At 71.8% G+C, this 55703-nt stretch carries 57 protein-coding genes and 1 tRNA gene (1 of these 58 only partly in view); 30 read left to right on the top strand and 28 right to left on the bottom strand.

Going from position 1 to position 55703, the window contains the following annotated elements; all coding sequences use genetic code 11:
* Nucleotides 1-244 precede the first annotated feature (244 nt).
* On the top strand, nt 245-1075 hold the full coding sequence (locus ACIPN7_RS10760) for a TIGR02452 family protein (protein WP_400541046.1): 831 nt from the start codon (nt 245-247) through the stop codon (nt 1073-1075).
* A gap of 51 nt (nt 1076-1126) precedes the next feature.
* Here ACIPN7_RS10760 and ACIPN7_RS10765 read toward each other — a convergent pair whose 3' ends face one another.
* Genes ACIPN7_RS10765 through ACIPN7_RS10775 form a run of 3 tightly spaced genes read right to left on the bottom strand, consistent with a single transcriptional unit; the run spans nt 1127 to nt 3189 of the window.
* Nucleotides 1127-1498, bottom strand: a complete 372-nt coding sequence (locus ACIPN7_RS10765) for a DUF2255 family protein (RefSeq protein WP_400541049.1) — start codon at nt 1496-1498, stop codon at nt 1127-1129.
* Nucleotides 1499-1547: 49 nt separating this feature from the next.
* Nucleotides 1548-2315, bottom strand: a complete 768-nt coding sequence (locus ACIPN7_RS10770) for an SDR family NAD(P)-dependent oxidoreductase (RefSeq protein ID WP_400541052.1) — start codon at nt 2313-2315, stop codon at nt 1548-1550.
* A 28-nt stretch (nt 2316-2343) separates the two neighbouring features.
* Nucleotides 2344-3189, bottom strand: a complete 846-nt coding sequence (locus ACIPN7_RS10775) for an SDR family oxidoreductase (protein ID WP_400541055.1) — start codon at nt 3187-3189, stop codon at nt 2344-2346.
* A 100-nt stretch (nt 3190-3289) separates the two neighbouring features.
* On the opposite strand from ACIPN7_RS10775, the gene ACIPN7_RS10780 reads away from it, so the two are divergent.
* Nucleotides 3290-4192: a helix-turn-helix transcriptional regulator gene (locus ACIPN7_RS10780; protein ID WP_400541058.1), complete on the top strand. Its 903-nt coding sequence runs from the start codon at nt 3290-3292 to the stop codon at nt 4190-4192.
* 88 nt (nt 4193-4280) lie between these two features.
* Here the strand turns inward: ACIPN7_RS10780 and ACIPN7_RS10785 are convergent, their stop codons facing one another.
* Nucleotides 4281-5492: a histidine phosphatase family protein gene (locus tag ACIPN7_RS10785; protein WP_400541061.1), complete on the bottom strand. Its 1212-nt coding sequence runs from the start codon at nt 5490-5492 to the stop codon at nt 4281-4283.
* A 153-nt stretch (nt 5493-5645) separates the two neighbouring features.
* Between ACIPN7_RS10785 and ACIPN7_RS10790 the strand changes: the two genes are divergently transcribed.
* Nucleotides 5646-6743 carry a hypothetical protein gene (locus tag ACIPN7_RS10790; RefSeq protein WP_400541064.1) on the top strand — a complete coding sequence of 366 codons (1098 nt, stop codon included), beginning with the start codon at nt 5646-5648 and terminating at the stop codon, nt 6741-6743.
* A gap of 83 nt (nt 6744-6826) precedes the next feature.
* Entirely contained in the window at nt 6827-7276 is a 450-nt protein-coding gene (locus ACIPN7_RS10795; RefSeq protein WP_400541067.1) for an SRPBCC domain-containing protein, read from the top strand.
* 7 nt (nt 7277-7283) lie between these two features.
* Here the strand turns inward: ACIPN7_RS10795 and ACIPN7_RS10800 are convergent, their stop codons facing one another.
* From ACIPN7_RS10800 to ACIPN7_RS10820, 5 genes are read right to left on the bottom strand one after another with little or no spacing between them, the layout of a single operon-like run.
* Nucleotides 7284-8351 carry a protein kinase family protein gene (locus ACIPN7_RS10800; RefSeq protein WP_400541070.1) on the bottom strand — a complete coding sequence of 356 codons (1068 nt, stop codon included), beginning with the start codon at nt 8349-8351 and terminating at the stop codon, nt 7284-7286.
* Nucleotides 8341-8835 (bottom strand): SRPBCC family protein, encoded by a 495-nt coding sequence (locus ACIPN7_RS10805; RefSeq protein ID WP_400541073.1) that lies wholly within the window; start codon nt 8833-8835, stop codon nt 8341-8343. Before ACIPN7_RS10805 ends, ACIPN7_RS10800 begins: the two co-directional genes overlap by 11 nt.
* Entirely contained in the window at nt 8832-9209 is a 378-nt protein-coding gene (locus tag ACIPN7_RS10810; protein ID WP_400541076.1) for an ArsR/SmtB family transcription factor, read from the bottom strand. The genes ACIPN7_RS10805 and ACIPN7_RS10810 overlap by 4 nt, the downstream gene beginning before the upstream one ends.
* Nucleotides 9210-9224: 15 nt before the next feature.
* Nucleotides 9225-10751 carry a glycoside hydrolase family 32 protein gene (locus tag ACIPN7_RS10815; protein WP_400541079.1) on the bottom strand — a complete coding sequence of 509 codons (1527 nt, stop codon included), beginning with the start codon at nt 10749-10751 and terminating at the stop codon, nt 9225-9227.
* 45 nt (nt 10752-10796) lie between these two features.
* Nucleotides 10797-11777, bottom strand: coding sequence for a LacI family DNA-binding transcriptional regulator (locus tag ACIPN7_RS10820; protein ID WP_400541082.1), 981 nt, complete (start codon nt 11775-11777; stop codon nt 10797-10799).
* Between the two features lie 212 nt (nt 11778-11989).
* On the opposite strand from ACIPN7_RS10820, the gene ACIPN7_RS10825 reads away from it, so the two are divergent.
* Genes ACIPN7_RS10825 through ACIPN7_RS10835 form a run of 3 tightly spaced genes read left to right on the top strand, consistent with a single transcriptional unit; the run spans nt 11990 to nt 15194 of the window.
* Nucleotides 11990-13375, top strand: a complete 1386-nt coding sequence (locus tag ACIPN7_RS10825) for an ABC transporter substrate-binding protein (RefSeq protein ID WP_400541085.1) — start codon at nt 11990-11992, stop codon at nt 13373-13375.
* The gene (locus tag ACIPN7_RS10830) at nt 13372-14328 is read left to right on the top strand and encodes a carbohydrate ABC transporter permease (RefSeq protein ID WP_400541088.1); all 957 of its coding nucleotides are present in this window, start codon (nt 13372-13374) and stop codon (nt 14326-14328) included. Before ACIPN7_RS10825 ends, ACIPN7_RS10830 begins: the two co-directional genes overlap by 4 nt.
* Nucleotides 14325-15194 carry a carbohydrate ABC transporter permease gene (locus ACIPN7_RS10835; RefSeq protein WP_400541091.1) on the top strand — a complete coding sequence of 290 codons (870 nt, stop codon included), beginning with the start codon at nt 14325-14327 and terminating at the stop codon, nt 15192-15194. Before ACIPN7_RS10830 ends, ACIPN7_RS10835 begins: the two co-directional genes overlap by 4 nt.
* A 43-nt stretch (nt 15195-15237) precedes the next feature.
* Here ACIPN7_RS10835 and ACIPN7_RS10840 read toward each other — a convergent pair whose 3' ends face one another.
* Nucleotides 15238-16293, bottom strand: a complete 1056-nt coding sequence (locus ACIPN7_RS10840) for a LacI family DNA-binding transcriptional regulator (RefSeq protein WP_400541094.1) — start codon at nt 16291-16293, stop codon at nt 15238-15240.
* Between the two features lie 154 nt (nt 16294-16447).
* On the opposite strand from ACIPN7_RS10840, the gene ACIPN7_RS10845 reads away from it, so the two are divergent.
* Nucleotides 16448-19372, top strand: coding sequence for a CBM35 domain-containing protein (locus ACIPN7_RS10845; RefSeq protein ID WP_400541097.1), 2925 nt, complete (start codon nt 16448-16450; stop codon nt 19370-19372).
* 21 nt (nt 19373-19393) lie between these two features.
* Here the strand turns inward: ACIPN7_RS10845 and ACIPN7_RS10850 are convergent, their stop codons facing one another.
* A complete protein-coding gene (locus tag ACIPN7_RS10850; protein WP_400541100.1) occupies nt 19394-19738 on the bottom strand; it encodes a hypothetical protein in 345 nt (114 codons plus the stop codon).
* Nucleotides 19739-19787: 49 nt separating this feature from the next.
* Here ACIPN7_RS10850 and ACIPN7_RS10855 point away from each other — a divergent pair, with 49 nt between their 5' ends.
* Nucleotides 19788-20792 carry a LacI family DNA-binding transcriptional regulator gene (locus ACIPN7_RS10855; RefSeq protein WP_400541103.1) on the top strand — a complete coding sequence of 335 codons (1005 nt, stop codon included), beginning with the start codon at nt 19788-19790 and terminating at the stop codon, nt 20790-20792.
* On the opposite strand, the gene ACIPN7_RS10860 is transcribed toward ACIPN7_RS10855, so the two are convergent.
* Both ACIPN7_RS10860 and ACIPN7_RS10865 read right to left on the bottom strand, forming a co-directional pair.
* Nucleotides 20789-21889 (bottom strand): Gfo/Idh/MocA family protein, encoded by a 1101-nt coding sequence (locus ACIPN7_RS10860; protein WP_400541106.1) that lies wholly within the window; start codon nt 21887-21889, stop codon nt 20789-20791. The genes ACIPN7_RS10855 and ACIPN7_RS10860 overlap by 4 nt on opposite strands.
* Nucleotides 21874-22584: a ThuA domain-containing protein gene (locus ACIPN7_RS10865; RefSeq protein ID WP_400541109.1), complete on the bottom strand. Its 711-nt coding sequence runs from the start codon at nt 22582-22584 to the stop codon at nt 21874-21876. Before ACIPN7_RS10865 ends, ACIPN7_RS10860 begins: the two co-directional genes overlap by 16 nt.
* Before the next feature lie 134 nt (nt 22585-22718).
* Here ACIPN7_RS10865 and ACIPN7_RS10870 point away from each other — a divergent pair, with 134 nt between their 5' ends.
* Together ACIPN7_RS10870 and ACIPN7_RS10875 are read left to right on the top strand one after the other, a co-directional pair.
* Complete coding sequence (locus tag ACIPN7_RS10870; protein WP_400541112.1) at nt 22719-23729, top strand: LacI family DNA-binding transcriptional regulator; 1011 nt, start codon at nt 22719-22721, stop codon at nt 23727-23729.
* Nucleotides 23730-23768: 39 nt separating this feature from the next.
* Nucleotides 23769-24671, top strand: coding sequence for an alpha/beta fold hydrolase (locus ACIPN7_RS10875; RefSeq protein WP_400541115.1), 903 nt, complete (start codon nt 23769-23771; stop codon nt 24669-24671).
* Between the two features lie 35 nt (nt 24672-24706).
* Here the strand turns inward: ACIPN7_RS10875 and ACIPN7_RS10880 are convergent, their stop codons facing one another.
* Nucleotides 24707-25126, bottom strand: a complete 420-nt coding sequence (locus tag ACIPN7_RS10880; RefSeq protein WP_400541118.1) for a hypothetical protein — start codon at nt 25124-25126, stop codon at nt 24707-24709.
* A gap of 196 nt (nt 25127-25322) precedes the next feature.
* On the opposite strand from ACIPN7_RS10880, the gene ACIPN7_RS10885 reads away from it, so the two are divergent.
* Nucleotides 25323-25396: transfer RNA gene (locus ACIPN7_RS10885), tRNA-Pro, on the top strand.
* Between the two features lie 714 nt (nt 25397-26110).
* Here ACIPN7_RS10885 and ACIPN7_RS10890 read toward each other — a convergent pair.
* The 4 genes from ACIPN7_RS10890 to ACIPN7_RS10905 form a co-directional block, all read right to left on the bottom strand.
* Nucleotides 26111-27949: a SigE family RNA polymerase sigma factor gene (locus tag ACIPN7_RS10890; RefSeq protein ID WP_400541121.1), complete on the bottom strand. Its 1839-nt coding sequence runs from the start codon at nt 27947-27949 to the stop codon at nt 26111-26113.
* A 174-nt stretch (nt 27950-28123) separates the two neighbouring features.
* Complete coding sequence (locus tag ACIPN7_RS10895) at nt 28124-28810, bottom strand: DUF4386 domain-containing protein (RefSeq protein WP_400541124.1); 687 nt, start codon at nt 28808-28810, stop codon at nt 28124-28126.
* Complete coding sequence (locus ACIPN7_RS10900; RefSeq protein WP_400541127.1) at nt 28807-29391, bottom strand: hypothetical protein; 585 nt, start codon at nt 29389-29391, stop codon at nt 28807-28809. Before ACIPN7_RS10900 ends, ACIPN7_RS10895 begins: the two co-directional genes overlap by 4 nt.
* A gap of 356 nt (nt 29392-29747) precedes the next feature.
* The gene (locus ACIPN7_RS10905; RefSeq protein ID WP_400541134.1) at nt 29748-30368 is read right to left on the bottom strand and encodes a DUF4386 domain-containing protein; all 621 of its coding nucleotides are present in this window, start codon (nt 30366-30368) and stop codon (nt 29748-29750) included.
* Between the two features lie 252 nt (nt 30369-30620).
* Between ACIPN7_RS10905 and ACIPN7_RS10910 the strand changes: the two genes are divergently transcribed.
* The 3 genes from ACIPN7_RS10910 (at nt 30621) to ACIPN7_RS10920 (ending at nt 34788) form a co-directional block, all read left to right on the top strand.
* Complete coding sequence (locus ACIPN7_RS10910; protein WP_400541137.1) at nt 30621-31289, top strand: response regulator; 669 nt, start codon at nt 30621-30623, stop codon at nt 31287-31289.
* 81 nt (nt 31290-31370) lie between these two features.
* Nucleotides 31371-32732, top strand: a complete 1362-nt coding sequence (locus tag ACIPN7_RS10915) for an ATP-binding protein (RefSeq protein WP_400541140.1) — start codon at nt 31371-31373, stop codon at nt 32730-32732.
* A gap of 1 nt (nt 32733) precedes the next feature.
* Nucleotides 32734-34788, top strand: coding sequence for a GAF domain-containing sensor histidine kinase (locus tag ACIPN7_RS10920; RefSeq protein ID WP_400541143.1), 2055 nt, complete (start codon nt 32734-32736; stop codon nt 34786-34788).
* Nucleotides 34789-34792: 4 nt separating this feature from the next.
* Here ACIPN7_RS10920 and ACIPN7_RS10925 read toward each other — a convergent pair whose 3' ends face one another.
* The 4 genes from ACIPN7_RS10925 to ACIPN7_RS10940 form a co-directional block, all read right to left on the bottom strand.
* A complete protein-coding gene (locus ACIPN7_RS10925; protein ID WP_400541146.1) occupies nt 34793-35164 on the bottom strand; it encodes a response regulator transcription factor in 372 nt (123 codons plus the stop codon).
* 343 nt (nt 35165-35507) lie between these two features.
* Nucleotides 35508-35909 (bottom strand): SRPBCC family protein, encoded by a 402-nt coding sequence (locus tag ACIPN7_RS10930; RefSeq protein WP_400541149.1) that lies wholly within the window; start codon nt 35907-35909, stop codon nt 35508-35510.
* Nucleotides 35906-36379, bottom strand: a complete 474-nt coding sequence (locus ACIPN7_RS10935; protein ID WP_400541152.1) for a MarR family winged helix-turn-helix transcriptional regulator — start codon at nt 36377-36379, stop codon at nt 35906-35908. The genes ACIPN7_RS10930 and ACIPN7_RS10935 overlap by 4 nt, the downstream gene beginning before the upstream one ends.
* Nucleotides 36376-37254: an N-acyl homoserine lactonase family protein gene (locus ACIPN7_RS10940; RefSeq protein WP_400541155.1), complete on the bottom strand. Its 879-nt coding sequence runs from the start codon at nt 37252-37254 to the stop codon at nt 36376-36378. Before ACIPN7_RS10940 ends, ACIPN7_RS10935 begins: the two co-directional genes overlap by 4 nt.
* A gap of 576 nt (nt 37255-37830) precedes the next feature.
* On the opposite strand from ACIPN7_RS10940, the gene ACIPN7_RS10945 reads away from it, so the two are divergent.
* Nucleotides 37831-38289: a methylglyoxal synthase gene (locus tag ACIPN7_RS10945; RefSeq protein ID WP_400541158.1), complete on the top strand. Its 459-nt coding sequence runs from the start codon at nt 37831-37833 to the stop codon at nt 38287-38289.
* 167 nt (nt 38290-38456) lie between these two features.
* Here the strand turns inward: ACIPN7_RS10945 and ACIPN7_RS10950 are convergent, their stop codons facing one another.
* Nucleotides 38457-39263 (bottom strand): LLM class flavin-dependent oxidoreductase, encoded by an 807-nt coding sequence (locus tag ACIPN7_RS10950; protein WP_400541161.1) that lies wholly within the window; start codon nt 39261-39263, stop codon nt 38457-38459.
* Between the two features lie 262 nt (nt 39264-39525).
* Between ACIPN7_RS10950 and ACIPN7_RS10955 the strand changes: the two genes are divergently transcribed.
* Nucleotides 39526-39753 carry a hypothetical protein gene (locus tag ACIPN7_RS10955; protein WP_400541164.1) on the top strand — a complete coding sequence of 76 codons (228 nt, stop codon included), beginning with the start codon at nt 39526-39528 and terminating at the stop codon, nt 39751-39753.
* Here ACIPN7_RS10955 and ACIPN7_RS10960 read toward each other — a convergent pair.
* The gene (locus ACIPN7_RS10960; protein WP_400541167.1) at nt 39743-41011 is read right to left on the bottom strand and encodes an alpha-D-ribose 1-methylphosphonate 5-triphosphate diphosphatase; all 1269 of its coding nucleotides are present in this window, start codon (nt 41009-41011) and stop codon (nt 39743-39745) included. The two genes, ACIPN7_RS10955 and ACIPN7_RS10960, sit on opposite strands and share 11 nt — an antisense overlap.
* Before the next feature lie 154 nt (nt 41012-41165).
* Between ACIPN7_RS10960 and ACIPN7_RS10965 the strand changes: the two genes are divergently transcribed.
* From ACIPN7_RS10965 to ACIPN7_RS10980, 4 genes are read left to right on the top strand one after another with little or no spacing between them, the layout of a single operon-like run.
* Nucleotides 41166-42128, top strand: a complete 963-nt coding sequence (locus ACIPN7_RS10965; protein ID WP_400541170.1) for a phosphate/phosphite/phosphonate ABC transporter substrate-binding protein — start codon at nt 41166-41168, stop codon at nt 42126-42128.
* Nucleotides 42116-42958 (top strand): phosphonate ABC transporter ATP-binding protein, encoded by an 843-nt coding sequence (gene phnC, locus ACIPN7_RS10970; protein WP_400541173.1) that lies wholly within the window; start codon nt 42116-42118, stop codon nt 42956-42958. The genes ACIPN7_RS10965 and phnC overlap by 13 nt, the downstream gene beginning before the upstream one ends.
* A complete protein-coding gene (phnE, locus tag ACIPN7_RS10975) occupies nt 42955-44562 on the top strand; it encodes a phosphonate ABC transporter, permease protein PhnE (protein ID WP_400541176.1) in 1608 nt (535 codons plus the stop codon). Before phnC ends, phnE begins: the two co-directional genes overlap by 4 nt.
* Nucleotides 44538-45605, top strand: coding sequence for a zinc-binding dehydrogenase (locus ACIPN7_RS10980; protein ID WP_400541179.1), 1068 nt, complete (start codon nt 44538-44540; stop codon nt 45603-45605). Before phnE ends, ACIPN7_RS10980 begins: the two co-directional genes overlap by 25 nt.
* On the opposite strand, the gene ACIPN7_RS10985 is transcribed toward ACIPN7_RS10980, so the two are convergent.
* Nucleotides 45542-46318: a GntR family transcriptional regulator gene (locus ACIPN7_RS10985; RefSeq protein ID WP_400541182.1), complete on the bottom strand. Its 777-nt coding sequence runs from the start codon at nt 46316-46318 to the stop codon at nt 45542-45544. The two genes, ACIPN7_RS10980 and ACIPN7_RS10985, sit on opposite strands and share 64 nt — an antisense overlap.
* Nucleotides 46319-46388: 70 nt before the next feature.
* Between ACIPN7_RS10985 and ACIPN7_RS10990 the strand changes: the two genes are divergently transcribed.
* On the top strand, nt 46389-47516 hold the full coding sequence (locus ACIPN7_RS10990) for a TIGR03364 family FAD-dependent oxidoreductase (RefSeq protein WP_400541185.1): 1128 nt from the start codon (nt 46389-46391) through the stop codon (nt 47514-47516).
* A gap of 45 nt (nt 47517-47561) precedes the next feature.
* On the top strand, nt 47562-48248 hold the full coding sequence (locus ACIPN7_RS10995; protein WP_400541188.1) for a phosphonatase-like hydrolase: 687 nt from the start codon (nt 47562-47564) through the stop codon (nt 48246-48248).
* A gap of 282 nt (nt 48249-48530) precedes the next feature.
* Here ACIPN7_RS10995 and ACIPN7_RS11000 read toward each other — a convergent pair whose 3' ends face one another.
* On the bottom strand, nt 48531-49049 hold the full coding sequence (locus ACIPN7_RS11000) for a DUF6326 family protein (RefSeq protein WP_400541191.1): 519 nt from the start codon (nt 49047-49049) through the stop codon (nt 48531-48533).
* 124 nt (nt 49050-49173) lie between these two features.
* Here ACIPN7_RS11000 and ACIPN7_RS11005 point away from each other — a divergent pair, with 124 nt between their 5' ends.
* The 5 genes from ACIPN7_RS11005 to ACIPN7_RS11025 all read left to right on the top strand — a co-directional run bounded on the left by ACIPN7_RS11005 (nt 49174) and on the right by ACIPN7_RS11025 (nt 52285).
* Nucleotides 49174-50313, top strand: a complete 1140-nt coding sequence (locus tag ACIPN7_RS11005; protein WP_400541194.1) for a sensor histidine kinase — start codon at nt 49174-49176, stop codon at nt 50311-50313.
* Entirely contained in the window at nt 50310-50966 is a 657-nt protein-coding gene (locus ACIPN7_RS11010) for a response regulator (RefSeq protein ID WP_400541197.1), read from the top strand. The genes ACIPN7_RS11005 and ACIPN7_RS11010 overlap by 4 nt, the downstream gene beginning before the upstream one ends.
* Before the next feature lie 68 nt (nt 50967-51034).
* Entirely contained in the window at nt 51035-51238 is a 204-nt protein-coding gene (locus tag ACIPN7_RS11015) for a hypothetical protein (RefSeq protein WP_400541200.1), read from the top strand.
* Nucleotides 51239-51358: 120 nt separating this feature from the next.
* Nucleotides 51359-51511, top strand: a complete 153-nt coding sequence (locus tag ACIPN7_RS11020; protein ID WP_400541203.1) for a hypothetical protein — start codon at nt 51359-51361, stop codon at nt 51509-51511.
* A 72-nt stretch (nt 51512-51583) separates the two neighbouring features.
* Nucleotides 51584-52285: an alpha/beta fold hydrolase gene (locus ACIPN7_RS11025; RefSeq protein ID WP_400541206.1), complete on the top strand. Its 702-nt coding sequence runs from the start codon at nt 51584-51586 to the stop codon at nt 52283-52285.
* A gap of 34 nt (nt 52286-52319) precedes the next feature.
* Here the strand turns inward: ACIPN7_RS11025 and ACIPN7_RS11030 are convergent, their stop codons facing one another.
* Nucleotides 52320-52892 carry a hypothetical protein gene (locus tag ACIPN7_RS11030; RefSeq protein ID WP_400541209.1) on the bottom strand — a complete coding sequence of 191 codons (573 nt, stop codon included), beginning with the start codon at nt 52890-52892 and terminating at the stop codon, nt 52320-52322.
* A gap of 45 nt (nt 52893-52937) precedes the next feature.
* On the opposite strand from ACIPN7_RS11030, the gene ACIPN7_RS11035 reads away from it, so the two are divergent.
* Entirely contained in the window at nt 52938-53492 is a 555-nt protein-coding gene (locus tag ACIPN7_RS11035; RefSeq protein ID WP_400541212.1) for an isochorismatase family protein, read from the top strand.
* A gap of 57 nt (nt 53493-53549) precedes the next feature.
* On the opposite strand, the gene ACIPN7_RS11040 is transcribed toward ACIPN7_RS11035, so the two are convergent.
* Complete coding sequence (locus ACIPN7_RS11040) at nt 53550-53930, bottom strand: MarR family winged helix-turn-helix transcriptional regulator (RefSeq protein WP_400541976.1); 381 nt, start codon at nt 53928-53930, stop codon at nt 53550-53552.
* A 281-nt stretch (nt 53931-54211) separates the two neighbouring features.
* On the opposite strand from ACIPN7_RS11040, the gene ACIPN7_RS11045 reads away from it, so the two are divergent.
* Nucleotides 54212-55703, top strand: partial view of an MFS transporter gene (locus tag ACIPN7_RS11045; RefSeq protein ID WP_400541214.1) — the 5' portion only. It continues 89 nt past the right edge of the window; the window shows 1492 of its 1581 coding nt (coding positions 1-1492); its start codon is at nt 54212-54214; the stop codon falls past the right edge of the window.

A 55703-nucleotide genomic window follows, 5' to 3' on the forward strand; every position in this document is an offset into this window, starting at 1 on the left:
GCGGCGGCCGGCAAGGTGCGCTTCTACCCGGTCATTGGGCCCGGAATCAGCGTGATTTCGGGCCCAATGACTGGGTAGAAGCGCACCTCCTCGTCTCGCGGGACCAGGTGGGGCCACGTCACCAACGCCATGGCAGGCGGAGCGTTCTTCATTCTCGACGTGACCGAGAAACCCACACCGCTGCCCAGCACCTCGCAGACACGTTGATTGACCGGCCGCGTTTCCCGCGACCAGTATTGCGGCCGTGACCTCGTCGAACAGGAGCCGGGACCGGTTTCGCGCCCTCGCGGCCGAGACCATGGACGCCGTCCGCGCCGGAAGCTACAGCGCACACGGGCGGCGCGTCGACATCGCCGACCAGGTCGCCGCCGCCGTCGCCGGGACGCGCCTGATCCTCCCCGGCACACAGCTGCCCGAGGGTGCCGCCTGGTCCGGCCCCGCCACGGTCGAGGTGCGCGACGAGTCGAGCCTGGCGGCGGCGCGGCGCCTCGGCCCGGGCACCGCCTGCCTGGTCTTCGCCTCGGCCCGCAACCCGGGCGGCGGGTTCCTCAACGGCGCCCAGGCCCAGGAGGAGGCGATCGCGCGCAGCTCGGCGCTGTACGCGTCCCAGACCGCCGCGCCCGAGTTCTACGAGCACCACCGCCGCGAGACGTCCCTGCTCTACAGCGACCGGGTCATCCTCTCCCCCGACGTCCCGGTCATCCGGGACGACGGCGGCACGTTGCTCGCCGAACCGTACCCGGTCACGTTCCTGACGGCTGCGGCGCCGAACCTGTCCGCGATCGAGCGCAACCAGCCCGCCGCGGTGGGCGAGGTCGGGGCCACGCTCGCCCGCCGGGCCGCGCGGGTGCTCGACGTGGCCGCCGCCCACGGCAGCCGCCGGATCGTCCTCGGCGCCTGGGGCTGCGGAGTGTTCGGCAACGACCCCGCCGACGTCGCTTCTGCCTTCGCTGAAGCCCTGGCCGAACGGCCGAGGTTCGAGCACGTCGCCTTCGCGATCCTCGACGCGCGGCCCGGGCAACCAGTGCTCGGGGCCTTCGAGAAGCGGCTGCGCACGACGCTGACCGGCGCCTGACGCGGAAGGTCAGTCGATCCAGGCTTGGTCGTGTTGCACTCGGTGCGTTTCTCAGCGCGGCCAGATGCGAACGGATGCGGCCTTGGGGCCGGCACCCTGCATGATCGGGACGGCGGAGCTTCCGGGGTACTTCGCCTCGTAGGCGGCATCGATCGCGGCCTCGTCGTCGGTGCCGGCGGCATCGAAGGTCACCTCGATGTCGGCACCTGCGACCCGGACCTTTCCGGCCTTCTGAGTAACAGCGGCCTGGTACCAGCGCGAGCCCTGACCGTTGGCGGCTCGGACGTACACCTTGCCGTCGACGACAAGCGCCCATGTCTGGGTGAGGGTGCCGTAGGTGGTGCCGTCCTCACGGAACGGGGCGAGATACAGGTCGGTGTTCGCGGCGATCACCGCGAGCTGGTCTGTCGTCCATTCGGACATGATGGTTCTCCTTCAGGTGTGTGGAACGGCGTGATCCGGGCTCGATGACTCAGGCCTGGTCGGTGGGCATGACCCACAGCTCGGCGATGGACGCGTGCCGCGGGCGGGTGACCATGTAGGCGATGCCGTCGGCGATGTCCTGAGGAACGAGCGTCTCGGTGTTCTCGAAGAAGGCGTCGATGTCGTCGCGCATGGCCCCGCTGTTGTGGGAGCCGAGCTCGGTAGCGACGCCGCCGGGCTCCAGGACGCCGACCCGGAGGTGCTTCTTGGTGACCTCCTGGCGCAGGGACTGGGTGAAGCCGTTCACGCCGAACTTGGTGAGGTTGTACACGCCGTAGTTCGCCCAGGCCACACGGCCGGCGATCGAGCTGATGTTGACGACGTCGGCGACCTGGCGAGGGTCGTTCTCGGCGGCCTTCAGGAGGTGCGGTAGTGCCGCGTTGGTCATGTACAGCAGGCCTTGCACGTTGACCGCGAGCATGCGCTCCCACTCTTCGACGTCGGCGCCGACCACCGGGCCGAGGAGCATGAGCCCTGCGTTGTTGACGAGCACGTCCAGGCGGCCGAGCCGATCGATCACTGTCTGGACTGCCGCTTCGGCCTGGGCGCGGTCGGTGATGTCGGCCTCGACGGCCAGGGCGGCACCGCCCGCTGCCTGGATCTGCGCGGCGAGGGTGTTGAGCCGGCCGGCCCGCCGGGCGACGAGCGCGACGGACGCGCCCTCCGCGGCCAGACGGCGGGCGGTTGCCTCGCCGATGCCACTGCTGGCGCCGGTCACGATGGCGACCGTGCCGGCGAGAGGGGATGTCGATGTCATGAGGATGGCTTCCTGTCGGGGTTCTGTGTCAGACGTCGTAGGAGAGCGACGCGGACAGCTCTCGGTTCGCGTCGAGCTGCCCCTGGATGGTGGCGAGGTTCTGCTCGACCCCGGCGGTCGCGTCGGCGCCGGCCACGAAGCGCAGCGGCAGGTGCCCCGAGGCGGAGAGGGCGACCAGGGCCTGAGCCAGCTTCTTCGGATCGCCGCCCTGTTCCCCGTTCATGCTCTTCCAGGCCGCGATGGTCTGCGTGGTGCGCTCGGCGTAGTCCTCGATGTCCAGCTCGGGCCAGATGGTCGAGGCCCCTTCGACGAGCAGCTCGGTGCGGAAGAAGCCAGGCTCCACGGCCATCGTCGAGATGCCGAACGGTTCGAGGTCGAACCGCAGGGACTCCATCCAGCCTTCGAGCGCGAACTTGGAGGCGGCGTAGGCGGCGCAGAACTCCTGGCCGATGAGCCCGGCCGACGACGTGACCGTGATGACCTGGCCCGACCGCTGTGCGCGCATGACCGGGAGGATCGCGCGAGTGACGTTCAGCGGCCCGAAGAAGTTGGTCTCCATCTGCGCGCGGAACTGCGCGGGGCTGATGTTCTCGAAGTAGCCGGCGTAGAAGTTGCCCGCATTGTTGACGAGAACGTCGATGCGACCGAAACGGTCGACGGCCGCCCGGGCGGCGTCCGCCGCGGCGTCGGGATCGGTGATGTCGAGGGAGAGGGCGAGCAGGTTCTCGTGCTCGCCGATCGAGGCCCGCACCCGGTCCGCGTTGCGGCCGGTTGCGACGACCGAGTGGCCGGCGGCAAGAGCGGTGCGCGCGATGTCGACGCCCATGCCTCGGCCCGCGCCGGTGATGAACCAGACCTTCGTGTTGGTGTTCATGTCTTCAGGAAAGGCTGCCGCGGGCGTCGCAGGGAGACCCGCTTCATAGGGTTAATGCCAGTGACCCCCTACAACGGGGCCGCTGACGTATTTTCGAAGCATGGACACCCGGAACGACATCCGTGAGTTCCTGACCACCAGACGTGCCAGGCTCACCCCCGAACAGATAGGCCTGCCCGACTTCGGTGGTCGGCGGCGCGTTCCTGGGCTGCGCCGCGAAGAGGTAGCTCTGGTCGCAGGGATGAGCGTGGAGTATTACGTGCGCCTGGAGCGAGGGAACGCCACCGGCGTCTCCGAGGCCGTGCTCGAAGGCATCAGTCGCGCCCTGCGGCTCGACGACGCCGAGCGCTCCCACCTGTACGACCTCGTGCGCGCCGCCAACGAAGGCACTCGCCCGCAGCAACGTCGCGCACGCTCCAGAGCGCAACGGGTCCGGCCGGGTGTGCGACAGCTGCTCGACGCGATGGACAACGTCCCCGCGTTCGTGCAGAACGGGCGGCTCGACATCGTCGCCGTCAACAGGCTCGGACAGGCCGTGTTCTCGGAGATGTACGTCCAGCCGCAACGCCCCGCGAACTTCGGCCGATTCGTGTTCCTCGACCCCCGCGCCCAGGGCTTCTACCGCGACTGGGACAACGCGGCGCACCAGACCGTCGCGATCCTGCGCACAGAGGCCGGCCGCGCTCCGCACGACCGCGACCTGAGCGACCTGGTCGGCGAGCTCTCCACCCGCAGCGACTCCTTCCGCACCCTGTGGGCGTCCCACGACGTGCGCGAGCACCGCACCGGTGTCAAGGCGATCACCCACCCGGTCGTCGGCGACCTGGACCTGGACTTCGAGGTCATGGATCTCTCCTCCGACCGCGGCATCCAGCTGATCGCCTACTCTGCTGCGCCCGGCTCGGCCTCGCACGATGCACTCAGGCTCCTCAGCAGCTGGACGGCGACGACCAGCTCGGTCGACGAACACCGCGCCGACCAAGACACCGTGGGACACGGCTGAACCACCGCGATGCCCGTGCCCGCCGATCGCACCGTGGCGACTGGCGCCAGGACACACCCGAACACAGGCCTACTTACCGAGCGCACGTTTATTTGGCTGCCCACCACACCTGGTTCTCGTGGACTCGCATGGTGATCACGCCAAGGTCATGACCCGTCACCGATCGCGCGCTCAGTACGGCAAGAGCCGCGGGATCGACCTCGTTCCAGGTCTCCGGGATGTCAACGAGCTCGGGCCGTGCGTGCGGCAGGGCGCGAGCCACTGAGACCGCCTCGGCAAGAGGATGCGGCTTCTCCATGGTCATCGTGCCAAGGAGGCCTACCAAATCGATCGCCCTGGCGACCAGGCGCGCGACAGTATCGCCGCCGGCGTCCTGCAGGGACCATTCATGGACCACCGGCCGGCGGCTCTCGCGCGTCGCCAGGCCCTCGTGCAGAGCTTCGACAGTCGCCGCCACGTCCGGATACCGCGGCCACGGAATGAACTCCTCCCAAGCCCCGAAGACCTCGCCCTCGACCGGGACCAAGGCCGCGTACTGCCCGTCTCGTGTTGAGCGCACCATCGCGACGAGCCGGGCGTCGTCGCCGTGCCAGGGTGTGGTCCGGAGGTGCAGTATGGAGTGGCTGAACACCGGGAACAGCGCGCCGACGAGCGGGTCATTGCGCAGGCGGTCCACCAGTGGGACCGCCCACTGCTCATCACGACGGGCGCCGGCACCGAGCCTGTCCCAGAGATGCTCATGCCACGTCTCGGCCGACGCACCTCGCGACGGCCTCAGGAGCGTCGTTCTCTCCACGGTGAGCACGTCCGGCATCGCCAGGGTTCGCCACCGCTCCAGGTCCGGTTCGGTCCCGGTGAGCTCGGCGGCCAGCAGTGTCCACGCCGTCCCGTGACCGATCAGGACGACATCGCGCCCAGGATGCTCCTTGACGATCTGGCGCACCGCGTCGACCACCCGCGAGCGCGTCCGGCTGATCGGCTCCCAACCCGGACGCACCTCGGTGTGCGGGGTCGCGAACGCCTCGCGAACGACGTCCGCGAAGTCCGGCACCCATCCCGTGCCCGAGCGGTCGTGCTCCCGCAGGTCCTTCACCACCGGAACGTCCCGCCCGGTCAACAGAAACGCCGTGCGTGCTGCCTTCGGCTCGGGCGAGGTGAACCAGACGGCGTCGTCCGGCCACGGCGCCCGCGCCGCAAGGTCTGCCACGAGGTGCTCGTGCTCCGGGTCCAGGACCCACGTCGACGCCGGGATCGTCGGGTCAAGGATCGGGCACCCGTGCCGCACCAGGTAGAGAACCACCGCGCAAGGCTATGCCGGTCGGTGCCCGCCGAAGCCCGCTGACCGATCAGGCGCAATCGATACAGACGGGTCATCCTGTTCGGGTGACTCCGATGCGCCGGCCTTCGAGGATGCTGGTTCCGGGACCAGCGGCGACGAGGCAGGAGAACCGACATGAGTGAGTCGACACCGATCAGCCGCATCTTCCGCCGCCCAGGCGCCACCACGGAGTCACGTGAGTCGTCGGCGCTCCTCGCCGGCGCGGTGGCCTTCGTGCTGGGGGTGATCGTCGGGCTGTTCGTGTTCCAGGGTCGCGATGTGCCGATCTCCGGCCGCGGCTCGATCGGCGACTTCGCCGCCCTCGGCGGGGCGCTCGTCGCGATCGCGGCGGTCCTGTTCGGTTGTGTCTCGCGGCGCAGCCAGGTCCGGCGGGACGCTGCCGACAAACGGGAGCGACCACGGCTGCGCTGGTTCGACATCGCAGCCCTGGCGCTGGCGCACGCCGTCATCGCGCTGCTGGGGTGGATCGGGCTCGCGTCGATCGTGAGCAGGAGCTTCGTCGGAGCGACCGCTTATCCGACGTCGGCCGCGGTGCTCGCCGGCGTGGCTCTGGCCGTGACCACCTACCTGACGTTCCTGTCGGCCGTGAATCTCACCCCGATGACGCTCTCGCTCGTCCTTGCGGTGTTCCTCACCGTCGGAGCCTTCGCCAGCATGCTCAGCGCGACCGACCCGTTCTGGTGGAAGGAGAACCTCAGCGCGCTCGGGATGACCGACGACATCTCCGCCATGGCGTTCAACCTGACCCTGATCGTCGCCGGCGTCATGGTCACGACCATCGCCCACTACGCGACCGCGTACCTCCCGCACTCGACTCCCGCGGAGGCGCGGGGCCGCAGCCGGGTCCGGATCGCGCTCATCCTCATCGGCATACTCCTGGCGTGCGTGGGGATCTTCCCCGTCGACGACTTCCTGGTCGCCCACAACACGTCCGCCACCGGGATGGTCGTCGTCTACGTCACGCTGGTCGTGACCCTCCGCCGGCTGCTCCCGTCGATGCCCCGGGTGTTCGTCCTGCTCGGCTACACCTACGTCGGCGTGATCGTGGTCCTGGCGATCTTCTTCATCACCGGGTACTACAACCTCACGGCCGTCGAGCTGGTCGCGGCCATCCTCATCTTCAGCTGGATCATCGTGTTCCTGCGCAACACCGGGGCGGTCGAGCAGCCCCGGGATGAATCGATGCGGCAACAGCGAGCGCTCAACAACTGACGGCGCGCGCCGATTCCCGGGCACGATAGGGATGCCGGCCGACACGCTACGGTCAGATCCGAGAACCATCACGGAGGACAGCGATGAGCATCGAGACCCCGCGCCACACCGCCACGGCGACCACCCACATCGCCGAACCGCCCGAGCGGGTCTGGGCCGAGCTGACCCACCCCGGCGCCCGGTGGATGCTGGGCGCGAACATCGAGACGGACTACCAGCCGGGCAGCCCGATCACGTTCGAGGGCCACTTCTTCGGCCGCGTCTTCGCCGACAAGGGCACCGTCATCGCCGTCGACCGCCCGCGCCTGCTGCACTTCACGCACTTCGCACCGCTCAGCGGGCTCGCGGACGTCCCCGAGAACTACCACGAGATCCGGATCGAGCTCACGCCCGACGACGGCGGAACGCGCGTCACCGTGACCCACGGGAACATCGACTCCGCGCAGCACGCGACCGCCTCCGCGGGGCACTGGAAGGACGCGCTCGCCACGCTGGCCCACCGCGACGACGGGTCGGGCCCGACCCACTGGTGAGGCCGGCCTACCCCTGCTGCCCGGTCCGGCGGACCGCCTCCAGCGGGTACGGCGTCTCCCGGCTCTCCCGCTGGAACGCACGGTAGAAGTCCCCCACCACCGCGGCGACTGGCGCGTGCCGGAGCATCGCCGCCGCGAGCGCCGCCGGAACTCCCTCGGGCGGCACGCCCTCGGCGCACGCGCGGACGAACGCCCTGCGCTCCTCCGGCCCGAACCCGTACAGCGCGACGGCCAGCCAGTTCACGAGGTGCGTGGCGGCGTAGTACCGGTCGTAGTCCTGGTGGTCGTCGAAGAAGGCGGACTCGTCCGGGGTGAGCTCGAAGCGGGAGGAGATCGCGAGGCCGTAGTCGGCGAAGTAGAGCCGCCTGCCGTCGGTCAGGATGTTCTGGAAGTGCGTGTCGAAGTGCAGCATCCCGCGGGCGTTCATGAACGAGATGCCGGCCCGCAGCTCGTCGCCCACCAGGGCGCAGGCCCGCTCGGCCGCTTCGTCCCCGGCCTTGACCTGGACGTCCAGCCAGTCGTGCAGGTTCTGCGGGATGTACTCCAGGAACAGCACGAGGCTTGCCGAGGACTGCCGCACCGCCTCGATCCGGTGGCGGATCTCGGGCCCGCCGCCCCAGTAGGCGACGGCGTGCTCGACGTCGGCCAGCTCCTCGGGGAGCGGGTGACCGGCGTCCGGCAGCTCCCGCCAGTGGTACATCAGGGGGAACCCCTCGAAGTCCCCGGCGAGCACCCAGTCCGTCGTCATGATCTGCGCGGCCAGCTCCCGCCAGGCGCCGAACCCCGGGCCGCCGATGGTGCCGACGCCGTAGTGGCAGAAGACCGGCAGCCCGAAGAGGTTCGCCGTCGAGCCGACGTTCTCCGGACGTCGTTCGAGGTCGGTGAGCCGCACCTGCTTGACGAAGACCAGCGTCCCTTCGACGTCCAGCAGCACCGTCGTGCCGCCGATGCCGGAACCGATCGGCGTGCCGGCGTCCACGAGCTCCTGGAGCCTGCGGTCGCTGCACAGCGACAACGCCGTGGACACGGCCCCGTGGGCGGCCAGCCGGGCAGCACGGGTCGGCTCAGGACTCACCCAGCGCCCCGTATCCCGTGCTCATGGGCATGTAGTCGGTGTCGAAGCCGGCGAGCGTCGGCGGCTCGCCGCCCTCGACCGCGGCGACGAGGCGGTCCAGGTACCACTCCCAGCCGGGCCCGGTCTCCGGCAGCGTCTTCGGGTCGAGCTCCTTCTGCCGCAGGGTCAGCGTGGTGCCGCCGTCCACCGCGGCGAGCTCCGCACTGAGCCGCCAGTTCCCGAACTCGTCCTCGGCGCTCACCGCCAGCAGCCGCGGCGGCTCGCACGCGTCGACCCGGAACTCCGCCGGCGTCCCCGGCTCGGCCTCCGCGTTCATGGTCACCAGCACCCGGCCCGACGACGGGTCGCCGGTCCAGGTGCCGAACCACCGGGCCAGGCGTTCCGACTCGGTGACGCTCGCCCACACGTCGTCGATCGGGACGCCGAACCGGCGCACCAGCACCAGGGTCCGGCCGTCGTCCTCCAGGGTTCCGGTCAGGTTCATGCGCTCTGCTCCCTCGCGTTCGCGGTAGTGCCTGAGGCGGACGTCCCCCGACGGCGGTCCCGGGCGGCCCGGCGCACCTCGGTGTCCAGCGCGTCGAGGTGCACCGCGGTGACCCGCGCCCGGCGCGGGGTGAGCGCCGCCAGCAGCTCGCTCACCTGCGCCAACGGGCCGGGATCGAGCACGTAGCGCCGCTCGCGACCCTCGTCGGTCCCCTGCACCAGCCTCGCCTCGCTCAGCACCCGCAGGTGCTTGCTGATCGCCGGGCGCGACACCGCGTGCTCCGCCGCGAGGTCCACCACGCGCGCCGGGCCGTCCGCGAGCCGCAGCAGCAGCTCGCGCCGGATCGGATCAGCGATGGCCCCGAAGACGTCCATACGGCAAATGGTAACCTATCGGTTACCAATTTCAGCGCCGACGTCGGACACCCGCACGTCGACGACGGCGTCCCCACCCTCGGCGAACACCTCGACGCCGACCGCGCCCGGCTCCGGGAAGACCAGCTCGCTGACCGCGACCTCGCCGTCGTTCACCAGGACCTCCACACTCATGGAATCGGTGAGGACGTCGAGCGTGATCGCGCCGTCGACCAGCCGCACCGGCACCCGGCGTGGCGTCGCGAAGCCGTCGTGCGCGACGAGGCCCGACGCCGAACGGTCGAGCACGAGGTCGCCCGTCATCCGGTCGTAGCCGATGCTCGTGCCGCACGCCTCGCCCACCAGCACGCGCACGCCCGCGAACGATGCCGACCCCGGCACGATCCGGGCCCGCACCCGCTGCTGGAGGCCGGCGCCCCGGCCGACGACGACGGTCGCCGCCTGGGACCGCGAGCCCTCGGGCCCCGGACCGTCCGGTCCCGAGCCGCCCGGTCGCAGCCCCTCGACGGACACCACCTCACGCTCGGCCCGGCCGATCTCCGGCGAGAACCGGCTCACCAGCCGCGGGACACGGTCGACGTCGCGGAGCGCAAGGTCGCGCGGCGCCGACATGATGCCCTGCCAGGGTGAGGTCGGCGCCCGGAACGCCTGGCCCATCCACCCGATCAGCACCCGGCGGTCCAGCCCGTTGAACGACGCCGCCGCGTAGAGATCCGCGCCGTGGTCGACCCGGCCGGGGGGCACACCGGCGTCCTCGACAAAGCTCTCGCCGTCGAAGTCGCCGACCACGTAGTGCTGCCCCGGACCGCCGGTGCTGAGCACGAGCACCCACCGCACGGCGCCGCCGGATCCGCCGGATCCGCCGGCGTCAGCTTCCACCTTCAGCGGGAACAGGTCCGGGCACTCCCACATCTCCGGCAACCTCGCGTCGGCGAAGGTGCTCGTGGTGCGCCACCGCAGCAGGTCGTCCGAGACGTTCACGACCAGCCGCGAGGCGTCGGCGTCCACCGCGACCATCACCCAGTGCCCGCTCTCGGGCGGGCCGAACCAGAAGGCCTTGGGGTCGCGGTAGTCGGTGCGGCCCCGGTCGTGCACCGGGTTGCCCGCGTACTTCTCCCAGGTGCACCCGCCGTCGGCGGAGAAGGCCACCGACTGCGCCTGGTTGCCGTCGTGCACCGGGTGGTCGCGGTAGGCGCTGGTGTAGATCGCGACGAGCGGCGCGGCCTCCGCTGTACCGAGCCCCGCAGCACCCAGCCCCGAGGTGTTCGCCGCGTCGACCACGGCGGAGCCCGAGAAGATCATCTCGTGCTCGGTCGCGGGGATGGCCACCGGATGCTCGGTCCAGGTCAGCAGGTCCGACGACGTCGCGTGCCCCCAGGCGATGTCGCCCCACTCCGGGCCGCCCGGGTTGTGCTGGAAGAACAGGTGATAGGTCCCGTCGTGGAAGAGCAGGCCGTTGGGGTCGTTCATCCAGTTCCGGGCCGGCGAGAAGTGCAGGCGCGGACGGTAGGGCTCGGTGACGACGGGTTCGCTCGTGGGCATGGACGCTGAGGCTAATCAGCGTCCATACGGGCCGTCAATAGGTATTTATCGGGGGCTCGCGGTCGACTCCCGGATCACCAGCGGGCAGTCGACCATCTCCGCGTGCGGCGTCCCGGCGGGATCCTTCATGAGCAGCTCGGCCGCGCGCAGGCCCATCTCGCGGTGCGGCAGGCGCACCGTCGTCAGGGCCGGGTGGATCGCGTCGGCCAGCGCCTCCTGGTCGTCATAGCCGACGATGCTCACGTCGTGCGGCACACGCAGGCCGCGCTCGTGCAGCGCGAGCAGGGCGCCGAGGGCCATCTGGTCGTTGCCGCAGATCAGGGCGGTCGGCCGGCCGGCGTCGAACAGTTCGTCGGCGATCCGGTAGCCCGACCGGGAGCCGTAGTCGCCGTGCCGGCGCACCACGCGGGCCGGGTCGACGGAGGCCGCGCGCAGGGCGTCGTCCAGCCCCGCCGCACGCTCGCCGGTGGCGAAGTCGTGCGCGGGGCCGCCCAGGAACGCGATGTCCCGGTGCCCCAGGTCGAGCAGGTGGGCCGCAGCCCGCCGTCCGCCCTCGCGGTCGTCCGGCAGCACGGTCCCCTCCCCCGTGCCGCCCGACTCCGGCCAGCACCCGACGAACAGCTCCCGCGTCTCGCCCAGCGCGCGGTTCACGGTCACCGGGCCGGTGCCCGCAGAGGCGTGCACGATGCCGGTCACCCCGCGGTCCAGCAGGTCGGCCACGGCCTCGTCGCCGTCCTGCCCCTCCACGTCGATCACCATGCAGACGTGCCCGGCGGCCCGCGCCGCACTCTGCATCCCGGCGAGCAGCGCACCCGCGAACGGGTGGGACGCGACGCCGTAGGAGACCACGCCGAGCGTCGTCGACCGGTTCAGCCGGAGCTCCTGCGCGCGCCGGTTCAGGCGGTAGCCGAGCGACCGGGCCGCCTCCAGGATGCGTTCGCGCGTCTCGGCGGCCACCGGGATGTCGCGGCGGTCGTTCAGCACGAACGAGACGGTCGACTGCGAGACGCCCGCGTGGCGGGCCACGTCGTTCATCGTCGGCCGGCCGGTCCTCGCCGGCCCGCCGGCAGCCCCGGCCCCGCCCGCCCTCGGCCCTGCCCCTGCCACTTCTGTCATCGGTACCTCCCGCGTGCAGACTACCGCCGCGCGATTCGGTCAATACCTATTGACGACGCCGCGAGGCCTCTGCTTCACTCATCGCCCAATAGGAATTGACCACCTCAGAGAGGAGGGGACGGATGCCATTGCCGCCACTGTCCCGTCGGTCGCTGCTGCGGGCCGGGGGTGTCGGACTCGCGCTCGCCGCGACGACAGCCCTGGCCTCGTGCGCACCGCCGTCGGACCCGAAAGCCCTGAAGATCGCGTTCTTCGGGGACCAGAGCGGGGCGGACGAGCTGCGCGCCCGGCTCGAGGAGCCGGTCCGCGCGCTCGACCCGACCATCCGGCTGGAGATCAACGCGACGCCGGGCACCGACTGGAACGAGTTCTTCGCCAAGCTGCTCACGCAGATCGCCGCGGGCAGCCGCCCCGACATCGTGAGCGTCGCCACCGAGGGCGTGCAGCTCATGGCGGGGCGCGGCCTGGCCGCGCCGCTGGACGACCTCGTCGTGCGCGACCTGGACGAGCTGCGGGACTACTTCGACGACGTCTCCCCCGCGCTGGTCGAGGCGATGATGTACGACGGCAGCCTGTTCCTGCTGCCGCTCGACTACAACGCCGGGAACATGTACTACAGCCCGCTCCTGTTCGAGCAGGCGGGCCTGGATCTGCCCGACCCGCACTGGACCGTCGACGACTTCTACGACGCCGGCCGGGCCCTGGCCCGCATCCCCGACATCAACGCGTACGACTGGGTCGTGCGGCTGTGGGGCAGCTGGACCTCGTTCCTCTACGCGAACGACGGCAACCTGCTGGCCGAGGGCCGCGCGCCGGGCGGCGAGTGGCTGTGGGACGCCGCGTACGCGGGCAACCCCGCGGCCGCGGGCCGCGGCGGCGGCTGGGCCTGGGGCGACCCCGTGGCCAACTCCCCCGCCGCGGTCGAGGCCCTGGAGCTCATGATCGAGCTGCGCAAGGAGGGCATCGCGCCCTCGCCCGACGTCGGCGGCGGCCAGACCTCGCAGGCCCTGTTCGCCGCGGGCCGGGTCGGGATGAGCGTGGGCGGCGGCTTCTGGGCGGGCGGCCTGCACAACGCGGGCATGGCTCCCGGCTCGTTCGACGTCCAGTACTTCCCGCGCTGGAAGTCCCAGCGGCACCTGTTCGGCACGGCCGGCTACGCGATCCTGGAGACGTCCGACAAGAAGGACCTGGCCTGGGAGGTGGTCAAGCGGCTGACCTTCCCGGACGCGTTCGACGTGCTCTTCCCGGGCAACGTGACCACGCCCGCGCGGCAGTCCCTGTCCACGGCGAAGCGGTACGAGAGCACCGGCCCCGAGCACTGGGACGTCTTCAGCAGCACGCTGACCGAGTTCCCGGAGACGGCGCCGATCCCCGCCCCGATCTACTTCAACGCCCTGTCCACCGCGCTCAACCAGCGCACCACCGAGGCCATCGCCACGGGTGACGCCCGGACGGCCCTCGACGGGCTCCAGATCGACCTCGAGACGGCAGCAGGAGCGGTCGGATGAGCGCCCCCGCGACCGCCCGGCGTCCCGCACCCGCCCGGCCCTCCGACGTCGTCCGGCGCACGCCCGCCGCACGCCGCAGCCGCCGGGCCGAGGCCGCGTTCGGCTTCGGCATGATCGGCCTGGCCGGGGCGGCGATCCTGCTGTTCACGATCGGGCCGATCCTGGCCTCGTTCGGTCTGTCGTTCTTCGCCTGGGACGTCATCACGCCGCCGCGGTTCGTGGGCCTGGACAACTACGCCGCGATCGGCAGCGACCAGCGCGTGGTGCACTCGTTCGGCGTCACGCTGGTCCTGGCCTTCTCGATCGTGGTGCTCCAGGTCGCGATCGGACTGTTCCTGGCCCTGCTCGTGGACCAGCGCCGCCGGGCCTCGACCAAGGCCGTGTTCCGCACCGTGTTCTACCTGCCGCTGCTGGCGTCGACGGCCGCCGTGTCGATCTTCATGACGTACATGTTCAACGAGCGGTTCGGCGTCGTGAACTACTACCTGCGCCTGCTCGGCGGCAGCGGCGTGCCGTGGCTGACCAGCGACGCCGGCGCGGTGGTGACGATCGTCTTCGTCGCGGTCTGGCAGTCGGTCGGCTTCACGTTCGTGCTGTTCGTGGCCGCCCTGGCCGGGCTGCCCCGCGACGTGATGGAGGCCGCCGAGATCGACGGCGCCGGGCCGGTGCGCTCGCTCCTGCGGATCAAGCTGCCGCTGATCAGCCCCACGGTCTTCTTCGCCTGCGTGATCGGCCTGATCAATGCGATGCAGCTGTTCGACCAGGCCTTCATCATGACCAAGGGCGGGCCGGGCACGGCCACCACGACCATCACGATGGTCATCTACCAGACGGCGTTCCAGAACCTGCAGTTCGGGTACGGGTCGGCCATCTCCATGGTGCTCTTCGCGGCGCTCATCGCGCTCACCGGACTGCAGTTCACTCTCTCCCGGAGGCTGGTGTTCTACTCGTGACCGCTCCCTCGTTCTCCCCGTCGCCCCTGTTCTCCCGGTCGTCCCTCACCCGCCGGATCGGCCGGGGCGTGGGCCTCGCCGTCCTCGTCCTCGCCGCGATGGTCGCCTTCGGGCCGCTGCTCTGGACGCTGACGACGTCGCTGCGCGAGCCCGCCGAGTCCTTCACCAACCCGCCCGTCTGGCTCCCCCTGGAACCCGACTTCTCCAACTACGCCACGGTGTTCTCGCAGGTCTCGCTGGGGCGGTTCTTCCTGAACAGCGTGATCGTCACCGGCCTCATCGTCGGGGCGCAGATCATCACCTGCACCCTGAGCGGCTACGCGTTCGCCATGGTGCGCTTCCCGGGGCGCGGCGCGATCTTCGCGCTGTTCCTGGCCACCATGATGGTGCCGGTCCAGACGACGATCATCCCGGTGTTCGTGCTGATCAGCCGCATGGGGCTGTCCGACAGCCTGGCCTCGCTGATCCTCCCGGCCATCGGCAGCGCGTTCGGCACGTTCCTGATGCGGCAGTACTTCCTGCAGATGCCCGTCGAGCTCGGCGAGGCGGCCCGGGTGGACGGCGCGTCCCGGTTCCAGGTGTTCCGCCTGATCTACGCGCCGATGGCGACGCCGGCCATGGCCACGCTCGCGATCCTCGCGTTCACCGGGTTCTGGGCGGAGTTCTACCGGCCGCTGATCTTCCTGCAGTCGCAGGAGAACTTCACGCTGCCGCTCGGGCTCGTCACCCTCCAGGGCACCTTCGGCACGGGCAGCATCTCGGTGGTGCTCGCGGGCGTGATCCTGTCCATGATCCCGAGCGTGATCCTCTTCGTCGTGGCCCAGCGCCGGTTCGTCGAGGGCATCACCGCGGGATCGTTCCGCTGACCGGCCGGGCCTCCCCGCGGGACTACGTCGGACGACGGCGCCGTCACCCGCGGGGCGGCCCGACCGAACCGCGCTCGACCAGGTGGACGTCGAGCGAGACGGGCTCGCGGGGGCTCTTCGCGCGGCCGGTCCCGGGCTCGGTCGCCGCGGGCCCGGTCTCCGCCGGCTCGATCTCCTCGAGGATGATGCGCGACGCCTCGGCGACCTTGGCCGCCATGTCCTGCGCGACCGTGGTCAGGCCCGGGGTCGTGTACCGGGCGAAGTCGAGGTCGTCGAACCCGATGACCGACACGTCGCCGGGCACCGACCCGCCCGCCTCGACGATGCCTGCCATGATCCCGACCGCCAGATGGTCGGCCGTGGCGAACACCGCCGTCACCCCGGGGTGGTCGCGGCGCAGGCGCAGGCCGAGGCGCCGCCCGTCCTCGAACGAGGTGAGCACCTCCACGGCCTCGACGTGCCGCGGGTCGAGCCCCGCCGCCAGGCAGGCCTCGCGGAAGCCCGCCCACCGCTGGCCGACCACGCCGAGGCCCCGGTAGGGCGGCCCGGCGAACAGCACGTGCCGGTGCCCGGCGTCGGCCAGGCGCGCGCCGGCGAGGCGGCCGCCCGCGTGGTCGTCGCTGCGTACGCCGATGGTGCGCGGGTTCGCGGAGTAGCTGTCGATGGCGACGAGCGGCACGGCGTCGACCCGCAGCCGGTCGATCTGCTCGTCCGTGAACTCGACCAGCACCACGCCGTCGAGCGACCAGCCGCGCACGGTCTGCGCGACCTGGTCCTCGTGCTCGATGCCGCGCAGCAGCACGTGGTAGCCGCGGTGGCGCAGGTGGGTCTCCATGCCGCCCACGACGGCGACGGTGTGCGGGCTGACCAGCAGGCTGTTGTTCTCCCCCACCGGGACGAGCGCCGCCACGATGTGCGAGCTGTTCGCCGCGAGGCTGCGGGCCGGGATGTTGGGCACGTAGCCGAGCCGGGCGGCGATGCCGAGGACCCGCTCGATCGTGGCGGGCGAGACGCGGGCGCGCTTGCCGTTCATGACGTTCGAGACGGTCATGACGCTGACGCCGGCCTCGTCCGCGATGTCGCTCAGTCGCGTGGTCACGCGCACCTCCCCCGTCGGCTTCCGGCTCCAGCCGCATCCTAGGTCGCTCTTGACCGGACGGTCGGCGTGCCCGTACGGTCTCAGCGAAGTTTACCGCTAAACCTCTGGCTGGTAGACCTCACTGCTGATGCGCATCCCGGTCGAAGGAGATCTCATGCCGCGCAGAACTGACACCCGCACTCTTCCCGCCTGGCGCAGACGCCTGGCCCTGCTGGCGGCCCTCGCGGTCGCCGGCTCCGCCCTCGTGACCGCGAGCGCGGCCCCGGCGGGCGCCGCGACCACCCGCTACCAGGCCGAGCAGGCCGCCCTGACCGGCGGGGCGGTCGTCGCCACCGAGCACGCCGGGTACACCGGCGCCGGCTTCGTGGGCGGCTACACCGACGGCAACAAGGGCGCCGCGACCACCACGTTCGCCGTGCCGGTGGCGGCGTCGGGCCCGCACACGCTGGCCCTGCGCTACGCCAACGGCACGGGTTCGGCCAAGTCCCTCACGCTCCTGGTGGACGGCGCCGCCCAGCAGATCACGCTCCCGGCGACGGCGGGCTGGACCACCTGGGCCACGCAGGACACCGTCGTCACGCTGAGCGCGGGCAGCCACTCGGTCGCCTACCGGTTCGGCTCCGCCGACTCCGGCAACGTGAACCTCGACGCCCTCGACGTCAGCGACTCGGGCGGCTCCACCGGCGCCGACTACGGCCCCGGGCCGACGTTCGAGGCGGAGTCCGCCACCCTGGCGGGCGGCGCCGTGACCGCCACGGACCACACCGGGTACTCCGGCAGCGGGTTCGTGGGCGGATTCACGGACGGCAACGCCGGCTCGGCGTCGGTCACGTTCAAGGTGCAGGCCGCCGCGGCGGGCGCCAAGGACCTGACGGTCCGCTACGCGAACGGCACCGGCTCGGCCCGAACGCTGTCGCTGTACGACGGCGGCACCCGGCTGACGCAGCTCTCCCTGCCCGCGACCGCGAGCTGGGACACCTGGGGCACCGTGACGCACACCGCGACGCTGACCGCTGGCAACCACGACCTGCGGCTGGCCTACGCCTCGGGCGACAACGGCAACGCGAACATCGACAAGCTCGACGTGGCCGCGAACGTGCCGCCGCAGCCCGCCGGGCCGGGCGAGGCCGAGACCGCGTACCGCTCCGGGAATGCCGCCGTGGCATCCGCCACCGGCGGCTTCACGGGCGCCGGGTACGTCGGCGGCTTCACGACGGCGGGCGCGCGCGTGCTGCGCACGGTCCAGGCCGGCTCCGCGGGCACCGCGACGGCGACGATCCGGTTCGCCACGCCCGCGGGTGCGCGGACGCTCGACCTGCTGGTCAACGGCCGGGTCACGGGCCAGATGAGCTTCGCCGCGGGCAGCGGGTGGCGCACCGTCACGGCGAGCGTGCCGGTCCGGGCCGGCGTGAACACGGTGGGTCTCCGGGCCGCGAACGGCGGGGCCGACGTGCTGCTCGACAGCCTCGTGGTCTCCGGCGAGACCGACCTGGCCGCACGCGGTGCGTCGACGTCGTACAAGCAGTACGAGGCCGAGGCGGGGACGACCACCGGCACCAAGCTGTCGCCGTCACGCACCTACGGCACGGTGCAGGCTGAGTCGAGCGGCCGCAGCGCCGTCCGGCTGGACGCCGTCGGCGAGAAGGTGGACGTGGCCCTCACCGCCCCGGCGAGCGGGCTGGTGCTGCGCTACTCGATCCCCGACAACGCGGCGGGTACCGGCCAGACGTCGCCCCTGGCGGTCTACGCGAACGGGACCAAGCTGAAGGACGTGACGCTGACGTCGGCGCACGCCTGGCAGTACGGCGAGTACCCGTTCCACAACGACCCGGCGCTCGGCGGCGCCCACCGGTTCTACGACGAGCTGCGGTTCGAGATCCCCGAGCAGCCGGCGGGCACAGTGCTGACGCTGCAGAAGGACTCGGGCGCCGTGGCGCACCTCGACATCGACCTGGTCGAGGCCGAGCGGGTCGCGGCCGCGCTGGCGGCGCCCGCGGGCGCCGTGTCGATCACGGCGCACGGCGCGACGTCGGGCGGCGGTGACGACACCGCGGCCATCACGGCGGCCGTCGCCGCGGCGAAGGCCGCGGGCGTGCCGGTCTGGATCCCGGCCGGCACCTTCCACGTCAACGACGCGATCCGGGTCTCTGGCGTGTCCGTGCTCGGCGCCGGCCCGTGGCACTCGGTGATCGTGGGCACGGGCCGGGCGGGCGGCTTCTTCGCGACCGGCGGCGGCGTGACCATCGCCGACGTCGCCATCTTCGGCTCGGCCACCGTGCGCGAGGACGCCGAGGGACAGGCCGCCGTCGAGGGCGACTTCACGAGCGAGTCCCTGCTGCAGAACATCTGGGTGCAGCACACCAAGGTGGGGCTGTGGGTGCGGCCGGGCTCCCGGGACCTGCTCGCGATCGGGCTGCGGGTGCGCGACACGTACGCCGACGGCGTGAACCTGCGCTCGGGCGTGACGAACGCGCAGGTGACCCAGTCGACCTTCCGCAACACGGGCGACGACTCGCTGGCGATGTGGTCGGACGGCGCGGCCGTGAGCGGCAGCGTCTTCTCGTTCAACACCGTCCAGGCGCCGGCCCTGGCCAACGGCCTGGCCGTCTACGGCGGCGGGGGCGGCAACCGGGTCGAGGACAACCTCGTGGCCGACACCGTCAACGCGGCCGCGGGCATCGCGGTCAGCACCCGGTTCGGCGTGCCGTTCACGGGCACCACCACGGTGGCGCGCAACACGCTGACCCGCACCGGCAGCCGCGAGCCCAACTGGCCGGCCGAGCTCGGCGCGCTGTGGGTCTACGCCGACGTGCACGCCATCGACGCGCCGATCGTGATCCGCGACATGACCATCCAGGACAGCACGTACGCGGGCGTGCTGATGTCGTGGCAGAAGTCGATCCAGCAGGTCAGCCTCGACCGGGTCAGCATCACCGGCTCGGGCACCTACGGCATCGAGCTGCACGCCGCGGGCAGCGCCACGTTCGCGAACACGACCGTGTCCGGCTCCGGGACGGCGGGGCTGCTCAACGACATGGGGTTCGTGCTCAACCGGCTCGGGGGCAACTCCGGGTTCTGACCCCGGGATCGCGGCCCGGGCTCACCTCGCGTGGGCCCGGGCCGTGCCGGCGTCCGGGTCGGCCGTGCCGGCGTCGAACACCCAGTTGTGCGGCGCGCGCTTGGCCGTGTAGGCGCCGGTGGGCAGCTCGTCCTGCGCGCGGAGCATCCACTGGGTCAGGCGCCAGAGCAGGTCCGCGCGGTCGGTGGCGTGGTCCGGGTCGTCGAACGTGCGCCCCTCGTACGGGAAGTGCAGCGGCGGGCGCTCGTGCGGGCCGTGGGTCGGCGGGAGGTCCACGATCGAGACGAGCTCGGTCCGGGTGCGTACGGCGACTGTCCAGTAGGCTTGCCGCGATGCAAGAGCAGCGCCGCTGAGCAGGCCGAACACGGTCGGCGAGCGTAGCGCTGCCGTTCGGCACGGACGCGAGGAGGCCACCGTGGGTCGACGCGAGGACGTCGCCCGCCTCGCGGGCGTCTCGCCACGCACCGTGTCCAACGTCGTGAGCGGCGCCGTCAACGTCGCCGCCACCACCCGCGAGCGCGTGCTCGCCGCCATCGAGGAGCTCGACTACCGGCCGAGCGAGATCGGCCGGATGCTGCGCTCCGGCCGCACCGGCATGGCCGCGCTCGTGGTGCCCGACCTCGACAACCCCTACTTCGCGGAGCTCGCCCGCAAGCTCATCGAGGCCGCCCGGCACCACGGGTACACGGTCATGATCGAGCAGACCGACGGCGACCGGGACCGCGAGCGCGAGCTGCTCGCCCGCGCCGACACCAAGGCCGTGTTCGACGGCCTGATCGTGAGCCCGCTCGGGCTCACCGACGACGACCTGACCCGGTCGTCGCGCACGCAGCGACCAGTGGTGCTGCTGGGCGAGGAGTCGCACCCGGGCTTCGACCACGTGCACATCGACAACTTCGCAGCCGCGCGCGACGCCGTCGAGCACCTGCTGGCCACCGGGCGGCAGCGCGTGGTGGCCGTCGGCGCGCAGCGGGCCGAGGGGTCCTCCAGCTCCCTGCGGCTGGCCGGCTTCGAGGCCGCGACGGGCGCGGCACCGCACGCCTCGGCCGACGTCGCCTACGTCGACGCGTTCACCCGGCGCGGCGGGGCCGACGCCACCCGTGCGCTCCTGCGCGGGCGGACCCTGCCCGACGCCCTCTTCTGCTTCTCCGACCTGCTCGCCCTCGGCGCGCTGCGGGCGCTGCACGAGGCGGGGATCTCCGTGCCCGAGCAGGTCGCCGTGGTCGGCTTCGACGACATCGAGGACGGCCGGTACGGCAACCCCAGCCTCACGACGATCTCGCCCGACAAGGAGGCCATCGCGCAGGCCGCCATGGACGCCCTCGTACGACGGGTCGGCGGCGACGACAGCGACGCGGTGCGCGTCATCGCACCGCACCGCCTGGTCGAGCGGGAGAGCACCGGGGTGGGCGCCGGCTAGTCACGCTCCGGTCGGCGCGGCGCGTCCGACAGCGGGACGGCCGCCGGGCGCTCGCACCTGCTCTCGACGGCGACGGTCGTGCCGCTGTCGGCGGCCGCGAGCAGCGCCGTCATGATCTCCAGCACGTGGTAGGCGAGCTCGCCGTCGGCCCGCGCGGGCACGCCGTCCGGCGTCGTCGCGAGGTCCGCGACGCCGTAGCCGCGCCCCGCGTCCCGGTAGCCCGCGCTGGGCGGCAGGGTCTGCCAGGAGCCGCCGAGCTCGTGCAGCTCGACGTCGCCGTCGAACTGGTTGGGGTCGGGGACCACGAGCGATCCGGCCTGGCCGTGGACCTCGATGTTCGAGGCGTGCGTGGCGACCGAGTCGAAGCTCATCACCAGCGTCGACAGCGCGCCCGAGACGTGCCGGAGCACCCCGGTCACGTGCGTGTCGACATCGACCCGCACCGTCTCGCCCACGCGGGGGCCGGACCCGATGGTGCGCGTCGCGCGCGTGTGGCTCGCGGCGCCGACCACCGACTCGACCGGACCGAGCAGCGTGACCAGTGCGGTCACGTAGTACGGGCCCATGTCCAGCAGCGGGCCGCCGCCGGGCTGGTAGTAGAAGTCGGGGTTCGGGTGCCAGCGCTCGTGGCCCGGCGTCGCCATGGTGGCGGTCGCCGCGACCGGGAGGCCGATCGCGCCGTCGTCGATGGCCTTGCGCGCGGTCTGGATGCCGGTGCCGAGCACCGTGTCCGGCGCGCAGCCCACCCGCACCCCGGCGGCCTGGGCGGCGTCGAGGACCGTGCGGGCCTCCGCCGGCGTGACCGCGAGCGGCTTCTCGCCGTACACGTGCTTGCCGCCGGCGATGGCCTGCAGGGCGATCTCGGCGTGGGCGGCGGGGATCGTGAGGTTGAGGACCAGGTCCACCTCGGGGTCCGTCGTCAGCTCCGCGACCGTCAGGGCGCGGACGCCCTGCTCGGCGGCGACGGCCTGCGCGCGGTCGGCGTCGAGGTCGGCGACGGCGACCAGGCGGACGGCGTCCAGCCGGCCGAACGTGGCCAGGTACTGGCCGGCGATCGCCCCGACCCCGACGATACCGACCCTCAGCGGCTGGCCCACAGGATTCCCCTCTCGATGACGGTGCGGACGTTCGGGTCGTCGACGACGGCGAGCTCGTGGCCCGGCGTCGAGACGAAGATGCGCCCCGCACCCCACTGGCGGGTCCAGATCGCGGGGCACGTGACCGGGCGGTGCCACGGGTCGAAGTCGCGCGCGGCGAGCGTCGTTGTCGCCAGCACGTCGTTGTACTCGTCGGACAGCACCCAGTACTGCTCGGTCGTCAGCTCGAAGTCGGAGATCCCGGCGACGATCGGGTGGTCGGCGCGCTCCGGCACGATGTCGATGGTGTGCCGCACGAAGTTGTCGGCGGCCTCCCCCGCCAGCTCCGCACGCGGCGCCTTGGGCGGGTGGGTGGCGAACTGGCCCCCGATCAGCTGCAGGTAGTCGGAGCTGTTGCGGTAGGAGTCGGCGATGCCGCCGTGCCATCCCGCCAGCCCTGTCCCGGCCGTCACCGCCGCGATCAGGCCGCTCAGCTCGGCGCCCTCGATGGTGCTCATCGTCACGGTCTGCACGATGACGTCGACGCCGGCCAGGTAGTCGGCGTCGGCGTACACCGCCGTCGAGTCCTCGACCCGGACCTCGTAGCCGTGCTCGGCCAGGAACGGGAGGAAGGAGTCGGTGGTCTCGACGGGCTGGTGCCCGGTCCAGCCTCCGCGCACGACCAGTGCGCGTTTCGTGCTCGACGTCGTCGTCATGGGTGCTCCGCTCCAGAAAATTGCGCAACTCGTGGCTCGATGAAGTGCCAGCGACCCTTTGATACACGAGGACTTTTCCCGGATCAACCCCCAATAAGTTGCGCAACTTTTGCTGCCGTCGCTACGGTCGCGACATGCCGAACCCTCGCCGGACCACGCTCGCGGACGTCGCGCAGGCGGCCGGGACGACGGTGCCCACGATCTCCAAGGTCCTCAGCGGCCGATCGGACGTCTCCGCGGGCACCCGCGACCGGGTGATGCGTATCGTCGCGGAGCTCGGGTACCGCGGCAGGTCCGGCCGGGACGCCGCGCCGCGCGGTGAGAGCTCGCTCGTGGACCTCGTGCTGAGCGGGATCGAGGGCACCTGGGCCAACCGGGCGCTGAGCGGCGTGGAGCAGGCCGCCGAGGACGCGGGCCTCGACGTCGTCGTCTCCGTGGCCCGGCCGCCCGACGACGCCTGGCTCGTCCGCCTGCTCGCGCGACGGCCGCGCGGCGCCGTGCTCGCTCTGGTCGACACCAGCGCCGCGCAGCTCGCGACGCTCGCCGCCGCGCGGGTGCCGATCGTGCTGCTGGACCCGGTGCGCCAGCCGCCGTCGTCCGTCGCGAGCGTGGGCGCGGCCAACTGGGCCGGCGGGCGGGCGGCCGCCGAGCACCTGCTGGCCCTGGGGCACCGGCGGTTCGGGATCCTGGCCGGGCAGCGCACCCATCTCTACAGCCAGGCCCGCATCGACGGGTTCCGCTCCGCCGTCACGCAGGCGGGTCTCGACCTGCCCGACGACCGCGTGGTGCACACCGACTGGCGGCGCGAGCGCGCCACGGAGCAGGCCTTGGGCCTGCTGCGCGGCAGCACGACGCCGACGGCGGTCTTCGCGTGCTCGGACACCATCGCGCTCGGGGCGTACGACGCCGCCGCCGCGCTGGGCCTGCGGATCCCCGAGGACGTCAGCGTGGTCGGCTTCGACGACCTGCCCGAGGCGCGCTGGCTCAGCCCCGCGCTGACCACGGTGCACCAGCCCATCGCCGAGATGGGCGGGGCCGCGCTGCGCATGCTGCTGCGGATCAGCGGCGGCCTGCCGCAGGAAGCACCTCGGGAGGAGCTCGCGACGCGGCTCGTGGTCCGGGGGTCGACGGCGGCGGCGGGCTGAGTGCCGTCACAGGTCCGGGGAGTGTCCGGTCTTGGGGGCGTGACCTCGAACACCAGCATCTCCTTCGGAGCCCACACCATCTCCGTCCAGCACGGAACCGCCGTCATCGAGCAGCGCTACCACGTCGCCGGCGCCGGCCCCGTGTGCGTCGTCCACCCGGGCGGACCCGGGATCGGCTGGGACTACCTGCGCATGCCCGAGCTGGAACGAACCATGACCATGGTGTACGTCGAGCCCGTCGGCACCGGGGCGTCGGGCCGGCTCGCCGACCCGCGCGGATACCACCTGGGTACGTACACCCACTTCCTGCACGCGGTGGTAGAGCACCTGGGGCTGCCCCGGGTCATGGTGCTCGGACACTCCCACGGCGGGTTCGTGGCCCAGCGCTTCGCGCTCGACCACCCCGACCGCGTGGCGTCGCTGGTCCTGTACGACACCTCGCCCGTGACCGGTGACGACTTCTGGCCGACGGCGGTCGCGAACATGGAACGGTTCGCGCAGCAGCACCTCGCCGAGCACCCCGAGGTGGCCGGCTACGTCGCCGGCCTGACGGGCCGCCCCGAGCCGTCCGACGACGAGGGCGCGACGGAGGTGCTGCGCCGGATCTCGCCGGCCTACTTCCATGACTACTGGGGCCACGAGTCCGACTTCGCCGTCGGGCGTGACGCCCTGCGGATGTACGCCGCCCCGGCGTGGGGCGAGGGCCCCACCTTCGACGTGCGGGAGGAGCTGCCCGCCATCACGGCACCCACCTTGGTGCTGGTCGGCGACGACGACTTCATCTGCGGTCCACGCTGGGCCCGGATGATCCACGAGGCCGTGCCCCACTCGCGACTGGCGGTCCTCGACCAGACCGGGCACCTCGGCCACATCGAGAGCCCCGGAAAGTTCACCGCGGCGGTTTCGGGCTTCCTCGCCGCGCTGCCCGAGGGCAGCGCGTGACCTTCCCGTCCGTGTGAGACGTGCCCGGGCGTGCGTCAGCCGCCCGGGCAGTCGCTGTCGCCGCCCGAGTACTCGACGCAACCGGTCCACGGCGTGTGCTCAGGCTCTACGTCGGGGCTCGTCACTTCGAACGACGGCACCGCGCACAGGATCGTGACGGCGAGCGCGACGAGACCCATCGGACCGTGCCAGAGGTAGATCCAGCTCGCCTCACGCCTCCAGGCGCTGATGAACGTCCAGACGACGGCTGCCGCGACGAGCGGGGCGACGACGGCGTAGGTGACGTAGTTGCCGGGCTCCGGGGTGCCACAGGCATGGATGAAGCAGGCGGAGGCCGCCAACCAGTTCCCGGCAAGGATCAGCACGCCGATCGGGATCAGGACGGCAGCTGCCACCTCGAGCGCCGGCGCACGGGAAGTCCTGACGACCTGGCGAGGCTTGCCGACGGCTGACACGGGCCGACAGTACTGGTCGGCGGCGGCCCGATGGTGCTGGACGGTCGGCGCCTGCCGGGTGCGCCGACCTGAGATCCCGCGGGGACGGTTCGACGCTCCGACCTCGTCTGGTCGGGCACAGCCCCTGAGGTGGGGTAGTATTTCCGTCGGCCCCAAGGGGCCAAACCGGTAGCCTTGAGCATGCTCAAGAACACCGCGGGCTGTGGCGCAGCTTGGTAGCGCACTTGACTGGGGGTCAAGGGGTCGCAGGTTCAAATCCTGTCAGCCCGACCGCATCAGGCCCGGGATTCCAACGGAATCCCGGGCCTGAAGGGTTTCTGAGACTTGAACCGCTCTCCATTTACTCTCCACTTTGAGCGCTCCGGCGCAGGTGGACCCTCGCCCGCACCCAGGTTGGTTCGGGTTCCGGCGGCTCCTGTCGGGTCCGACAGGCTGTCGGCTTCGCACAGCCACGTATCCCTCTTCCACGAGTCCGCGAACGCCTGACCTCTTCCGACCTTCCGGGTCGGTGACTCGCCATGGCTAGGTCGCGGATTCCGATCGGGACGTTCGGCGGCATCAACACCACTCAGAACAGTCCGCGGTCCTGGACCGCCAGAGCGAGGTTCCGAGACCCGGACGGAGTCCTGCGGCCGGTCGAGGCCACCGGCACCGCTGCTGTAGTGGCGGAGCAGGAGTTGTCAGGCTCGCTCACCGTAGCCGGATCGTCGCGGGCGTCAGTGACGTGCAACTCCCACAGCCCGTTCCCCGACCTGGTCCGCGTCTGGCTTGAGGACCTCGCCCTGGGCATGGCGCACCACCCTGCCCTCGCGGACGCCCCGCGCCAAAGCCCCCAAGTCGTCCTGCGGTTCGACGACGACCGGCGGTGCTGGCGCCCGAGATGTCCAACTACGGAATGGTCCGGTATCAGCGGGCATGATCTGGGTCGTTTCGTGCGTTGCCCGCGCCGGGGGGCTGCCGACCTATCCTCGTCGGCTCCGGACCTCAACGCCCCGCTCCCACGATCCGCGCCAGGTGCTGCCGCAGGGAGGACCCCTCGGGGCCCACACTGACCCAAGCCAGCCAGTCCCCCGCCACGGCGACCTCGACGATCTTGCCCTCCAGCCGGTACGCCCGGCCGTCGAGAAGCAGAAACCCCGTCCCGACGTTGTCCCGCGAGCTCGTCCACGCCACCGCTCGGCCGTCGGCGTCGACCCGCGCCACCCCGCCAGCCGACTCGGCCAGCGTCACGGCGCCCGACTCCCGGTCGAGCACGTGGAGGTCACCCGCCACCTCCCACGCCAGCACGGCGTCCGACGATGCCATCTCGGTCACCGTCTCGAGCGGGTGCCCACCCGTCGGCGGGAGGGCCACGAGTGTCCGTGGGACACCGTCGTCCCCACGAGCGGCGAGCTCGATGCCGGTCCGGAGGTAGTTCACCGCCCACTCGACCCCGTCCGACGTGGCGGCGAACACGGTGGTGCCCGCGACCAGGCTCTCGGCCTCCCCGGTCGCCAGCCGGACCCGAACCTGCTCGATCCCGCCATCGCCCGCGAGGCGCTGCAGGTGCAGATACGCGCCGCTCAGCCCGATCCGGTATCCCACAGGCACCTGATCGCTCGACGACTCCATGAGCGTGCGCACCTCGGGGGCGCGCACGTCGTCGACCACGCGGATCGCCCAGGGCGACGTTTCACTCCGGGGCGTCGCCACCTCCAGCCAGGCGACTCTGTCGCCCTGCCGCACGAGTTCGGCGACCTCGGCCCGGCGACCGTCGACGGTGCCGATGACGGCCACCGGGCTGCTCTCCCCTGTGGCCGCACGCAGCTCCAGCGCCAGCTCCTGGTCGGGGTAGCTGTCGCCGTCGTCGGAACCCGGGGCCATATCGGCGAAGGTGATGACCGAGCCGTCCGCCGCCAGGGTGCCCGGCAGCCCTGCACCCGCCGTCGGCCCTCCTACGCCGACGACGACTCCCGCCTCCACGGCGTCGGGCGCCGCCCCCACGTCCACGGTGAGCACGCACCGCCCCTCCAGCCAGGGCGGGGCATCCTGAGCCGAGGCCTCCGCCGGGCAGTCCCCAAGCGACAGGTCGGCGTCGCCGTCCGGCCGCTCCAGACCCACGAGCGCGCGGAACCACTCGCTGCCCGGAAGCGCGACCGGACCCACGCCCGGGAGCGTGACCGGGCCCGCCAGGAAGAACGCCACCAGGAGCGCAGCCACGCCACCGAGCACCCCCTGCGCGGTGCGCCGCCTGCGCAGCGCGGCCCGGCTCCCGCCCAGCGTCTCGGCCGCGTCGCGGTGCGGCACGGGGATGTCCGCAAGGTCCGCGCGCTCCAGGATCGCCCGGAGGTTCTCCAGACCACGCGCGTTCGCCGACTTCACGGTCCCCACCGACCTCCCCAGCTCTCCGGCGACCTGCGCCTCGGACAGGTCCAGCAGGTGCCGCATCACCACCACCCGGCGCTGCTGCAGCGGTAGCTGGTCCAGCGCCTGCACCAGCTCGTCCCGCACGGCGACCCGAGCGGCGTGGTCCGGGGTGTCGGGAAGCCGAATCACGTCGTCGCCGGGCAGGTCCGTGCGGCTGGTGCGGCGCCAGGTATCGGTCCGCAGGTTGACGAGGACCCGGCGGGCGTAGGCACGCGGTTCGTTGCGTACCCGGTGCCACGACCGGTAGACGCGCTCGAACGTGCCCTGGACCAGGTCCTCGGCCCGGTGCGGGTCACCGCACAGCAGGAAAGCGGTACGGAACAGGTACGGGCGGGCGTCCCTGACGAACGCGACGAACTCCTGGTCCTTGGAACGGACCACGCGGACCTCGGCCCGCTCGGGTGCGTGGATGCTCATGTTCCCCATGACGCACCCCTTCCCGAGAAGGTTCAGCCGACGTCCCAGCTTCCCGACCCCCGGTCCGGCCCCGACAAACTGGGCGCCCGTAGCGGGCGGGGCGATACGTCCAGTGCGGTCGGCCGCTACTGTACGGCCTCGTGGCCGGCCGTCGTCCGGCGTACTCGGTGGCGGCTACAAGATCAGGACGACTCCGACGGCCACCAGCCAGACGGACCAAGCGACATATGCGATGGGGGTCAACATCTCGGCCAGCTTCCAGCCCTCGTGCTCGAAGGCGCCGACGAACTCGAGAGAGCACATCAACAAGAGGCCGCCCACGACGATCCCGACGACACCGAGCCACCCCGGCGTGTTCGTGGCTTGGATGAGAGCGACACCGGACAGGACGCTCCAGCCGGCCGTGAAGAGGTAGCCAAGGTGTTCACCGACGGCGACTCCGAGATAGCGGTTGAACGACTGGAACACGACGTCGACGGCTTCGCGACGCGCCGGGGTCGCATCAGCATCGGCACGGGCGAGATAGGGCACCAGGAACGGCCAGCGGATCAGTCCCAGGAATTGCACGACCCCAGCCAGCACGCCGGTCGTCGCAGCAACGACCAACACCGCCCGGTCGACGCCGACGAGAGCGGCAGCGAGCAGCACGGACAAGGGCACAAGCAGCACCGCGGTCAGCGCGAAAGTCCACCACAACAGCAGCAGAGGGGTACCACCTTCGCGGAAGCGGGCCAGCACCTCCGACGTAGGGCGTCGCAGGATGTCCGGGTAGTCGAAGCTTCGTGCGAGCAAGAAGAAGCAAAGATTGAACGCCAGGGGCAGGACGATGAGAAGTCCGCCGGCGACGCCCGCCGCACTCACGGGGCGGCCTCGCCCGTCGCTGCCCGAACGTCGAACGCCCCACGAAGCAGGACCGCAAGGAGCGGCCAGGTCAGCAGCCCGAAGACGAGTGCTCCGCCCGCACCGAAAACCGGGAACCGCTCATCGATGTTTCTCGTGATCACGTACGAGGTGATGAACCAGCCAAGCGCCCAGGCCGGCGGATTCGCGAGCCCCCACCACAATGCGCCGCGATTCGTGTGTCGCGCGAGGACCAGAGCCTGCAACAGCCCCACGCCAACGCCGGTAACGGCTGCCATGAGGACGATATCTCCTCGACCGATCCCGTAGTCCACAAGTGCTGCTCCCGCAGTCAGACCCAGGGCCAGACCAGCACACGTCGCCGGGATCCAGAGCCACGAGATCCACTTCCGCAGCGCGAACCACTGAGCTGCACCGATGATTGCGCCCGCGATGAGGCCCTCGGCGAGTGCCGCTCCGACGGAGTCGACCCCGTTCACAACTAGGTCTGCGGCATAGCCCCCGATCGGGAAGCCGACCAGAATCGCCACCGGCCACAGCCACAGCCGACGCACGGTCGCCTGGTCACCCTGGGAGTCCATGATCGTGCCCCTTTACGGTCACCGTCATTCAGCCGGGCCCTCAGGGCCGGAACGCACATTCCGGCAGCATTCACGCTTGCCCCAGGTGTGATCCACCATCCTCCCGAGGACGACCGCCGTCAACGGCACCATCCAGATCACGAACGAGGCCTGGAGTACTCGGCTACATCTGACCGGTCAACCCGTCCGATTGGCCTTGTACCGCATCACTCGCGGACCTCACGCGGCCCGAGAGACCCCGTCACCTAACCGCGCAGCAGCCCCGACAACTCTGAACGCTCGCGCGAGCAGGCACCCGCCCGACTTCCGGGGCGGGCGCCGCACGAGGGGCGAGACCATGGGTTGTCGCGGGTTGGTCAGCTCGTTGTCACCATCGCCGGTGACGTGAACTCCTTTGCGGGCGACGGAGAGCTGAATCCCTTCGCGATCAACCAGATCGGCAGCACCACGAACTCGAACAAGAAGCCGGGAACGAGAATCACCATGCCAAGCCCTTCGTTCATGTTCAGGACGCCAAGGAGATCCAGCGGGACCCCGAGGGAGAACAGGCCGTATCCAACCAGGCCGAGTACTGCGACGGGTCGAGGAACCAGACGCGAGACAAACAGCAGGTAGCTGAGAATCAGGCCACCGATACCTGTCGGGATGTATACCCACAGCAGGTGGTTCGGGACTACCTGCAACTGGGTCAGGAGGTAGACGCCACAGGCTGCGGACACTGCGAACTCGGTGATCCTGAGCACCGGATACCAGATGGCCAGCCGCTGGTTGACGGTCTTCAGGACCGGGTACATCAGGAGGCCGATGCCTACGACAGCAAGGCCGGAACACATCATGAGCAGAACACCGACCGTCAGGGGCGCCCTCTCGGTGTCACCGTCCACAAAAGCCTGGATCAATGACGTGCCTATCATCGCGGTGGCCATCTGGACGAAAAACAGAATGCCCACGGTGACCGCAATCATCCTTCTTGACATGGCTCTCTCCTTTGCTCGAGCAGCCGGACACCCCGCTGAGTCGGGGAGATGGCTTCGCTGTGGTTCCGTACCCTCGACACTAGGAAGACGTGGTGCTCGCCACGATGGGGTAGGCAGCACGACGCAGGGGGTCAGCACCACTGCACGTGCGTGCCGGCACCACCACGGTGCGACAACGCACTTCTCCGAACCGATCGGGTGAGAGATCCGGCGACTGCTCCGCCGGACGACGTGGTCGCTAGAGTCCCAGGCATGGCGCTACGCGTGGTCTTCGCCGACGACAACTACCTGGTTCGTCAGGGAGTGACCTCGTTGCTGGCCGAGGTCGAGGACATCGACGTGGTTGCCACGGCAGCCGACCTGAGCTCGCTGATGACGGCCGTGGCCGACAGCTCGCCGGACGTGGTGCTGACCGACATCCGCATGCCGCCGAGCAACACGGACGAGGGCATCCAGGCCGCGAAGCGGATCCGCACCGAGCACTCCGGGGTCGGCGTCGTGGTCCTGTCGCAGTACGTCGAGGAGGACTACGTCTTCGAGCTGCTGGCAGGCGGCGTGGCGGGAATGGGATATCTGCTCAAGGAGAGGGTGACCGATCTCGACGAACTCGTCCACGCGTTGCATGAGGTGGCTCGCGGCGGGTCAGTGCTCGATCCGCTTGTCGTCGAGGCGTTGCTCGCACGCGGGAGCAGGGACGGGCCGCTCCTGGGCCTCACCGATCGGGAACGCGAGGTCCTCCAGGTGATGGCGACCGGTCGCAACAACGCGACGATCGCGAAGACGTTGTTCATGAGCGACCGGGCCGTTGAGAAGCACATCGGGTCGGTGTTTCAGAAGCTCGGGCTGGTCGACGAGCACGAGGTGAGCCGCCGCGTGATGGCCGTGCTCGCGTACCTGGAGGCGACGGGATCGAGCCGCTGACCGAGCGGTATCAAGACCGCTGTCACGACCGTCCGCGCCCCGGGCCCTCCCCGTCGTTCTGAACAGGCGCACACTGGCCACATGGAGACCCGCCGGGTGCTCGGTCGGCTGAACCGCGGCAGGCGGAGCCCGCTGGTGGCGGTCGGTCTGGCCGGCTTCGTGGTCGCGGTCTACGTGCTCGTCGTGCTCGGCGGTGGCGCGATCATCGGCCGGACCGACTCGCCGAGTCCGCCCCTGGCGGTCTTGGCGACCGCCGTCGTGGCGCTCCTGATCGCGCCCGTGCAGGCCGCCCTCGAGCGGGCCGCGACCAGTGTCGGGCACGGCGGCGCTGCCGCACCGTACGACGTGTTGAGTCGTTTCTCGGAGGCGGCCACGGTCGGCTCCGCGACGGAACAGCTCCCGGCCCGCATGTCCACGCTGCTTGCCCAGGGCACCGGAGCGCAGTGGGCACAGGTGTGGCTGACCGTCTCCGGCCGCCTGACCCTGGCGGCCACCTGGCCGGCGAACGCCGACGACGACCGGATCACTCCGTCCCTGCGACCCGGCGGGGTGGACGCCACCGGCCGGGGCCGGCGAGCTCTGGCCGTGCGACACGGCGGCCAGTTCCTGGGAGTCCTCCGACTGCAGGAGCGACCGGGCTTGGCACTGACCGCCGTGGAGGAGAGGCTGTTCGCCGGACTGGCCGCCCAGGCCGGGCTGGTGCTGCGGCTGGTCGGGCTGCGGGCCGAGCTCGAGGACCGTCACGCAGAGCTGACGGCGCGGGCCGACCAGCTCCAGGCGTCCAGGGAGCGGCTCATCGAGGCGCAGGACGCCGAGCGGCGTCGTCTGGAGCGCGACATCCACGACGGCGCGCAGCAACATCTGGTGGCGCTGACCGTCAACCTGCGGCTCGCCCAGACGATCGCCGTCCGGTCACCGGAACGCGCCGCCCGGGTGCTCGCCGGGCAGGCCGACGCCGCTCGCGCCGCCATCGAGACCCTCTCCTCGCTGTCCCGCGGGATCTACCCGAGGCTGCTGTCCGACGAAGGTCTCGTGCCGGCCCTGCGCTCCGCGGTCGCGACCAGCGCGATCCCGGTCACCGTCGACGCGGACGGTCTCGGAAGGATCCCGACACCGGTCGAGGCGGCGTTGTACTTCTGCTGCATGGAGGCCGTGCAGAACGCCACCAAGCACTCCGGAGCGCGGAGCGTAGCTGTGCACCTCGGCGAGGAACAGCACCGATGGCACCTCACCGTCACCGACGACGGGACCGGCTTCGACCAGGGACCCGCCGGCGCCGTCGGGACGGGCGCGGGCCTGGCCAACATGCGCGACCGGCTGGACGCGGTGGGCGGCACGGTCACCATCGGCTCCCGGTCCGGCAGCGGTACGACGGTGATCGCCGTCGTACCACGGGCGGTTCCCGGCCAGGCCCACACGCTCATTCCAAGCCAGGTGGGTTGACGTGCACGCCCGGATCGCCTGGGGCGTGCTCGCCCTGACCACACTGGCCGGCGTCCTGGACACCGCCTTCACCGCCGCTCACCGCTCGCTGCTCAGCGAGGCGACCTGGGCCGACCACGGATGGCCGTTGACCCCCCTGGCCGGGGTTGGCTGCGCGCTCATGGGTGCGCTCATCGTCTCGCGCTACCCCAGGCAGCCACTCGGCTGGCTGCTGTGCACCGCGAGCCTGCTCTCGGTAACGCTGGCTGCCGACGCCTACAGCATCTGGGTGCTCGAGGGTGACGGGCCCGGTTCCCCCTACTGGGCACATGTCGCCGCGTGGGCATCGCCCCTGCTGGGCTGGCCGGCCTTCACCGCGTTGATCATGGTCTTCCTCATCTCTCCCGACGGCCGTCTGGCCTCACCCCGCTGGCGCTGGGCCGTCTGGGTCACGGTGGTCGGCCTCGGCCTGCACACACTGGGAACGCTGACGATTCGTCCCGGCGAGTCCGTGTACGGGGAGGACTACGGCAACCGCACTGTCTCGGGGCCGCTGCTCACCACGGGATCCCTGCTCGTCGCGGCCGGTCTGATCGCCTCAGCCGTCTCCCTGGCGCTGCGGCTGCGACGGGCCGCCGACGACGAGCGGCGCCAGCTCCTGTGGATCGCGTCGTCCGCGGTCTTCCTGGCGTTCGGCGTCGTGGTCGTCCTCCTGGTGCCGCTCGTCCAAGGGCAGGAGGGAACATGGCTGGCCGGCCTGCCGCTGCGGCTCGCTCAGCTCGCCGTCCCGCTCTGCGTGGCGGTCGCGGTCCTGCGCCACCGCCTGCTCCAGATCGACCTGATCGTCAATCGGGCACTGGTGTTCGCCCTGGCCACCGGACTGGTCGCCGTCGGCTACGTGCTGGTCGTCGTACTCATCGGCCTCACGATCGGCGGTAGCACCGGTGGCTTCTGGCCGTCGCTGCTCGCGACCGCCCTGGTGGCGATAGCCTTCCAGCCACTTCGTCGCCGGGTGGTCAGGGTCGCCGACCGGTTGGCGTTCGGCGCCGCGGCCGCCCCGTATGAAGCGCTCGCCGACTTCAGCCGCCGCGTCGGGGACACTCCCGACCCGTCCGACCTGCTGCCGACCGTGGCCGACGCAGCCGCGCACGCGGTCAAGGCCAGCCGCGTCATCGTGGTGCTGCACATCGAGTCCGCTCCTGACCGTACGGCGGTCTGGCCGCCGTCCGGCACAGACGACCCCACGGCCTCCGACATCGAGATGCCAGTCGTCGACCGCGGGGAACGCCTCGGCAGCATCATGGTGCAGATGCCGGCCGGCCACCCCCTGCGTCCCCGCGAACAACGGCTGATGGCTGACCTGGCCGACCAGGCCGCGATGGCCTTCCGCAACGCCCGGCTGACCGCCGAGCTGTCAGCGGAGGTGGAACAGGTCGGCGTCCGTACCCGCGAGCTGACCGAGTCCCGCCGACGGTTGATCAGCGCCGACGACGCCGAACGGAGCCGGCTCGAACGCACGATCGCCCGCCAGGTCGTCCCGCACCTGACGCCACTCCCAAGCCGGTTGCGCCAGCTGTCCAGCCTTGACCACAACGCCCCGAACACTCTGGACGCCGCAGTGCTCGGAGAACTGGTCGAGTCCCTGAACCTTGCCCTTGCGGCGTTGCGGGAGATCACCCGCGGCGTCTTCCCGGCCCAGCTCGCCCGCTCCGGACTCCCGACAGCGCTCGCGTCGCTGCTTGCCCGAACCAGCAGCAGTGCGCGGTTGGTGGTCGAACCATCCGTCGTCGGTCGGCGCTTCGACCCACGCGTCGAAGCCGCGACCTACTTCTGCGTGGCTGAGGCGATACCCGACCTCGGAGACCCCGTCGTCGTGCTGCTCGAGGCACACGACGACCAGCTGCGGCTGGTCGTGCGCGGCCGTGACCGAGGCGGGCTGCCGCTGCGTCACATGCAGGACCGGGTCGAGGCGGCCGGCGGCTCTGTGCGGATCACCGAGCAGGACGGGCACACCGTCATCGAGGTCCGCGGGCCGACGCCGGTGGCACGGGTCGTGTCCTCGACGCCCACTCGCTAGCCGATCAGCGCACCGCGGTGGACCACGCCGCCTCGAGCCGGTCCGGCCCGAAGGCCGACTTGGTCAGATAGGCCGCGGCCCCCGACTCGGCGACGAGATGCTCGCCCACGTCCTCGTCATAGGTCGAGAGCAGCAGCACCACCGGCGGGCTGTCGCGCGCGAGCAACCGCCGGGTGGCCTCCAACCCGTCGATACCGGGCAGGTTCACGTCCATCAGCACGAGGTCCGGCAGCAGCCCGGCAGCGAGGGCCAGAGACTCCTCCCCGGACGACGCCGAGCCCACGATCTCGAACCCGGGGGTCTCCCCCACCACGGAAGTCATGGCGTGCAAGAACGCCGCCTGGTCGTCAACTACCAGCACCCGCACGATGGTCACCTCCGGCACACCTCCTGGGTCGATTCTGGTGGCCCGGGGAGTCGGCCGGCAGGGGGTCAGCCACACGTCGGCCGGCGGGCAGCCCCATCCGAGCGCCTACGCCGCGTCATCCGCGTCGGCGAACTCGACGCGATCGGCATACCGCATGGTCTGGCCCGAAGCCATGCGCTCTGGTGCTCTGCGTCTACCGACACGCGCTCAGGACTCCGAGGGCCGGACATGCCCGACCCGATGATGCGGGCCGCGAGCGCTCGAGCTGCTCGAGGTCTTCCGAGGACGTCCTGCCCTACCGCTCCCCCCGCATCTGGCAGGGCGCCGGGGAGCAGGGCAGCCGGCAACCTCGTCAGCTGTGCAGCACCTGCGCAAGGCGGCCGAGCCGGAGTTCGGCGACTCCCTCGTAGGCCTGTCGCAGTACGGCTGCGATCGGGCCTGCGTGCGTGAAATCGTGGTGGACGAGTGTTCGGTCTCCGCTCGCGACAAGCCGCCAGTCACCGGTTTCCGCGAACCCAGGCACCTGCCACGCCATGCGGACCATGTCCAGATCCATTGCTTCGTATGCGAGAGTGCCCTTCAGGCCCGGCCGGACCGTGATCCGATACGCCGTTCCGAGCGCGACCACGGCCGGCCCGGCCAAGCTGACGAAGGCAGGGTTCCACGACGGCAGGGACAGCGCATCCAGCAGGACCGCCCGTACCCTCTGCCGCGGTGCGTCGATGTGCAGCGTGGCGCTGCCGGTCGCGGTCACCGGGCACTCTCGGGCGGGCCGCCGCCCCTACGGACGACGGCCTGCCCGGCCGGGAACCCGGCTGCGAACACCCGCAGGAGCTTCAGTGCCTGGGGCACCGGCGTGCCGGCTGTCAGGTCGTCGATCGTCCCGTACAGCCGCTCCTCCACCTTCGCGATCTGCGCCGCCAGCTCTTCGCCGTCGCCCGTCAGGACAAGGGTGACCCGCCGTCGGTCTGCCTCGCCCGCGCCGCGGTCGACCAGACCCATGGAAACGAGGCGGTCCACGAGGCGGCTCGGACTGCCACCCGTCTCGCAGACCAACAGCTCACCCAGCCCGGTCAGGGTCAGAGGCTGATAGTCGGCGAGGACGCGCACCACCTCCGCCTGCGAAGGTGTGACACCCAACGGGCGCAGGTCCGCCGCGAGCAGCCGGTTGCCCTCCCGCTGGATGGCCAGGATCAGGAACCGCAGCTCCTCGGCGGGCCTCACCGGCGCTCCGCCGGCTCCGCCAGGGCCTCTGCGAGGAGGCCCGCTGCCCGCGGGTCGTGAGCCGCCAGCACAGCCAAGCCAGGCAGGCTTTCACGCAGCGCGTTGACCTTGCCCACCGTGACCCGCATCTGCCGCTTGTCGCCCGCGCCCGGCAGCTTGCCCGCAGCGAGCAGGCGAGCGTCGTAGGTCAGGTCACCGACGAGCAGCAGCGGCACCCTGCCTGGCCGGCGGACCAGCAGGGACAGCGAGCCCGGCGTATGTCCGGGCGTGGGTAGCAGCACGAGGCTACCGTCGCCGAACAGGTCGCGGCCTTCGGTGAACGGCGCCAGGTCAGGGTCGGCCAGCGGCTCGGGCGTGACACGGTTCCAGCGCAGCCCGAACAGGTCGATGTGAGAGCGCAGCAGTCCCCGTGCTTCGGGCAGCGGTTCACCCAGGCTGTTCCACTCCTGGTCGCTGATGATGATCTCGGCCCCGCCCAGCACTGGCAGCCCACCGATGTGGTCCTGGTGCAGGTGCGAGATCACCGCCAAGCCGACATCGTCCACACGGTAGCCCAGGCCGGACAGACCCGCTTCGAGCGTCTCGGTGGGACCGATCTCGAACTTCGCCAGACGCGAGTAGATCAGCCCGTTGAGACCCCCGGGGAAGTAGCCGGGGTCGGTCACCGACGCTCGGTCCTGACCGGTGTCGAACAGCACCAGGCCGTCGCGGTGCTCGATCACGTACACGTTGATCGGCCGGGGCGCCGTCCACCGCGTCGAAGTGAACAGCCACACGTAGGTGTTCTTGCGCGTGGGGCCGACGTGCTCCGGCCGGATGACCACCGATCCGGTACTGATCACCGAGACACGCGAGATGGGGTCAGTCGTGGACATGGCGAGCTCCTCAAATAGATGCCGTGTCATCAGATTACACGTCATCTATGTTGGTGCCAAGCCTGCACGGACGACGGTGGAGCACGCCTCAGCGCGTGACCCTTGGTGACAGGGCGATCCGCCCGCGCGCCACGCCCACCTTCCGTCCTACCGGTGCTCGGTCCCGACAGGGCGTGCCCCCGAGGGGGTGTCCGGAGCCGATCTCGACATCGCGGACCGCAACCATCCGCAGGTCGGCCAGTTCACCCATCCCAGACCGAACCCAGGACCCACGACCCGCGTAGGCTCCCGGCAGGGCAGAGGCCCGGGAGATGCCCCGGGCCGGGACCCGAGCGAGGAGTCTGGGCCCACGCTCGGGCAGGAGCTGGGACCCCCGACCTGGGGGACGGGGGGTCCCAGCTCCTTGGGTTGTCAACTGCGCGGGGTGCGTGGACGTAGTCGGCTCGTCGAACCACCGCAGCGACAGGGACAGTGCACACGACCCGGGTGACAACCACCGGCAGCAGCCAGATACTTCGAGTACGACGCTTGCGACGGGGCGAGTGCTACCTGCCCCGCCGCCGATCGGAGGTCTCGATGAACCCGGCCGTCAAGGAACGTCATATCGCCCTGGTCGCTCACGACAACATGAAGGTCGAGCTCCTGCGCTGGGCCGAGTACAACCGGGACACGCTCGCCGAGCACCAGCTCTACGCGACCGGCACGACGGGGACGATGCTCGAGTACGAGCTCGGGCTTCCCGTGCACCGGTTCCTTTCGGGCCCGGTAGGCGGGGACCAGCAGATCGGGGCCCGGATCGCCGAGGGCAGCCTCGACATGCTGATCTTCTTCTGGGACCCGCTCGAGGCGCAGCCGCACGACCCCGACGTCAAGGCGCTGCTGCGGATCGGCGCCGTATGGAACGTCCCCATGGCCTGCAACGTGGCCACGGCGGACATGATCATCTCCTCCCCGCTCCTGTCCAGCGACTACGAGAACCGCCGGCCCGACCTGACACCACGCGACTGGGACCGGACGCCCGAGACTCCAGCCTGAGCGGACAGCCACGCTGCTGTGAGCCTCACCTCGCACGAGCGCGTAAGCAGGGCGTAGGAGGAAGCGCACACGGCGCTGCTGTGCTGCCCGGGCGGCCGCCGAGGCGTACCAGGACGCTGACCAGCCTGGCGGCGAGCGAGGTGCTCGGTCGGGAAGGCCCGGTACGACTACCGTCCGGACAGCGCGGCGACGACCGGTGCGAGCCGCTCGGCGGCTCCTGCTCCGATCACGAAGTAGGAGTAGCCGATCTCGTCGCGTCGCCGCTGAATCTCTTCGGCAGCCGCAACCGGGTCGGAAGGCAGCACGGCCAGTGAGTCCGCTGCGCGCAACGCGGCGGGGTCGATGTCCGGGGGCGCCATGAACGGCGCAACCTCGTCACCGACGACTGGAACATGCAGGGCGAGCTCCATGTCCCGTACGGCGCGCAGGTTGCGCACTCTGCCCGCGACCTCCGCACGGGTGTCGTGCGGCATCGCCGCGATGGTGGCCGTGTCGGCGACCTCGGCCGCCAGCGCCTGGGCCCTCGGCCCCCGGACGGCCATCACCACCGGCGTGTGCAGGTCGGGACCGTCCAGCTCGCGCAATGCCGTCACGGTCTGGCGGACCCGGTCCAGGCGATCGGCAGGTGGGAGCACCGTCACCCCGAGGGCGCCCAGTTCCTCCTCGATCCCCGGGCGGCCGGTGCCGATACCCATCTCGAACCGGCCCCCGGTCAGCACGCTCAGGGAGTGCGCCTCCCACGCGGTGCTCCAGGCCGGACGCAGCGGCGAGGCGTAGACCCAGGTGCCGACACGCAGATCCGTCTGCGCCGCCGCGAACGCGAGCGTCGGTGCGGGCGCCGGCTGCCAGTGCGGGACGTCGGGCATGAGCAGCGTCGAGTAGCCGCTGTCCGCGATCCGGCGCACCTGGTCACGCCACGCGGACAGGTCAGCCATGAGCGGGGTCACGACCCCGAACCGAAACGGTCTGGTCATCCTGAACTCCTCTGTCCGACACCGACCGGAAGGGTCGGCACGACCCGTCGTTGGCCATGCCTCGATTCGAACACCACGAGGTTCGGTACAGACCGAAGTCGAGGCGCCTCTCAAAGACCTCCAGCTCCGGATGTTCAGCCGCACGTACTTCTTGGGTCGTCGTGAAGCCTCGACAAGCCTGGCGGCGTGAGTCGCTGCCGTCCGGGCAAGAGAGCGCAACGGCGGGCAACCGTCACCCCGCCGCGACCCTTCGCCAGTGTGCATGCACGAGCAGCTCACCAAAGATCGCATCGACGAGCGCTCGTTGCCAGCACAGCTGTACCTGCCCAGTCACGAGCAGTGCCTCGGGATCGGACCGAAGTATCCGAGCTCGGCGATGACGTACCAGGTTCTCGACGCAACATTCGATCCTGTTCAGCGGCACAGCAGGCGCTTCAAACAACTCCTCGTGCGAAGAAAGGCGACGCCAGACCTAGAGATCACGACATGACGCCTTCGCCACGCCGCCCCACTGATCCGTCGGCATCGTCAACGGGCGCTCGCAGCGACGCGACCACGGTCGGCCACCGCCCGCCCCACCGCACCAGGACGACGTCGGCCCGCGCTCCGGCCACCAGCGACCCGCGGTCCGCGAGCCCGGCCACGCGCGCGGGGCCGGAGGTGACGAGCCCGACCGCGCGCGGCAGGTCCGCCAGTCCCTCGCCGACCAGCACCGCCACGGCGGCCGGCATCGTGGCGGGCACGTAGTCGGACGCGAGCGCGTCCACCAGTCCCAGCGCGACCAGCTCGCGGGCAGAGACGTTCGCCGTGTGCGAGCTGCCGCGCACCGCGTTGGGCGCGCCAGCCACCACGGCGAGCCCATGCTCGCGCGCCGCCCGGGCCGCCTCGACGGTGGTAGGGAACTCCGCCACGGCGCCGCCGCGCGCCACGAGCGCCTCGATGTCCGCCACCGACTCGGGGTCGTGCCCTGCCAGCCGCACTCTTCCGGCGCGCGCCAGGTCGCCCAGCCGCGCGAGGGTCGCCGTGGCGACGTCGGCCCGGGCCTCGCGCTCCTCCCGCCAGCCCCGGACGTGGGCGTGCGCGGCATCCGCCGAGAGCCCCTCCCGGTCGACCAGCCAGCGCTCCATGTCGGCCGGGTCGGCGTACTGCCCAATCCCGGGCGTGTGGTCCTCGTGGGAGACGAGCGGCGGAGCGGCGCGCTCCGGGCGGCTCGCCAGCGCTGCCTCCAGCCCCGCCAGCCCCTCGGCGCTGCGGATGTCCAGCCGGTACAGCACCCGCGTACCCGCAGCCCGCGCCTCGGGCGCCCGCAGCGCGGGCAGCAGACCCTCCGGGCCCGGCGCCGTCGCGGGCAGGCCCACGGGGGTATGGGTGCCGAAGTGGACGCCGTGGAACGCCGTGAGCACACCGCAGGCCGCCAGCCGGTCGGCGGCTGCGCGGACCGCGAGGTCCACCGGCAGCTCGGCCCCCGGCCGCGGGCGCCGCTCGTGGGCCAGCACGTCGGTGTGCACGTCCACCAGCCCCGGCAGGCACAGCGCGCCGCCGCCGTCGACGTCGGCCCGTGCGCCGGGCGGCCGCTCGCCCACCTCGACGACCCGGCCCCCGCTCACCACCAGCCGGGCGTCCTCGACCACGCGGTCGGGCAGCACGGCGGTGACGCCGGCGAGCGTCCACTCCTCCGGGATCGCGCCGAGGGGCCACGGCCCCGGGTGGAGGCCGGGCACGGGACGGGACGTCGCGGAGGGCAGCACCGCGCCATGTTGTCCGGACGACCTGGCGGGACGGTGAACGACAGTTCACCCGCCGTTCACCACGGCACGCCCGACGGTTCGTCGCGCCCTCACAGACTCGGCCACGGTGGCGCCCGGTCCGGGCGCCACCGCAACGGCAACGACCGGAGAGATGATGAAGACCACCACGACCCTCACCACCGTGGCGCTCGCCGCGACGACGGCACTGGCGCTGTCCGCGTGCTCCCCCGGCTCCGGCGCCGAGGGCGGCACCACCGCCGAGGGCTTCCCCTCCGTGCTGCGGCTGGCCGCCATCCCCGCCGAGAACTCCACGGACCTCGCCGCGGGCTACGACCCGATCGTCGCGATGCTCGAGGAGGAGACCGGCGCGACGGTCGAGGTGAGCCAGGCGTCGGACTACGCGGGCGTCATCGAGGGACTCATCGCCGACAAGGTCGACATCGCGTTCCTCGGCTCGTTCGCGTACGTGATCGCCACGCACAACGACGCCGCGATCACACCGCTCGGCGCCGCCGTCGCCGAGAAGGGCGAGGACCCCGGCTACTACTCGCTGGGCATCGTCCCCGGCGACAGCGACATCGACGGCCTGGAGGACTTCACCGGGCGCAGCGTGTGCTTCGTCGACCCGGGCTCGACCTCCGGCTTCCTCTACCCGAGCGCGGGCCTCATCGAGGCGGGCGTCGTCACCTCCGGCCAGGAGGCGGACGTCGCCGCTGGCGTCGAGCCGGTCTACTCAGGCGCGCACGACGCCTCGGCGCTGGCCGTCGCGGCCGGCGACTGCGAGGCGGGCTTCGCCATGGAGTCGATGGTCAACCAGACGCTCCCCGACGCGGGCGAGCTCGCCGAGGGCGACCTCAAGGAGGTCTGGCGCTCGCCCAAGATCTCCGGCTCGCTGTTCGTGGGCAACGACGCGCTCGGCGCCGAGGTGAACCAGGGGCTCGCGGACCTGCTCGTGGAGAAGGCCAACGCCGACTACCTGAAGGCGCAGGGCTACTGCGACGACGACTGCCTGCTGACGGACGAGGACGCCTGGGGCTTCGCCCCGGCGAAGGACGCCGACTACGACGGCACCCGCGAGGTCTGCACGCTCACCCGGTCCGACAAGTGCGAGGGCTGACCGTGCTGCCCGGCACCGGACCGGCCGAGGCGGACGCGTCGAGCGAGGCCGCCCCGGCCGGGACGTCCGCCGCGCCCGAGACTCTCGTGCGGGTCCGCGGTCTGACCAAGGAGTTCGACGGGAACCGGGCGCTGGACGGCGTGGACCTGGACGTCGCGCGCGGTGAGCTGGTGGTGCTGCTGGGCCTGTCCGGCTCGGGCAAGTCGACGCTGCTGCGCTGCCTCAACGGGCTGCACCGGCCCACCTCGGGCGAGGTCACCGTCGCGGGCACGCGCGTGGATCGTGCGTCGGGCCGGGAGCTGCGCCGGCTGCGGACCGAGGTCGGGTTCGTGTTCCAGCAGTTCAATCTGGTCGGCCGGCTCACGTGCCTGGAGAACGTGCTGATCGGTGGGCTGGGGCGGGTCCGCGGGCCCCGCTACGGCGTCAGCACCTACTCGCACCGCATGCGCGAGGAGGCCCTGGCGCACATCGAGCGGGTCGGCCTGCTCGGCCACGCCTACCAGCGGGCCGACACCCTCTCGGGCGGGCAGCAGCAGCGCGTGGCGATCGCCCGGACGCTCATGCAGCGGCCCCAGCTTGTGCTGGCGGACGAGCCGGTCGCGTCGCTCGACCCGGAGAACTCCGGCGCCGTGATGGACCTGCTGGTGCGGGTGTGCGCCGAGGAGGGTCTGACCGTGGTGTGCACGCTGCACCAGGTCGACCTGGCGCTCGGCTGGGCGCACCGCCTGGTCGGCCTGCGCCACGGCACCAAGGTGCTGGACCGCCCGGCCGCGGGCCTGACCCGCGACGACGCGATGTCGATCTACCGCCGGGTCGAGGCCGACCGGTGAGCGCTCCGTCGCAGGCGCCGGCGACGTCCGGCACCGCGGGCCGACCGGCCCCGGCCCGGCCGCGGACGCCGCACGGGCGCGCGCTGCGCTGGATCGCCGGCGGGTCCGTGCTGCTGACGCTCGTGGCGGCGTCGTCCATCGGACTGGACCTGCCCACGCTGGTGGCCGGCAGCGAGGACGTCACCGCGCTCGTGGAGCGCATGCTGCCGCCTCGGCTCGACGACCCGGCGCGCCTGGCCGCCCTCACCCTGGACACCATCCTCATGGCGTTCCTGGGCACGGTGCTCGCGACCGTCCTGTCGGTCCCGCTGGCGTTCCTCGCGGCCCGCACGACGACGCCGCACCCGGCGGTCGCACTGGCCGCCCGCGGCATCATCACGTTCTGCCGGGCGGTGCCGGACCTCGTGTTCGCCGTGCTGTTCGTGCGCGCGCTGGGGCTGGGCGTGCTGCCGGGCGTGCTGGCGCTCGCGCTGCACTCCGTCGGCATGCTGGGCAAGCTGTTCGCCGACGCGATCGAGGACGCCGACCCCGGCCCGCGCGAGGCGGTGCGCAGCGTAGGCGTCGGGCCCCTGCGCGAGCTGCTCAACGGCGTGGTGCCGCAGGTGGTGCCCGCCTGGATCTCGGCGTTCGTCTACCGCATCGACATCAACCTGCGCACCTCCGTGGTGCTCGGCTTCGTGGGCGCCGGCGGCATCGGGTTCGCCCTGCAGGACGCGCTGCGCGGGCTGGTGTACCCCAAGGCGCTCGGCATCGTCGCGGTGATCCTGGTGGTCGTCGCGGCCATGGAGCTGGCGTCGATGGCGCTCCGCCGCACGCTGCTGACGCCCCGGCGGCCACGGTTCGAGCGCGACCGCGCCGTGCGGTTCCTAACCGGCGGCGCCGCGCTGGTGCTGACCGTCTGGTCGTTCGTGCGGCTCGACATCAACCCGCTCGCCCTGCTGCTGTCCCTGCCCGAGCTGGTCCAGGTGGCCGGACGCACCTTCCCACCGGACCTCGTCTCCCTGGGGCCCGTGCTCTGGCAGGCGCTGGTGCAGACCCTCGCCATCGGGCTGGTCGCCACGGCGATCGGCGTGGTGCTGTCGCTTCCGCTCGGACTGCTCGCGGCCCGCAACGTGGCCCCGCACCCCGTGGTGCACGCCGCTGCGCGCGGCGTGGTCCTCGTGGTCCGCGCGATCCCCGAGCTCATCCTCGCGGTCGTGTTCGTGGCCGCCGTCGGCCTCGGCCCCGTCGCGGGCGCCATGGCGCTCGGCATCGGTTCGATCGGCTTCCTCGGCAAGCTCGTGGCCGACGCCGTCGAGGAGGTCCCCGCGGGCCCGGCCGAGGCCGTGCGGTCCGTGGGCGGCGGGTGGTGGAAGGTCCTGTTCGCCGCCGTGCTGCCGCAGAGCATGCCGTCGCTCGTCGGCTCGGGCCTGTACCTGCTCGACGTGAACATCCGCACCTCGACGATCCTCGGGATCGTCGGCGCCGGCGGGGTCGGCTTCCTCCTGTTCGAGGCGGTGCGCACCCTCCGGTTCGAGGTGGTGGGCGGCATCGTCCTGCTCGTCTTCGTCGTCGTCCTGCTCATCGAAAGGCTCTCCGGGTGGATCCGCGCACAGCTGACCTGACCACCGACCGCACCACCGTCGCCCTCTGGGAGGGCGGCGACGCCGTCCGCCTCGTCGAGGTGCCGCTCCCGGACCTGGGCCCGGGCGAGGTGCTGGTGCGGGTCCGGCTGACCACGGTCTGCGGCAGCGACCGGCACACGGTCTCCGGCCGGCGCCCGGCCCCGGTCCCGTCCGTGCTCGGGCACGAGGCCGTGGGCGACGTCGTCGCCGTCGGTCCCGGCGGCGTGGACGCCGAGGACGGGGGGCCGCTGCGCACCGGCGACCGTGTGGTGTGGGGCGTGACGGTCTCCTGCGGCACGTGCGACCGCTGCGCCGCCGGACGCACCGCCAAGTGCCGCGCGGTGCGCAAGGTGGGGCACGAGGCGTTCGCCTCCGCGTGGCCGCTCAGCGGCACCTACGCGCGGCACCTGGTGCTGCCGGCCGGGTCGACGGTCGCCCGTGTCCCGGCGGCCGTGCCCGACGACCTGGCCTCCCCCGCCGGCTGCGCGACCGCCACCGTCATGGCCACGATCGAGGCCGCCGGCCCCCTGGCCGGACGGCGCGTGCTGGTCAGCGGCGCGGGCATGCTCGGCATCACCGCCGTGGCCGCCGCGCGCGCCGCCGGGGCGGCGCAGGTGCTGGTCACCGACCCGGACGCCGCGCGGCGCGACCTCGCGCTCCGGTTCGGCGCCACCTCGGCGCTGGGCGTGGACGAGCCGGTCGGCGGCGGCGACGTCGCGATCGAGCTGTCCGGATCGAGCCCCGCCGTCGCCCGCTGCCTCGACGCGCTCGACGTCGGCGGGCGGCTCGTGCTGGCTGGGTCGGTGACGCCCTCCCCGGCGGTGCCGCTCGACCCCGAGCGCGTGGTGCGCCGCTGGCTCACCGTGACCGGCGTGCACAACTACGAGCCCCGGCACCTGCGCGCGGCGCTGGACCTGCTGGAGCGCACGCGCGAGACCGTGCCCTGGTCCGACCTGGTCACGCCCGCCGTCGGGCTGGATCAGGTGGGCCGGCTGCTGTCCGGCCCCGCCGGGCCGGCGCCACGGGCGGCGGTGGTCCCGTGAGCCTCGCCCTGCGCGCCGAGCTCCACGATCACCCGGACGGCGTCGGCCCGGACCCAGCGCTCCGTCGAGAGCACCGGCCGGCCCGAGCCGCCGTCGCGGGCGAGGCTCGCGATCAGCCACGCCGGGTCGCCGGGCCGGCAACCCAGGCCGGCGCTGGCGTCCTCGGGCGCGGACTCCATGCTGGCGCGCGTCCACGCCCGCTCCGGCAGCACGCGGGCGACGTCGCGCAGGATCGCGTCGAGCGAGTCCTCGTGCCGCAGGGCCGCGGGCAGCTCGGGGACCAGCGCGGCGGCCAGCCACTCGACGCCCCAGGCCGCGGGCATGTCGTCGATGAACGAGCGCCGCACCAGCCGGAAGCCCGGCTCCCCCGGTGCGGTGCCGAGCGCCTGCGCGACGGGTCCGGGCAGCGGCACCGCGTCGCACGCCAGGACGACCGTGCGCGGCGTCGCGCCGGCCTCGCGGATGGTGCGGCTCCACGACGGCGCGCGCCCGGGCGCCACGAGGTAGTCGACGCGGCGCCGCGTGAAGGTGCCCACGCCCTGGATGCGGCTGACCAGCATCCGGCGCTCCAGCTCCTCCAGGGCGGCCCGCGCCGCTGCGCGGCCCACGCCGAACCGCGCGCCGACGTCCGCCTCGGACGCCACCCGCGTACCGGGCGGGAGGCTCGTCAGCTCCTCGGCCAGCACCCGGACGATCTCGCTCGACTTGCTCACCGCCGGACCCTAGCCCGGCCAGATGACTCGCGCATGAACACCCCCGCATGAAGACCCACGGAGGACTTCCATGACCGGCACCCGGTCCCCGCACGTCGTGATCGTCGGCGCCGGCGTCGTCGGCCTCGGCGCGGCCGCCGAGGCCCACCGCCGCGGGCACCGCGTCACCGTGGTCGAGCAGGCCGCGTCCGTGATCGGCTCGTCCGTGCAGAACTTCGGGCACGTGGGCGTCACCGCACAGGCCGGACAGGCGCGGCGGTACGCCCTGGCCGCACGCGAGCGCTGGCTCGCCCTCGGCGCCGCGGCCGGGTTCCCGGTGTCGACCACCGGCACGCACGTGGTGGCCCGGACCGAGGCGGAGCTGCGCCTGCTGGGCGAGCTGCACGCCGAGCGCGGCGACGACGAGGTGCGGCTCCTGGACGCCGACCGGACCCGCGCGGCGGTCCCGGTGCGTCCCGGTGCCGTGGTGGGCGGCGCCCACCTGCCGCTCGACCTGCAGGTGGCCCCCCGCGTCGCGGCGCCGGCGCTGGCCGGCTGGCTGGAGCGGCAGGGCGTCACCTTCCGGTGGCGGACGGCGGCCCGCGCCGTCGGGCCCGGCCGCGTGGAGACCACCGCCGGGCCGGTGGACGCCGACGTCGTGGTGGTGGCCGCGCACCACGATCTCGACCGGCTCCTGCCGGACGTCGCCACCGAGGCCGGCCTGCGCCGCTGCCGACTGCACATGCTCCGGGTGCGGCCGGCGTCGTCCCCGCGCCCCTTCCCCGGCCCGCTCCTGACCGGCTGGTCCATGGTCCGGTACGAGGCCCTGGCCGCCTGCCCGTCCGCCGACGACGTCGCGCGCGAGCTGGCCGCCGCCGACCCCGAGGCCGCCGCGTGGGACGTCAACCTCATGCTCACGCCCCAGGCCGACGGGACCCTGATCGTGGGCGACACGCACGTCCGCGACGTCGACGCGCCCGTGTTCCAGGACGAGGCCGGCAACACCGTGCTGCTCCGGCTCCTGACCGACCTGCTGGACACCGGCGTCGACGTCGTCGAACGCTGGCAGGGCACCTACGCGACCGCACCCGGCCGCGAGTTCCTGGTGGCCGAACCCGCCCCCGGCGTGCACGTCGCCACCGTGACCACCGGCATCGGCATGACGACGGGCCTGGGCCTGGCCGCCGACGTGCTCGACCGCGCCGGCGTGACCGGCTGACCCCAAGAGACCCGCAACACCGGACCAACCCTGGAAGGACCGCACATGATCGCTCTGGCCGCACTGGACATCGCCGGCACCACCGTCGAGGAGGGAGGTGCCGTCTACCGCGCGCTGCACGACGCCGTCCGCCGGCACGGCAGCGCGGCCGAGATGGCCGACGTCGCGCACTGGATGGGCGCCGACAAGCGCACCGCCATCCGCTCCCTGCTCGGGATCGGCGGCGTGCCCGACGACGACGCCGTCGAGGAGGCGTTCGGCGACTTCGAGCGCCTGCTGCGCGCCGCCTACGACGACACCCCGCCCGTGGCGATGCCCGGGGTGCTGGACGCCTTCGCGGCGCTGCGGGCCCACGGCGCGAGGATCGCGCTGACCACGGGGTTCTCGGCCGAGGTGACCGGCCTGCTGCTCGACCGCCTCGGCTGGCGGGAGGGCGACACCGTCGACACCGTCGTGTGCACCGACGACGTGCCGGCGGGCCGCCCGGCGCCGTACATGGTGCACCGGGCGATGGAGCGCACCGGCGTGTGGCGCGCTGCCGACGTGCTCACCGTGGGCGACACGGTGCTCGACCTCGAGGCCGGGACCAACGCGGGCGCCGGCTTCGTGGTCGGCGTGCTCAGCGGCGGTGTCCCACGCACCACGCTCGCCGCCGCGCCGCACACCCACCTGCTCGACTCCGTGGCGGAACTTGCGGGCGTGCTGGCCGAGGCGCACCGCGACGCAGCCTGACTCACGACGCCGCCCGGACCGGTCCGGGCGGCGCAGCGCCTGGGGGCCGACGTCGGGGTACGGCTCGTGAACCGCAGCTCACGGGCCGTACGCGGCCAGCCGCATGCTGCTGCTCCCCCTCCTGGAGGAGCTACGCGCCCAGGCTGGGTGACCGACACGCCACCGAGCTCGCCTTGACCGAACGGCCCCCGCGCCCACGGATGGGCGCGCGAGGCCGAACGTCACGACGCGACCGCCCGCCGCCGCTGCCAGGTCACAACAGGACGTGGACTGCTCCTGGGTTCACGCTTGCTGTCGGGCACGAACGGTTTCATGGTCCGGGCTGGTCGCCATCGGTACGGTGCGGGGCCAGGTCCAGGCGTACCGCACGATGAGGGCGAGAAGGATCAGTTCCAGTCCGATGCCGAGGCCGTAGAAGTACAGCCAGGACTCGCCCACCACGTTGAATGCCGTGACAGGAACGTAGAACAAGGCCACGACGAGGTTCGCGATGCGGTTCACCCGGGCAGGCAGCGTCATTGACAGCACGACCATGAGGATCGGGATGGCCACGAGGGTCAGCGCCGTGGTCGAGAAGGTCTGGGAGAGGTCGAACTCGAAGACCTTGCCGTCGAGGATCTCTTCGACGACGCCGGGCGTGAAGAAGTTGAGGATGTCCACGTACGCGTACAGGAACATGAAGCTTGTCCACGTTGCGGCGAGCTTGGCTCTGACCGGGATCGGCTGGTCTTCCAGCGTGGTGGTGGGTTGACGTGTTCTCATCATGCGCTCCGTTGCTGTGGTGAGGATCGATGCGTCCACGATCGCTGAGCTCAGGCGGCGGGCGCATCGGCCCGGAGGCCGGAGTTCGCCTGGCCTATGGGATGGGCTCTCTCTCGTTCTTTCGGCGGGTACGCCGACGCGCGCCGATCCCTAGGCTGGAGCTGTGAACACTGTCGGGCGCTCCATCTGGCATGAGCCGCGGCCTGCTGACGCCCCACCCATCGGTCGTCTCGACTGGCTGCTGGTGGGCGTGTTCGCGGCCGCCGCGTTGGTCGAGGGCGTCGTTCGGCCGGGCCTGGCCTGGCGGCCCCTTGTGACGGTGCTCGCCGTGGCGCTGATGCCGGCCCTGCTCTGGCGGCGGGGCCGCCCACTGATCGCCGCCCTGGTCGGGTGGGGTGTCGTCGGGCTGCTCTCGGTCCTCCAGCTGACCGCGCACACGGGGGACCTCGGCCTCTACTCCATGATGGCTGTCCTGATCCTGCTCTACTCCCTGGTGCGGTGGGGCTCGGGACGGGAGATGGTTCTGGGGACGGCGTTCGTGACAGTCGTCGTCACGCTGGGGACGTACGCCTCCTCCACGGGCTGGGCCGACGTCTTCGGCGGGAGCGTCCTCTTGCTGTTGGTCGTCGCCCTCGCGGCGGTGTTCCGCTACCGCGCGGACCTCTGGCATCGCCAACAGCGCGAGATCCGCAATCAGGAGCGGGTGGCGCTGGCGCGCGAGCTGCACGACACCGTGGCCCACCACGTCTCGGCCATCGCGGTGCAGGCGCAGGCCGGTGGCGTGGTCGCCGGCATCCAGCCTGAGAAGGCCGCCGAGGTCTTGGCCGCGATCGAGTCTGAAGCGTCGCGAACCCTGGCGGAGATGAGATCCATGGTGCGAGTGCTGCGTGAGGAGGAAGCCGTTGCCTACTCACCGCAGCTGGGTGTCGCGGACCTGCCGGCTCTGGCGCGCGCCGACGCGACGCCCACCGTCGAGGTCTCGCTGGACGGTTCGTCAGCCCGGCTGGCAGGACCCGTGGACGCCGCGCTCTACCGGCTCGCGCAGGAGTCGCTGACCAACGCCATACGGCACGCCCGGAACGCGACCCGCGTCGGGATCGACGTACGCCAGGAGGGCGACGCCGTCAGGCTCCGGGTCAGCGACGATGGACAGACCGTGCCGGGGCCAGCCCCGGAACGTGGGTTCGGCCTGCTGGGCATGGCCGAACGCGCCCAGCTCCTCGGCGGATCGCTCTCCGCAGGGCCGGGGCCCGCGGGTGGCTGGGTTGTCGAGGCCGTGCTGCCGGTGGCGGCCCTGCCATGAGCATCCGTGTGGTCGTAGCCGACGACCAGGACTTGGTCCGGACCGGGCTGGTGATGATCCTCGGCGCGCAACCCGACCTCGAGGTCGTGGGGGAGGCAGCAGACGGGATCGCAGCGCTCGACCTGGCGACCAGGCTGCGTCCCGATGTCGTCCTCGTCGACATCCGGATGCCCGGGCTCGACGGCGTCGAGGTGACGCGGCGCCTGGCCGGGCCAGAGGTGACGGACCCGATGGCAGTCGTCGTGATCACCACCTTCGACCTCGATGAGTACGTCCTCGGCGCCCTACGCGCCGGCGCCCGCGGCTTCCTGCTCAAGGACGCCGGGCCGGAGCTCCTCGTGCAGGCCATCCACGCGGCGGCAAACGGGGACGCGCTGATCGCCCCCAACGTCACCCGCCGGCTGCTGGCGACCCTCGCCGACCAGGCACCGGTGGTACCGGTCCAGCCCACCGACCCCCTCACCGAGCGCGAGGAGGAGGTGCTCACGCTGGTCGCACGGGGCCGGACCAACGCCGAGATCGCCACCGAACTCTTCGTCGGCCTGAGCACGGTCAAGACCCACGTCGCATCGTTGCTGACCAAGCTCGGCGCCCGCAACCGCGTCGAGATCGCGATCTGGGCCTACGACACCAGACGCATGAGAGCCAGCTAGTGGGTACAGATCGCAACGCAGGCCCGTGGGGGGGTATCGGCGCCCTGGGCGAGCAGGGAGGACAATCCGTGATCACGACGCTCGTCGTCGACGACACAGGGAGCGTCCGCCGGTCGCTGCAGCTCCTGCTCGAGACCACCGACGACATCCGCGTGGCCGGCGAGGCGAGCAACGGGGTCGACGCCGTACACCTGGCCCGGGCACTGCGTCCCGACGTCGTGACGAGTACCTCTACGGCGCGTTCGAGCGCGGCGTCGTCGGCTACCTGCTGAAGAAGAACCCGGCCGCCATCCGAGCCGCTGTCAACGCCGGCGCCCCGCAGTCGCCGGCCGGGCGAGAACGGCTCATCGCCGAGTACGCCCGAGGGCGAGGACACCGTCGGCGGGAATGCCGTGCTTGAGGAGCTCGTCGATGGTGTCGCTGCCGAGGCTTCCTGGAACAGGATCCTGCACGTCAACAGGGAACTGATCCATCACGGCGCAGAGATCTCCCTGCTGCGCGACCTCTACCGCTGGCGGGACGAAGCCGCGCCGTTCCAAGCATGACCTCCGGGCATGACTGGATCCTCTCCGACATCGAACGGCAGGAGCTCGCGCGCGGATCGATAACATCGCGCGATGGACTCCACAGCAGTGACGGCCCTTGACGGCACGAGGCTCCATGTCGGCGTCCACGGCGCTGGACCGGACGTGGTCGTGCTGTCGGGCGGGCCGGGCTGCGTCCACTACCTGGAGTCCGGTGAACTGGCTCCACAAGGCTTCCGGGCATGGTTCCCTGAACCCCGCGGCGTCGGCCGGTCCGGTGGCGGACCGCACACGATGGCGCAGGCCGTGGCCGACGTCGAGGAGGTGCGCAGAGCAGCCGGCATCGAGCGATGGACGGTACTGGGCCACTCCTGGGGCGGCGACCTCGCCGTCCGCTACGCCCTCGACCACCCGGAGTCGGTGGTCCGGGTCGTCGGCATCGCCGGGCACGGGCTGCACAAGGACCGCACCTGGTCCGCGCAGTACGAGTCTGGGAAGGCCGCAGATCCAGCCCCTGACATTGCCTGGTCGGCCGAGGTGCACGCCGCGCTCCAGGCATCGTTCCTCGACTGGATCCACGAGCCACGCCTCTGGCGCAAGCTCGCCGACTCACGGGTGCCGATGACCTTCCTGGCCGCGGGCGCGGACATCCGCCCGCCGTGGCCGCTCGCCCAGCTGGGCGAGCTCGTCCCCGCCGGTCGTTTCGAGACGGTTCCCGACGTCCCGCACGACTTCTGGCACACCCACCCAGAACTGTGGCGCGAGGTCGTCACCGCAGCCTGCCGCCCATCCTGACCGGAGGGCGCTCGCCCAAGGCCGCCGAGATAGTTCAGCGGGTCAGGTCGAGGGAGACACGCCACAGCCGCTGAGCGGCGTCGGAGTCGAGCGCCCACTGCTTGACGGCGTGGCTGTTGCCGAGCAGTCCAACGTCGTCAGGCACGGTCTCGGACTCGTTGCCGTCGTCGAGGTAGTGGCCACCGCTGTGAGCGAGCTCGGGAGCGGTCGCAGCGACGAGGGTCGTGGCGGCACCCTGCTGGACGCTCTTGTAGGTGAAGACTCCGGCGGCTTCCTGCCGGTCGAGGTAGGCCTTCATCTGCGGCGTGAAGTCTCGCTGCAGGCCGGTCGAGACGCCTCCGGGGTTGACCGCGTTAGCGACGATCCCGTCGTCCGCCCAGCGACGGGTGGCCTCGACGGCGAACAACGAGTTCGCCGTCTTGGACTGCCCGTAGGCGAGCTGTGGATCGTAGGCGCGCCGGTCGAAGTGGATGTCGTCGAACACGACCGGCGAGTTCATGTGCGCCCCCGAGGTCAGCGCGACGATCCGGGCCCCGCCGCGCTCGCCCGCGCCTGCAGCGAGGGCGTCGTGCAGGCCGACGGCAAGGGCGAAGTGGCCTGTCAGCAAGGTGGGCGACCGTAGCGAGGTCCTCCGAACCCGCCGAGGAGCACCATGACCCTCTCGCTCTCCCCCGCCACCGCCCTGGTCGTCGTCGACCTGCAGTCCGCCACGCTGGCCAGCCCGTTCGCGCACCCGGCCGACGAGGTCGTCGCCGCGGCCGCGACGCTGGCCGGAGCCGTGCACGAGCGCGGTGGAACGGTCGCCTATGCCGTCTCGACCGGCACCCCACCCGGGCGCAACGCCTACGGTTCGCCGGCGCGCGTCTTCCCCGAAGCGGGACGGTCGCTCGCACCAGCACTGGAGGTGCGCGACGCCGACCTGCGGATCGAGCGGGCGCGCCTGAGCGCGTTCTCCGGCACCGGGCTGGCAGACCTGCTGCGCGAGCGCGGCGTGGCGACCGTCGTCGTCGCGGGCGTCGCGACGAGCTTCGGCGTGGAGTCCACCGTGCGGCACGCCTACGACCTCGGCTTCGACGTCGTGGTGCCCTCCGACGCCGTGACCGACCTCCGCACCGAGACCCACGACCATGCGCTGGCCGCGGTGTTCCCCGCCATCGCCCGGGTCGCAACGTCGGACGAGATCGTGGAGGCGCTGGCACGCGGATGACGGCGGTCCAGGTGCGGCCGGCGCATGTCGACGTGCCGGAGCACTCAAGCTCCTCGCTCACGGCGGAGACGCCTCTCCCCCACCCGGCTTCGGCCCCCGCGAGGCCTCGAGGTGGCTGTCGGTGCCGGCAGGCCTGGCCAGTGCCGCCACAAGATCGGTCAACGCGGGGAGGGCGGCGATCGCGGCGGCACGTACTTCCGCCGGGGCCTGCTCGAGCCGGCGAGCCCAGTACTCGTGGATGCGCGCGAGGTGCTCGTCCGCGGTAGCGGTCGCGACGAGCTCGACCGTGCGCCCGTCACCCTTCGGATGGTCGCGTACCACGAGCCCGCGCGCCTCGAGGGTGCGCAGCGCCGTGCTCACGTTGCTGCGCGCAAGGCCCGTCGCCTCGGCGATGCGGGACGGCGACGTCCCCGGTGCGTGATGGATCGCGCGGATCACGGCGACCTCCGTGCCCGTCATGGGCACGATCCCCCGCAGCCCTGCGGACCGCAGGTCGAGATGGCGGTTCAGCTCGAGGACGACGTCGGCCAAATCGATCAGGCCGCGGGTCACGTCCTCGTCGGGCGTGACGGTGATCTCGTCGGGCATGGTCCGATCCTAGGCCGCCAGAGTAGTTATACTTTCATAATCAACACTGGGAGCCCGGGGACGCCCGGGCTTCTCTCTGCCCCGGCGGGGCATCGACCGGACGCCCCGCCCGCACCCTCCCAAGGAGCCCCTTGAGCACCGCGCCCCCCTCTGCCCGCCGGACGTCCACCGAGCCACCCGCGCGCGCTCCCCTGCGCGGCCGGCCGGGGATCGCGCTCGTGGGCGTCGCTTTCGGCCTCTTCCTCGTCGGGCTCGACGCCACCGTCGTGTCGATCGTCAACCCGGCGATCGCCGCCGACGTCGGCACCACGTTCGCCCAGCTGCAGTGGGTCACCCACAGCTACCTCCTCGGCCTCGCCGCCACCCTGATCCTCGCCGGCAAGCTCGGCGACCGGTACGGGCACCGCACGCTGTACCTGACCGGCCTCGTCCTCTTCACGCTCGCCTCGGTGGCCATCGGCCTGTCCGGCACCGCGACGGGTCTCATCGCCTTCCGCGTCGCGCAGGGCGTCGCGGCGGGCATCCTGATGCCGCAGACCCTCGCCATCCTGCGGGCCACGTTCCCGCGCGAGAGGTTCGGCATGGCCGTCGGCATCTGGGGCGGCATCTCCTCCATCGCGATCGCTGTCGGCCCGACGCTCGCCGGCGCGCTGGAGTCCGCGCTCGGCTGGCAGTCCGTCTTCTTCGTCAACGTGCCCGTCGCCGTCATCGGCCTGGTCTACGGCCTGTTCCTCCTGCCCCGGACCAGCTTTCCCACGTCCGGGCGCTTCGACGTGCAGGGCGTGATCGTGCTGGCGGTCGGGCTGGTCGCCACGGTCTTCGCGATCGTGCAGGCCGAGACCTGGGGATGGACCGATGCGCGCACGCTGGGGCTGCTCGCCGCCGGAATCCTGGTCATCGTCGGCTTCGTCGGCCTGGAGTCGCGCACCGAGGCCCGCACCGGCGACGCGCTCCTGCCGCTGTCGCTGTTCCGTGGCACCACGGTCGGCACCGGCGGCCTCATGATCGCCGCAAACTTCTTCGTCCTCATGGGTGTCACGTTCGTGCTGCCCATGTTCTTCATCAACCTCCGCGGAGCGACGGGCCTGGAGGCCGGGCTCATGCTGCTGCCGATGTCCGCGGTCTCGATCGTCTCGGCCCCCATCGGTTCCGTCCTCGTCGCGAGGATCGGCACGCGGGCGACCGCGGTGCTCAGCCTCGGGCTGAGCGCACTAGCCCTGCTCACGCTCATGACGATCTCGGCGACGTCACCCTACGGGGTCATGGCAGTCGCGTTCGTGGTGCTCGCGATGGGTACGGGCATGACCATCACGGCGGGCGCCGAGGCGATCGTGGGCTCCGCCCCCGTCCACCTGGCAGGAGTCGCCGGCGGTTTCCAGTCCACCTGCATCCAGATCGGCGGCGCCGTCGGCACCGCCGTCATGTCCGCGCTCGTCGCGGCGAACGTGCACTCCGGCACGGCGCCGCTCCAGCTCAGCGAGGCAGAGCACCAGGGTCTCGCACAGGGCTCCGTTCCCGCCCGCCTCGATGCCGGCGGCGCGGCGCTCGCCGGGAGCGCCTACGTGTCCGGCCTGCACGCGGCATTTCTCGTCGCGGCGGCAGTGACGGCGGCCGTCGCGCTCG

It is taken from the genome of Promicromonospora sp. NPDC090134 (genome assembly GCF_044746965.1).
Classification (GTDB): Bacteria; Actinomycetota; Actinomycetes; order Actinomycetales; family Cellulomonadaceae; genus Promicromonospora.

Bases quoted from the DNA above. Each gene is read 5' to 3' on its own strand.
- ACIPN7_RS10955 (WP_400541164.1), top strand. From the start codon at position 39,526: ATGCACGAGCAGCTCACCAAAGATCGCATCGACGAGCGCTCGTTGCCA.
- ACIPN7_RS10910 (WP_400541137.1), top strand. From the start codon at position 30,621: ATGGCGCTACGCGTGGTCTTCGCCGACGACAACTACCTGGTTCGTCAG.
- ACIPN7_RS10795 (WP_400541067.1), top strand. From the start codon at position 6,827: ATGAGCATCGAGACCCCGCGCCACACCGCCACGGCGACCACCCACATC.
- ACIPN7_RS10870 (WP_400541112.1), top strand. From the start codon at position 22,719: ATGCCGAACCCTCGCCGGACCACGCTCGCGGACGTCGCGCAGGCGGCC.
- ACIPN7_RS10810 (WP_400541076.1), bottom strand. From the start codon at position 9,209: ATGGACGTCTTCGGGGCCATCGCTGATCCGATCCGGCGCGAGCTGCTG.
- ACIPN7_RS10995 (WP_400541188.1), top strand. From the start codon at position 47,562: ATGATCGCTCTGGCCGCACTGGACATCGCCGGCACCACCGTCGAGGAG.
- ACIPN7_RS10915 (WP_400541140.1), top strand. From the start codon at position 31,371: ATGGAGACCCGCCGGGTGCTCGGTCGGCTGAACCGCGGCAGGCGGAGC.
- ACIPN7_RS10845 (WP_400541097.1), top strand. From the start codon at position 16,448: ATGCCGCGCAGAACTGACACCCGCACTCTTCCCGCCTGGCGCAGACGC.
- ACIPN7_RS10990 (WP_400541185.1), top strand. From the start codon at position 46,389: ATGACCGGCACCCGGTCCCCGCACGTCGTGATCGTCGGCGCCGGCGTC.
- ACIPN7_RS10890 (WP_400541121.1), bottom strand. From the start codon at position 27,949: ATGAGCATCCACGCACCCGAGCGGGCCGAGGTCCGCGTGGTCCGTTCC.
- ACIPN7_RS10790 (WP_400541064.1), top strand. From the start codon at position 5,646: ATGAGTGAGTCGACACCGATCAGCCGCATCTTCCGCCGCCCAGGCGCC.
- ACIPN7_RS10830 (WP_400541088.1), top strand. From the start codon at position 13,372: ATGAGCGCCCCCGCGACCGCCCGGCGTCCCGCACCCGCCCGGCCCTCC.
- ACIPN7_RS10805 (WP_400541073.1), bottom strand. From the start codon at position 8,835: ATGAACCTGACCGGAACCCTGGAGGACGACGGCCGGACCCTGGTGCTG.
- ACIPN7_RS10815 (WP_400541079.1), bottom strand. From the start codon at position 10,751: ATGCCCACGAGCGAACCCGTCGTCACCGAGCCCTACCGTCCGCGCCTG.
- ACIPN7_RS10905 (WP_400541134.1), bottom strand. From the start codon at position 30,368: ATGTCAAGAAGGATGATTGCGGTCACCGTGGGCATTCTGTTTTTCGTC.
- ACIPN7_RS10945 (WP_400541158.1), top strand. From the start codon at position 37,831: ATGAACCCGGCCGTCAAGGAACGTCATATCGCCCTGGTCGCTCACGAC.
- ACIPN7_RS10765 (WP_400541049.1), bottom strand. From the start codon at position 1,498: ATGTCCGAATGGACGACAGACCAGCTCGCGGTGATCGCCGCGAACACC.
- ACIPN7_RS10940 (WP_400541155.1), bottom strand. From the start codon at position 37,254: ATGTCCACGACTGACCCCATCTCGCGTGTCTCGGTGATCAGTACCGGA.
- ACIPN7_RS10775 (WP_400541055.1), bottom strand. From the start codon at position 3,189: ATGAACACCAACACGAAGGTCTGGTTCATCACCGGCGCGGGCCGAGGC.
- ACIPN7_RS10780 (WP_400541058.1), top strand. From the start codon at position 3,290: ATGGACACCCGGAACGACATCCGTGAGTTCCTGACCACCAGACGTGCC.
- ACIPN7_RS11010 (WP_400541197.1), top strand. From the start codon at position 50,310: ATGAGCATCCGTGTGGTCGTAGCCGACGACCAGGACTTGGTCCGGACC.
- ACIPN7_RS10900 (WP_400541127.1), bottom strand. From the start codon at position 29,391: ATGGACTCCCAGGGTGACCAGGCGACCGTGCGTCGGCTGTGGCTGTGG.
- ACIPN7_RS10965 (WP_400541170.1), top strand. From the start codon at position 41,166: ATGAAGACCACCACGACCCTCACCACCGTGGCGCTCGCCGCGACGACG.
- ACIPN7_RS10865 (WP_400541109.1), bottom strand. From the start codon at position 22,584: ATGACGACGACGTCGAGCACGAAACGCGCACTGGTCGTGCGCGGAGGC.
- ACIPN7_RS11035 (WP_400541212.1), top strand. From the start codon at position 52,938: ATGACCCTCTCGCTCTCCCCCGCCACCGCCCTGGTCGTCGTCGACCTG.
- ACIPN7_RS10950 (WP_400541161.1), bottom strand. From the start codon at position 39,263: ATGACCAGACCGTTTCGGTTCGGGGTCGTGACCCCGCTCATGGCTGAC.
- ACIPN7_RS10770 (WP_400541052.1), bottom strand. From the start codon at position 2,315: ATGACATCGACATCCCCTCTCGCCGGCACGGTCGCCATCGTGACCGGC.
- ACIPN7_RS11025 (WP_400541206.1), top strand. From the start codon at position 51,584: ATGGACTCCACAGCAGTGACGGCCCTTGACGGCACGAGGCTCCATGTC.
- ACIPN7_RS10825 (WP_400541085.1), top strand. From the start codon at position 11,990: ATGCCATTGCCGCCACTGTCCCGTCGGTCGCTGCTGCGGGCCGGGGGT.